34 protein-coding genes and 4 tRNA genes (2 of these 38 running past the window's edge) are annotated in these 57,671 nt (G+C 60.5%); 27 read left to right on the plus strand and 11 right to left on the minus strand.

Annotated features, from left to right (window positions below; translation table 11 throughout):
- From J3R75_RS02620 to J3R75_RS02700, 17 genes are all read left to right on the plus strand, one after another.
- Positions 1 to 113: the 3' end of a hypothetical protein gene (locus tag J3R75_RS02620; protein ID WP_307259767.1), read on the plus strand. Its footprint begins 718 nt before the window's first position; the window shows 113 of its 831 coding nt (coding positions 719–831); the start codon falls outside the window, past its left edge; the stop codon is at positions 111 to 113.
- A gap of 277 nt (positions 114 to 390) precedes the next feature.
- Complete coding sequence (locus tag J3R75_RS02625; RefSeq protein WP_307259769.1) at positions 391 to 1,335, plus strand: peptidylprolyl isomerase; 945 nt, start codon at positions 391 to 393, stop codon at positions 1,333 to 1,335.
- 153 nt (positions 1,336 to 1,488) lie between these two features.
- Positions 1,489 to 6,624, plus strand: a complete 5,136-nt coding sequence (locus tag J3R75_RS02630; RefSeq protein ID WP_307259770.1) for a thioredoxin domain-containing protein — start codon at positions 1,489 to 1,491, stop codon at positions 6,622 to 6,624.
- A gap of 104 nt (positions 6,625 to 6,728) precedes the next feature.
- Complete coding sequence (locus tag J3R75_RS02635; protein ID WP_307259772.1) at positions 6,729 to 7,937, plus strand: DUF1573 domain-containing protein; 1,209 nt, start codon at positions 6,729 to 6,731, stop codon at positions 7,935 to 7,937.
- Positions 7,934 to 9,595, plus strand: a complete 1,662-nt coding sequence (locus J3R75_RS02640) for a hypothetical protein (protein WP_307259773.1) — start codon at positions 7,934 to 7,936, stop codon at positions 9,593 to 9,595. Before J3R75_RS02635 ends, J3R75_RS02640 begins: the two co-directional genes overlap by 4 nt.
- Positions 9,596 to 9,806: 211 nt before the next feature.
- Positions 9,807 to 12,023, plus strand: a complete 2,217-nt coding sequence (locus J3R75_RS02645) for a hypothetical protein (RefSeq protein WP_307259774.1) — start codon at positions 9,807 to 9,809, stop codon at positions 12,021 to 12,023.
- On the plus strand, positions 12,020 to 13,063 hold the full coding sequence (locus J3R75_RS02650) for a dipeptide epimerase (protein ID WP_307259776.1): 1,044 nt from the start codon (positions 12,020 to 12,022) through the stop codon (positions 13,061 to 13,063). Before J3R75_RS02645 ends, J3R75_RS02650 begins: the two co-directional genes overlap by 4 nt.
- 274 nt (positions 13,064 to 13,337) lie before the next feature.
- Positions 13,338 to 13,411, plus strand: a tRNA-Gln gene (locus J3R75_RS02655).
- A 132-nt stretch (positions 13,412 to 13,543) separates the two neighbouring features.
- Positions 13,544 to 13,630: transfer RNA gene (locus tag J3R75_RS02660), tRNA-Leu, on the plus strand.
- Between the two features lie 160 nt (positions 13,631 to 13,790).
- Complete coding sequence (locus tag J3R75_RS02665; RefSeq protein ID WP_307259777.1) at positions 13,791 to 14,186, plus strand: hypothetical protein; 396 nt, start codon at positions 13,791 to 13,793, stop codon at positions 14,184 to 14,186.
- Positions 14,186 to 14,878, plus strand: a complete 693-nt coding sequence (locus J3R75_RS02670) for a prepilin-type N-terminal cleavage/methylation domain-containing protein (RefSeq protein WP_307259778.1) — start codon at positions 14,186 to 14,188, stop codon at positions 14,876 to 14,878. Before J3R75_RS02665 ends, J3R75_RS02670 begins: the two co-directional genes overlap by 1 nt.
- The gene (locus J3R75_RS02675) at positions 14,875 to 15,903 is read left to right on the plus strand and encodes a hypothetical protein (protein WP_307259779.1); all 1,029 of its coding nucleotides are present in this window, start codon (positions 14,875 to 14,877) and stop codon (positions 15,901 to 15,903) included. Before J3R75_RS02670 ends, J3R75_RS02675 begins: the two co-directional genes overlap by 4 nt.
- 179 nt (positions 15,904 to 16,082) lie before the next feature.
- Entirely contained in the window at positions 16,083 to 17,603 is a 1,521-nt protein-coding gene (locus J3R75_RS02680) for a hypothetical protein (RefSeq protein ID WP_307259780.1), read from the plus strand.
- Between the two features lie 45 nt (positions 17,604 to 17,648).
- Entirely contained in the window at positions 17,649 to 18,275 is a 627-nt protein-coding gene (locus J3R75_RS02685) for a hypothetical protein (protein WP_307259781.1), read from the plus strand.
- A complete protein-coding gene (locus J3R75_RS02690) occupies positions 18,272 to 19,258 on the plus strand; it encodes a hypothetical protein (RefSeq protein WP_307259782.1) in 987 nt (328 codons plus the stop codon). The genes J3R75_RS02685 and J3R75_RS02690 overlap by 4 nt, the downstream gene beginning before the upstream one ends.
- A 34-nt stretch (positions 19,259 to 19,292) precedes the next feature.
- Complete coding sequence (locus J3R75_RS02695; protein ID WP_307259783.1) at positions 19,293 to 21,584, plus strand: secretin GspD/PilQ domain-containing protein; 2,292 nt, start codon at positions 19,293 to 19,295, stop codon at positions 21,582 to 21,584.
- A 25-nt stretch (positions 21,585 to 21,609) separates the two neighbouring features.
- The gene (locus J3R75_RS02700) at positions 21,610 to 23,304 is read left to right on the plus strand and encodes a GspE/PulE family protein (RefSeq protein WP_307259784.1); all 1,695 of its coding nucleotides are present in this window, start codon (positions 21,610 to 21,612) and stop codon (positions 23,302 to 23,304) included.
- A gap of 730 nt (positions 23,305 to 24,034) precedes the next feature.
- Here J3R75_RS02700 and J3R75_RS02705 read toward each other — a convergent pair.
- From J3R75_RS02705 to nagB, 3 genes are all read right to left on the minus strand, one after another.
- Entirely contained in the window at positions 24,035 to 26,911 is a 2,877-nt protein-coding gene (locus tag J3R75_RS02705) for a DUF5060 domain-containing protein (RefSeq protein ID WP_307259785.1), read from the minus strand.
- Positions 26,912 to 26,996: 85 nt separating this feature from the next.
- A complete protein-coding gene (locus J3R75_RS02710) occupies positions 26,997 to 27,878 on the minus strand; it encodes a sugar phosphate isomerase/epimerase family protein (protein ID WP_307259786.1) in 882 nt (293 codons plus the stop codon).
- A 138-nt stretch (positions 27,879 to 28,016) separates the two neighbouring features.
- Positions 28,017 to 28,802 (minus strand): glucosamine-6-phosphate deaminase, encoded by a 786-nt coding sequence (gene nagB, locus J3R75_RS02715; protein ID WP_307259787.1) that lies wholly within the window; start codon positions 28,800 to 28,802, stop codon positions 28,017 to 28,019.
- Between the two features lie 111 nt (positions 28,803 to 28,913).
- Here nagB and J3R75_RS02720 point away from each other — a divergent pair, with 111 nt between their 5' ends.
- Positions 28,914 to 29,831 carry a helix-turn-helix domain-containing protein gene (locus tag J3R75_RS02720; RefSeq protein ID WP_307259788.1) on the plus strand — a complete coding sequence of 306 codons (918 nt, stop codon included), beginning with the start codon at positions 28,914 to 28,916 and terminating at the stop codon, positions 29,829 to 29,831.
- An 8-nt stretch (positions 29,832 to 29,839) separates the two neighbouring features.
- Here the strand turns inward: J3R75_RS02720 and J3R75_RS02725 are convergent, their stop codons facing one another.
- A complete protein-coding gene (locus tag J3R75_RS02725) occupies positions 29,840 to 30,730 on the minus strand; it encodes a 5'-3' exonuclease (RefSeq protein ID WP_307259789.1) in 891 nt (296 codons plus the stop codon).
- A gap of 228 nt (positions 30,731 to 30,958) precedes the next feature.
- Positions 30,959 to 31,996 (minus strand): Gfo/Idh/MocA family protein, encoded by a 1,038-nt coding sequence (locus tag J3R75_RS02730; RefSeq protein ID WP_307259790.1) that lies wholly within the window; start codon positions 31,994 to 31,996, stop codon positions 30,959 to 30,961.
- 376 nt (positions 31,997 to 32,372) lie between these two features.
- Here J3R75_RS02730 and J3R75_RS02735 point away from each other — a divergent pair, with 376 nt between their 5' ends.
- From J3R75_RS02735 to J3R75_RS02745, 3 genes are all read left to right on the plus strand, one after another.
- On the plus strand, positions 32,373 to 33,188 hold the full coding sequence (locus J3R75_RS02735; protein ID WP_307259791.1) for a glycoside hydrolase family 16 protein: 816 nt from the start codon (positions 32,373 to 32,375) through the stop codon (positions 33,186 to 33,188).
- A 48-nt stretch (positions 33,189 to 33,236) separates the two neighbouring features.
- Positions 33,237 to 35,246, plus strand: a complete 2,010-nt coding sequence (locus J3R75_RS02740; RefSeq protein WP_307259792.1) for a DUF6259 domain-containing protein — start codon at positions 33,237 to 33,239, stop codon at positions 35,244 to 35,246.
- A gap of 144 nt (positions 35,247 to 35,390) precedes the next feature.
- Positions 35,391 to 36,947, plus strand: coding sequence for a Gfo/Idh/MocA family protein (locus J3R75_RS02745; protein ID WP_307259793.1), 1,557 nt, complete (start codon positions 35,391 to 35,393; stop codon positions 36,945 to 36,947).
- A 195-nt stretch (positions 36,948 to 37,142) separates the two neighbouring features.
- Here J3R75_RS02745 and J3R75_RS02750 read toward each other — a convergent pair.
- Both J3R75_RS02750 and J3R75_RS02755 read right to left on the minus strand, forming a co-directional pair.
- Positions 37,143 to 37,218, minus strand: a tRNA-Thr gene (locus tag J3R75_RS02750).
- A gap of 23 nt (positions 37,219 to 37,241) precedes the next feature.
- Positions 37,242 to 37,318: transfer RNA gene (locus tag J3R75_RS02755), tRNA-Arg, on the minus strand.
- Between the two features lie 718 nt (positions 37,319 to 38,036).
- Between J3R75_RS02755 and J3R75_RS02760 the strand changes: the two genes are divergently transcribed.
- Entirely contained in the window at positions 38,037 to 39,095 is a 1,059-nt protein-coding gene (locus J3R75_RS02760; protein WP_307259794.1) for a sialidase family protein, read from the plus strand.
- A 44-nt stretch (positions 39,096 to 39,139) separates the two neighbouring features.
- On the plus strand, positions 39,140 to 39,970 hold the full coding sequence (locus J3R75_RS02765) for a helix-turn-helix transcriptional regulator (protein WP_307259796.1): 831 nt from the start codon (positions 39,140 to 39,142) through the stop codon (positions 39,968 to 39,970).
- Positions 39,971 to 40,027: 57 nt separating this feature from the next.
- On the opposite strand, the gene J3R75_RS02770 is transcribed toward J3R75_RS02765, so the two are convergent.
- The 4 genes from J3R75_RS02770 to J3R75_RS02785 form a co-directional block, all read right to left on the minus strand.
- Positions 40,028 to 41,296, minus strand: a complete 1,269-nt coding sequence (locus J3R75_RS02770; protein WP_307259797.1) for a family 16 glycosylhydrolase — start codon at positions 41,294 to 41,296, stop codon at positions 40,028 to 40,030.
- A gap of 60 nt (positions 41,297 to 41,356) precedes the next feature.
- On the minus strand, positions 41,357 to 44,752 hold the full coding sequence (locus J3R75_RS02775; RefSeq protein WP_307259798.1) for a sugar-binding protein: 3,396 nt from the start codon (positions 44,750 to 44,752) through the stop codon (positions 41,357 to 41,359).
- A 456-nt stretch (positions 44,753 to 45,208) separates the two neighbouring features.
- Positions 45,209 to 45,415 carry a hypothetical protein gene (locus J3R75_RS02780; protein WP_307259799.1) on the minus strand — a complete coding sequence of 69 codons (207 nt, stop codon included), beginning with the start codon at positions 45,413 to 45,415 and terminating at the stop codon, positions 45,209 to 45,211.
- Between the two features lie 296 nt (positions 45,416 to 45,711).
- Positions 45,712 to 52,356 (minus strand): hypothetical protein, encoded by a 6,645-nt coding sequence (locus J3R75_RS02785; protein WP_307259800.1) that lies wholly within the window; start codon positions 52,354 to 52,356, stop codon positions 45,712 to 45,714.
- A 1,310-nt stretch (positions 52,357 to 53,666) separates the two neighbouring features.
- On the opposite strand from J3R75_RS02785, the gene J3R75_RS02790 reads away from it, so the two are divergent.
- The 4 genes from J3R75_RS02790 to J3R75_RS02805 all read left to right on the plus strand — a co-directional run.
- Positions 53,667 to 54,872 (plus strand): MFS transporter, encoded by a 1,206-nt coding sequence (locus tag J3R75_RS02790; RefSeq protein WP_307259801.1) that lies wholly within the window; start codon positions 53,667 to 53,669, stop codon positions 54,870 to 54,872.
- Positions 54,873 to 55,183: 311 nt separating this feature from the next.
- Complete coding sequence (locus tag J3R75_RS02795) at positions 55,184 to 56,530, plus strand: TolC family protein (protein WP_307259803.1); 1,347 nt, start codon at positions 55,184 to 55,186, stop codon at positions 56,528 to 56,530.
- 42 nt (positions 56,531 to 56,572) lie between these two features.
- Positions 56,573 to 57,385, plus strand: a complete 813-nt coding sequence (locus J3R75_RS02800; protein ID WP_307259804.1) for a hypothetical protein — start codon at positions 56,573 to 56,575, stop codon at positions 57,383 to 57,385.
- Positions 57,386 to 57,451: 66 nt separating this feature from the next.
- Positions 57,452 to 57,671 carry the 5' portion of an HlyD family secretion protein gene (locus J3R75_RS02805; protein WP_307259805.1) on the plus strand. 890 nt of this gene lie beyond the right edge of the window, so only the first 220 of its 1,110 coding nucleotides appear in the window; its start codon is at positions 57,452 to 57,454; its stop codon lies beyond the right edge, outside the window.

The following is a 57,671-nucleotide window of genomic DNA, read 5'->3' on the forward strand; positions in this document are numbered from 1 at the left end:
GGCAAATTCTGACCTCTATTACCGGCCAAGAAGAAATCCTTGATCGCGAGCAGGTTGTAAACTGGTTTGCGGCTATAAAAACCAATCATGACGATGCCAACGACCAACAATGAAAAGTCCAGTAACCATGGCGCCTGCCAGTCAAGCAGTGAGCCGGTAGCATGCCAACCAGGAACCACCACCGGAAAGTGAATTAGCGCCATGTTTCTCCACAAACTCATGAAGAGTAGCCATGTCGGCGTGATATGTTTCTGCATTTGCGCCCTTTCTGCCGTTGCGCAGACTCCCCCCGGCGGCGCTGAAACTGCTGGCCAGCAACCGACGCCGGCCCCGGCGCTAGTGGGCCCATCACCCGCTCCGGCGGTGCCGGCAGAGGAGCCAGACCTCGCTATGCTGATGGCGTTTATGAAGCCGACTACGGTTGTCATCCAAGTCGGCAGCATGAGCCTGCAATGGCACGAACTGCAACCGTTAATACGCCAATTTATTGATCCCAACCAGAATAAATCATCTGAGGAAAGCAGCAAGATTCTGCGTACCCTGATGCAACGCATTGCCCTTCGCGGTCTATATCTGCACGAGGCGAATGCCAGGAACATTCAGGTCAGTGAAGAACAGCGCCGAGCAAACGAACAACAACTTGAACAGGGACTGCAGGGCAATTCTCGCGGAGCCACCACGGAGGACGTCAAAAAGGCGTTGGCCGCAGGCAAAAGTACCTTATTGAGTCTTAGCGAAGAAGACGCCCAGCGCGTAGTCACCCTTGGTAACCAGCTTCTTGCTGAAATTACCATTACCGATGGCGAAGTTGACCAGCAACTACTCGCCATGAAAGCCGTCCGCGACTCGATGCAGAAACAGAATGAAAGTATTAAGCAATTTGCCTTGGGACTCCTGCAGAAACCCGAGGCGCTGACCGATCAGGGCTTCGCCTACCTTGCCAAAGAGTATTCCGATGGCGTGGAAGCCAAACAAGGCGGCGTTCTCAATTATGATTTCACGCGTTCTGAACTGGCTACTGTCAATCACATCGAACAATTTGAACTCCAGGTCGGGCAAACGTCCCCGCTCTATGAAACCCCAACCGCCTTTCGGGTCATGAGGGTACTTTCACGGGTCGCCCCCGAAAAAGAAGGCGATGCCGAAAAACTTCGCGCTGCCCAGTGGCTGTTCCGCAAGATGCCTGTTGCCGATGAGAAAAGCCGTGACGATCTTCGCGCGCAATTGCTTGTCAGCAAGCAGAAGAATGCCGTAGCTGCCATCGGCCAGTCGTTAGCCAAAAAGTACCCCGTCAGCTGTGTTTTTTCCCAGGTGGCCTTTGGCCAGAAGCGATGACGAATAATCGTGATGACGCCGCTGGGCTCTGACTGTCGCCCCGGGACTGTCAGGCTTCACAGATTTTGATCAATGCAGTCGTACCGGGTTCCAGCTCACACCGGAGCCCAGGCCCAACCCCGTGATGTATGCAGTATAAAGGATTTATTGCGCATGGCACATCGTTATCACCATCCCGGACGGCTTCTCCCTGCACTCTGCCTGGTACTCCTCATGTACAGCGGCATGCATGCTCTCGCCGCGCAATTTGGCGAATGGACAACCTCACCGGCGGCCGCCAAAGCACTGGCTCTGCAATTCAACCGGCCAATCGTCGCTGTGGTTGGGTCGCCGATCTGCCCTCATTGTGATAATTTTGACGTCATCCTCAAATCCGCGGCCTTTCTGGATTACGCCCGCCAAAATCAGCTTGTTTTGTTTCACAACCGCGAGAATTCCTCGCTTCGCGCTCAGATGACGAATGATTTCAAGACTCAATGCGGAATGACTTCGCTGCTCCCCTTTCTGTTCCTCTTCAAGGTCAAAGAAAGTGCTGACACCCAGTCTGATAACGTGATGTCCATGGCTCCGGATCAAATTGAACTATTGAAAATCAGTAGCGGCCCTTACACAGGTAAACTCGCCGGCGTCAATTACACCAGTGATGCGGTTGTCAACGGCATCAAACTCGAGAATGAATCCAAGTGGACTGTTGACACTCTCACCAAAGTACTGCGCTCCTTCTTCCCAAACCAGGGATGGTCCACCCTCTCCCCCAGTGACGACCCGATCGATGATGACCCGATTGATGACGACCCGATCGATGACGACCCAGTCATTGACGACCCAGTTCCGATCATTGATGAATCCTGGGTTGCCACTTGGACTGAAGACCCGGCAGAAGCCAAGGCCCTTGCGTATGCGCATAATCGCCCCATCCTGGCCATAGTCGGTTCGCCTATTTGCCCGCATTGTGACAATCTTGACAAAGTCATTATCACTGATGCAATGCTGCAATACGCCAAGGCCAGGAAACTCGTGCTGTTCCATTGCCGAAATAACTCGTCGCTGCGTAGTCAGATCACCAACGATTTCAAAGTACCCAGCGGCATGACATCACTTCTGCCCTTTCTCTTCCTATTCAAGGTCAAGGACGGGGTCAGCGCCGCACAGCTGGCAGAAAACAGCATGTCGGCCCAACACGTGACACTTCTGGAAATCAGCAGCGGCACCTATGCCGGGAAAAAATCCGGCGTGAATTACACCAGCGAAACGGTCATTAACGGCATTAAGCTGGAAAAAGAACAATCGTGGACTCTGGCGACTTTCTTCAAGGTCATTGAGTCCTTTTTCCCGAACAAGCAGTATCCGAGTGGTGATCCGGGCTGGAACAGCATCATCCCGCCTGTCGTTGGCCCCACGGGCTACGAGCAGGCGGTTGATCTGGGGCGCATCCCCAACCCCGACTATCCGGCCAGCAGTGGCCCAGGCTGGATTAAGTACGCGCCGGCCGCCACGTTCATCGGTAGCAGTTCCGAACACTGGTACAAGTTCACGGGCGATGCCGGCAAACGCTATTTGTGTGTAGCCAAAGACTTCCAGGATACCAATAACCCGATCGCCATCGCCTTGTATGCCAGCAACACCAGCGGTGCGCCAAGTGATCCTCCCATCTTCACCGCAACATCCACGGGCTTTGACGCTCTCGGACGCGGCTTGTTCATGGACATCCCCACCGGCGGCGCCAACAACCAGCTGTTCTATCTCCGTCTCAGTCATAGCGGCGGCACTGCCAGTACCGCTCTGCCCTATGGCATCAAAGTCCACGAAACCCATAAAAATCCCGTCGTCGGCACAGTGACCAACCCGCTCTGGCGCGGCGCCCAAAAAGGCCTATGGACGATGGACGCCGACAAGGCCCGGGAACGGGCCGCCGCTGAGGGTGTTCCATTGCTTTTCTACTTTACCGGTGTTCTTTGGTGCCCCTACTGCATCGGCCTGGACCACATGGTGTTCAGCTCCACCACCTTCAAGGACAGCATCAAAAATGCCTATTTGGTGCTGATTGACAACCGCCAGCGCAATGACACGGGACCCTCGCTCCTGCTTGACAATCGTGCCAACGGCTATCTGGCGAGCAATTCAATCAGTGGCGCTGCCGCCACAGCGCAACTGGCCAATAACCTCACCCTGCAGAACGCCTTAGCCCTTCCCGGCGCTTCGACGGCAGGCTGGTCACATGGCCGCCGCATTTCCTATCCCACGCTGGTCTACTGCAACGTCAGCGCCACCACCCGCGCTGACCTCACTGGCGTCAACCCGATCGGCCGTTTCAGCTATCAAGATTTCACCGGACTGCCCATTGCCAGCAAAGCCAAGGCGTTCATTGACGAATTGGCCCTGCTAGCCAGCAAGGGCCACCGGGAGGCAAATGCCTCGCCTCAGACCAGCCAGTTGCAGTTGCCGGCCCCTGGCACCGCTGCCGAGGCACTGACCGGTGGTCTCGCCAACGGCAACTGGTACAGATTCACTGTCAATCAGGATCAAAGCGGCTTCGCTTGGCTTTTCAATGCCCGAGCCACCACGGCGGCTGATGCGGCGCAAGTCGAACTGGCAGTGTACAGCGCCGATGGCGTGACCTTGCTGCGCCGGACCCAGGGCAGCCTGAAAAACGGCAGCAGCCTGGAGTTTGTGCCGCCAAGTGCCGATGGGGGCCAATACTGGCTGGCGATAAGTCCCAGTGCGCAAGCCAGCGCGGTGCCTCTCACCTTGAACTACCAGCTCGAGCAACTCAATTACACCATCGCCTTGGAACATGATGAAGTAGCTGTAGCTTCCTCTGACCTCAGCTTCGACCTGCCCCTGCAACTGACAACCCAACTTCCAAATGACAACGCCGTCCGCTTCGCCTACCGCATCCGCACCTTTGAGAATGGCGCGCCGGCAAGCTATTTCGCAACTCCCAACGTCTGGCAGGAAGCCACATGGACTGCAGATGAAAAACAATCTGGACGCAAGCTACTGTCCCTTCCTCTCGCCGTTCCCGCCGGTGAATACTGGACCGGCAGCCACGACGTCGTCATTGAACTGCAATCCATCGCTGGCGGCAATTGCCGGGTAAGTAGCAATGGCGAAGAAAGTAGCGTCAAAATCTTCTCTCAGGCATTTTTCGTCCGCCCCGCCCCGAGCGCGTACGGCCTTTTTGTCGGCCGTCGTGAACGCCTGAGCTTCGGCATCAGAAATTATGACGCCCAAAAACACATTGTGAGCGTTACGCCCGCACTCCCCGCCGGCCTCAGCTACCAGCTTAATGACGCGGCTCCCTCACGTGGCGTGAGTGTCTCGCTGATGATAACCGGCACCCCCACCAACGCCGTCACCAACCACCAGGTCAGCCTGGAAATCCGTGACCAGGCCAACGTCCTTTGCGACCTGCTGCCCGTTGCCTTCAATGTCATCAACCTAACCGGCACAATCGCCGATCGCAACGTCTACGCTGGCCGTATCTGCCCAGACAATTCAGGCGTTGGGGCGCCCCTGGGCAGCCTCAGCATGAGCAAAAACGCCACTGGCCTGCAACTCACTCTCCATTCCACCAGCACCGCCGAAGCGTTGAGCGCACTGGTCAACTGGCAGGGCTACGATCCCGCAAAAGATCAATACTATCTGAGCTTCACCTGGTCGACAGTCAATGCCAGAATCGACCTCACGTTGGATACCCAAGGCAACGGCCGCGGGACATTCACCGCGCCCAGCGGTGAAGAGCAGACCGTGTTTTTCGCGCCAGTCACCCAAAACCCGGCAAACTTCGCGGGGACCTACAACGTCGCCCTCCGCCCACAACCTGCAACGCCACCCCACCCCTACGACGGCTTCGCCCTGGGCTGGCTGCGCCTCACTGTTGACACCACGGGTAACGCCACCTACTCTGGCGAACTCATCGACGGCACGACCCTCGCCGGCACCTCCGCAATCACCGAGGCAGCCGATGGCTCCGGCCGGATGATTTTCTTTGCGCCCCTGAACTGGAACAGCACCCTTGGCCGCTACCAGGGCCGCATCGCCGGTCAATTGGCCATCACTCCCCTCCCCCTGCGTTACGAACCCGGCGCCGGTTTCAACGACGCCTGTGTTTACGATTGCACAAATGCCATCTGGGCGCGCTCCGCGACGGACAAGGATGCCATCCAGCCCTGCGGCACCACGTATCAAGCCGTGGTATCGCTTACCAACCAGGCCGGCCTTGCAGGACAGGGTCTGGATTTTCTCTATGAAGTCCAGCAATCTGCTCAGGACAGCCAGACTGTCGTGCCGGACCTGATCTTCCTGGCCGAAAACAGTAGTGGCAGCGCCTTGCTTCCCCGCAATGACAACCCGCTTGCGGTGGAACTGTCCTCGCTGGCCATCAACACCGCCACGGGTGTAATCAGCGGCAACGTGAATGTACTTTTCGCGGCGCAAGTCGGCCAGCCCCTGCTGCGCGAGGCCGTCCCACTCCGGGGCATACTCACGCCAATCACCTCCGACTGCTGTTCAGCAGGAGCGGATCTCTTCCTCGGCTACGGCTATTTCACCCGGCGTGGCACCCCATATGTGTTCCGCCTCAGCGCCCAAAGCGCCGTGCAAAATTCTCTGCCGGTGCTCAAGTCCATCGCCGGCCTTGCGCCCACCACGCCAGTCCGCCCCATCAACGCGGGGGAGGTCGCTGTCCAGATCCAAAGCGCCGGCAAGCGCATTCTCTATCAACGCCAATACAGCAACGATCTATTCCTCGCGGACTGGTCAGCTGCGGCAGCGGACTTCACTGAGCTGACGCTGGCGACTGCTGCGACCTGGCAGTTCGTTGCCTTGTCACGGGACAAAACGGCCAGCGCCCCCCTCCTTGTCGCCATTCCCCGCCAAACCACGCTTGGCTCCGATCCGGACAGCGGCAAAGGGGCTTTACATCCCGGCTGGAATCTCATTGGCATACCCGCCGACCGCCACTACACAGTCCTCGATAACGACGGGGGCACCATCCTCGCCTATGATAATGACGCCAGCGCCTACACAACCACCAGCGAACTCAACGGCGGCCTGGCCTACTGGGTCTTTGTTCCTGACGATGATTTTGCGGCGACGATTGCCCAAATGGAGCAGCCTGCACCAGGCGTTGTCATCACGCCCGGCTGGTCTTTCCTGGCTCTGCCGACAACGCCACTGCTCGGCAATATCACCACGTGGTATTGGAATGGCTGGACCTTCACTCTCACCCCCCCGAGCGACGTCCCCGCACCAGGCGTCTGGCTCTACAACCCAACTCAGCCCTGATGGTCGTGTTGTGCCTGGCCCACACTTCCCGCAGTACTTGCGACGGGAAGTGAAGGCCGGGTTGTCGTTCGTGAACAGAACAGCCCGGCTCAAGCATCCGATTCATGCCAATACATAGAAAAACCATGCGCATGCAAAAACTTGCAAGACGAATTGTCAGCCCCCTCGCAGGCCTCGGCGCGGTACTTATCCTGGCGTGTGCGCCGCAGTCAGTTGGCCAAACCGCTGACACCGCTGCCACGCCAAACACCATCATATCCACGCCTGATATATTCCAAGTCGTGAATCCGGCGGCGCTACAACTGGGCACCATCATGGATTTCGCCAAACGCGACATCAGGATTACCCTCCGGAATGTCCACTCGGAGCCCCTGCAAATCGAACGCATTCGGGTGACGTGTACCTGCCTGACACTGGCGCCGGAGCCACCGGCAGGGCTTCTCAAACCCCAGGAGGAAATTTCCTTCACCGCGAAACTTGATGCCGCGGAAATAAAACCGGGGCCATTTTCGCGCATGGTCCTGGTGGAAGTGAAGGGGCGCGATATCACCCTGGTCTATATCAACGGCACAGTCCAGCCTATGCTCACCTTCACCCCCGGACAAGCCCTCGCCCTTGGCACTTTTGCCGGCAAGGACGTGCCGTGGGAGCGGTCCATCAAAATCACGTCCGCCTTTTCTGAGAAGCAGAACGTGTTGTTGCAGGCTCCGGCCGAAGACGACCTCTTCAGTTATGAGTTGCACTCAGACAACCCCCAAGTCTTCAGCCTCAGCATCCGACCGAAGCTTCCCCTGCCCATCGGTAAACTGCACCACCTGGTGCGCCTGCCGGTCACCGGAATGGACAACTACGGCCCCGTTATGCTGGCCGTCAATGGCACCGTAACCGGCTGGCGACCGGTGTTAGAGAACAATCAGCTGAACGTCGCCCTCTCGGAACACAAGCCAGGCGAAACCATCGTCAAAGATATCCGTTTGGTCATGAAAGAACAGACCGAAGAACCGCAAGTGAAAAATCCTCTCGCCGCCCTCAGGCACGACCACGACCATGCAGAGGCGCCCACCAATACAATCGCCAAGGAAGAGCTTGCCAACAGCACGATCCAACAAATAGCCTTCTGGGAAGGCATCGCCAGTGGTCTTGACGCCCGTTTGCCCCCTTCGGTGACTATGTCAAAAACGGCTCAAGCAGACTCTCTGTTGGTGTCGTTGAGCTTCCCGGCCGACTTTTTTGCGCGGCGAAGGCGTCAGGTCATTCCTTTTTCATACAACAAGAGCAGCTGCGGCATGCTGACCATCACCGCGAAGCCATGACCCTCAGCACCGTCCAGCCTTCTTGCAGTAGGGAATCTCGCCGGAAGAGGTCCGTTCGCCCCGACCGCTTCTGTGTCAGGTTGCTCCTGCTGGTCGGCCTTCTGCTCGCCCATGCGGGGTTGGCGCAGACACCCGCCGCCGCCGCCGCCGCTGCGCCAGCCCGGGGCTTTGTCGCGCTCTTCGGCAGTTACGACTGCGATGACTGTGCTGCTGTCAAAAAGCAATGGCCGGAGGCCTTCGCCCTCGCTGATGGCCCCGTGCTAGTCTTTCTGCCCATCGAACACGCGCCGAATTACGCCCTGCTAAGCCTCCTCGAAGACGCGCTACAGCCGGGGAAAAAGGCCGAGTCCTTCCCCATCTTCCTCGTCGGCGACAAGCTCATTGGCGACCTCGACGCCTTCTACGAGCTGGCCGATGAACTGCCCGCATTGAGCAAAAACACGCCCTCCTTGCCGCTCTTGGCCGAAATCGCCCAAGCTGCCGCCAAAGCCGCGCAGCTCGTCGTCGAGCTGCGCGTAGCTGCCGCCCCATCATTGCCCGACGCCGCGCCGACCAGCCTGCGGCCCGCCTCCGCATCATCGTCGCGGCTGCTGTATTTCTACCAAAAGGGCTGCGCCAAATGCTCACGGCAGGACAAAGAGCTCGCCATCCTGCGCGTCTCCCTGCCCGCCCTGCAGCTGGCCAGCTACGACGTCGCGACCCTCGATGGCCAAATTCTCCTCCGTCGCGCCAAACGGCACTTCACCCTTGCTGACGACAACAAAAATCTCGCCCCCATGGTCTGCTGGCCAACGGGCTACATCACCGGCCGCCTCGCCAGCGCCAGCGAGCTGCAACAAGCCCTGGCCGCCTCCACGCAGGACGCCTTCTGGTCGTCCCCCATTACCGATGCTGAACGCCGCAACGAGCAACAGCAGCAAGGCCGGCTACTCAAGTCATTCACTGTCGGCGTAGTCATTCTGGCCGGACTCATTGACGGCTTCAACCCCTGTGCCTTCGCCACCTCGGTCTTCCTGATTGGCTACCTCCTGTACCTCAAACGGCGGCCCCGGGAAATCGCCGTGGTCGGCTTCAGCTTCTGCGCCGGCGTCTTCCTCGCCTACGTCCTCTTTGGCCTTGGTTTGTCTTTCCTCCTTGACACCATCAGCGACATGCTCTGGCTCAAGAAAGCCATCTACGGATTCTTCGCCGTGGCCGCGTTCGTCCTGGCCATTGGGCATCTGCGCGACGCCCTTCGCGTCCGCAAGAGCGGCAAACCCAGCGACATGTCCTTGGGCCTGTCTAACACCACGCACCGCAAGATTCACGACCGCATCAAGAACCTGACCGAGCACCGGTCGTGGCTGATGCTGCCGGCGGCAATCCTCCTTGGCGTGATTGTCTCATCCATGGAGCTGGCCTGCACAGGCCAGATTTATCTGCCCACGTTGGCGGCCATCAACGCCGCCGGGATCAACCTCCTGGCCTTTCTGCTGCTCATCCTCTACAACCTGTGCTTCATCCTGCCCCTCGTCGTCATCACCGGCATGGCCATCGCTGGCATCGGCACCAAAGCCGTCGCCGACTGGGGGCGAAAGCATGTCGGCACGACCAAAATCGCCATGGCCGCGTTATTCATCGCCATCGCCATCGTCATGGGCGTCCTGGCCTTTTCTTAATGGCCACATCACCCCACAGTACTTCCCAACCCAGCAAGCGCACTGCCGGCGGATATCCACTCTGCTCGCGTCCCCGGGGGGCTACAGCCATAGTACTGCGTGGGGAGCGCACAGCCCCAGCAGCGGCGCCTGCCCAATAAGGGCGGCTGGCACTGCGTCATAATGATGGGCAACGGCATGTGATCGATCCGCCGGCTGCCAGCTCACATTTATGCGCAAAATAATCCCCTCACTACCTGCATTAATATTGCTTGCGGCACTGTTGCTCAGCTGCGGTTGCCTTGGCGCCGACGACACTTGGCCGCCGCGGAGCTGGCTGCTCAACTGCCTGGTCAAAGCTGTCCCCGGCATCCTGGCGACCTTCGATCACGACAGCGGTCGTTTCAATGCCGCCCAATGGAGCTGTCAAGAGCAGCACGCCATCTTCCCCCTCGCCGCCGCCTGGGCTTTCGAAAACCCCAAGAATCCCTTTTATCACGACCGCCAACTGCTGGCGGTCATCGGCAAAGGCGGTGACGCGCTCTGCGCGGCGCAGGACGAACGGGGCCGACTGCCCTACGCGCGGCCAGCGCGCGGTCAAAGCCAAGCAGGCTACGTGCCGTGGACTATAAGCCGCTGGGCGCGCTGCTACCTGCTTGTCAAAGAGAAACTGCCACCAGAGCAACGGGAACGCTGGCGGCAAGGACTAACCACCGCTTTCAGCGAAATTCATCTGCTGGTGCAAAGCCAAGGCCAGGACGGCCCCTATCACGCTCATCTGGCGACGGCACTCTTCATCGCCGGCCGGGCACTGGACCAGCCCACCTGGCAGGACAACGCCCGGCAGCACATGTCGCGACTAGTCGCCCGGCAGAGCCCCGACGGCTGCTGGCTGGGCAACTGGGGGCCAGCGTTGAGCCATAACAACAGCCTGCTCGAAGCTTTGGGTCTCTATTATGCCGTTGCCCAAGACCCTACCGTCATTGAAGCCTTAGAACGCGGTGCGCTTTTTCACCTCGCCGCCACTTGGCCCGACGGCACCGCCGTCAGCGCCATTGACGACCGGCAGCCCTACCAGCAGATCAAAAACATCGGTAATGTCGGCTTTTCCTGGACCACCCCGGGGCGACAGTTCCTCCACCAGCAACTGCGCTCACTGGTTGAAGCCAACCAGAGCGTTGCTGCCGATTACGCCGCCGCAATGCTCATCTTCGGCGGCAAGGGGCCGGTCAGCGAAAAGGACGGCGCCCCGGCCGGCAGCGCCTTCCGCTCCCAGGACGGTCTCATGCATATCCACCCCCAGGCGCCTTGGCGCGTCTGCTTCTCGGCCTACACCGCACCGCAGGCAAAACAGCGTTGGCTGCTCGACCGCCACAACATGCTGGACATCTACCACGACGCGCTCGGCCTGGTCGCCGGCGGTGGCAACGGCAAGGGCCAGCCGTTGTGGTCGTCCTTTGTCTTCACGCCGCTGAGTGAGGGCGAAGATAAGTTTGACGAAGCCTCGACTAACACTCACTCGGGCATCCCCACCGCGGCCAAGATCATCGACTCGCCGACGGGACCGCTGCTGCAGCTGAATTACGGCAAAACCCAATGCCGCATAGCGGCCACGCCGCAAGCCGACGGCGCCTTGCAGCTCAGCTACGCCATCAGCGCCATGCCGCTGCCCGTCCAAGGTGAAGTGCACCTTCCCTTCCTCCGCCGCAAAGGGCCGCTGCAGCTCGCCAACAACACCATCATTCGCTTGGGCGACGAGGCAATAACCATCAGCGGCAAAGACGCCGGTGGCCGCTTCGCCTGGGGCGGCCTCCAGGTCGATTTCCCGGCCAATGCCACGCTCCACTGGCCGGTTTTCAGACGCCCAGCGGCGGACGGCTCGCCGGCCGCATCTGCCAACCTCGCTAACGCCCGCCTGGTCATGAGCGTGCCCATTGACCAGCAAAATCCAGACGTGGCACTTTTACTGCGCCAGGTTCCGGAAAATATCCCGGGGCTGATCAGCCACCCGGCCAAGTCGTTGTCGCTCTTCTCGCCGAGCGCCACGCCAGCCAAATACATCAAGGAGCTCGACGCGATTTTTCTCAGCGCCAATCGCCCCGGCGAGTCGATGACGCTGACAGTGCCCAACAAAAAGGCCGGTCGCTACGAACTCTACGTGGAATTCGTTCTGAACCCCAATTACGGTACCGCCCTCGTCATGGGCAACGGTCAGCAGCCGGGACGGTCGTTCGACTGTTACGCGCCCGACTATGACAACAGTGGCCTGGTACCATGCGGTAATGTCGAGCTGACCGCGACGGACTTGGTCTTGACGATCCGCAGCGTCGCCCGCAATCCCCGCACCACCGGCTGCTTCCTCGCCGTCAAGGCCGTCCACCTGCGACCGGCGGCCACGACGGCAACAACGAGCTCACCAATCAAGAACCAAACGGCAACCCAACCATGAAAATCAGTTATCAGCGTCTGGTCATGCAGAAAATCTACCCGCTGGTCATCAGCCGAGGCACCAGCGGCAACTCCGAAAACCTCTTCGTCCACGTCCACTGTTTCGGCGCCACCGGCCTCGGCGAACTAGCCGGCACCAAAGACGCTGACGGCGAAAACTGCGACACCGGCATCAGCGAGCTGAACGCCTTTGTGGCTGGACTCGACGACGACAAGCACCCGTCGATCCACGACATCTGGCAGCGCGCCCGCGCCGCCGGCGTGCGGCCACGCGCCCTCGCCGCACTGGACATGGCCCTCTGGGACGCTTTCGCCAAATCCTGCGGCCAGCCCCTCTGGCGCGTCTTCGGTCTGGCCCAGCGCGCGGTTCCCACCTCGCTGACCATCGGCATCAACCCGCCTGAAGTCACCCGCGAACGCGTGCCGGAAATTCTCGCGCGCACGGGTGCAAAATACCTCAAAATCAAACTCGGATCGCCGGCGGGGATCGCCGCCGACCAGGCACATTTTCTCGCGGCTCGCGAGGCCGCCCGGCCCTTCAACGTCCACTTGCGCGTCGACGCCAACGGCGGCTGGTCCTGCGCTGACGCCAAAATGATGCTGCAATGGCTGGCTGAACGCGACGTCGACTATGTCGAGCAGCCCCTGGTCAAAGGCGCGGAAGACCAGCTGCCCGAACTCTTCAAATCCCGCCCCCTGCCTATTTTTGTGGACGAATCATGCTGGTTCGCCACCGACATCCCCACCTTCGCCCACTGCGTCGACGGCGTTAATCTCAAGCTCATGAAATGCGGCGGCCCCACCGAGGCACTGCGGCTGGTCGCCACCGCCCGTGCCCACGGCCTGCAAACCATGATCGGCTGCATGAGCGAATCCACCGTCGCCATCTCCGCCGCCGCCAGCATGAGCGCGCTTTTCGATCATATCGACCTGGATTCCCACTTCAATATCAGCAACGACCCCGCCACTGGCGCACAGATGATCGACGGCGCCGTTATACCACCCGACAAGCCCGGACACGGCGCCGTCCTCAACACCTGACGATGCCCGGGCGCGCTCCCAGGAGTCCCTTGCGTCCAAGGCGTCATTCCCCACAGTCCAGAAAGTCACCGGAGTCCAATCCATGGGACCATGCCTCATGCGTCCCTGAGTCCTCGCCCCAGCGCACACCACCAAAGCGTCCATGAAGTCCAACCGCTCCCCGGTGTCCCCTCGCTCCCCGGGGTAATCATCACCACGCACCTTTTTTGTCGATTTCCGCCGGCCCGGCCATGGCAAATCATCGCGAGTTGTGTATAGTAAAGCCGCTTTACGCAACCCCGTGGTGTAATGGTAGCACAACTGGTTTTGGTCCAGTTAGTCCAGGTTCGAGTCCTAGCGGGGTTGCCACCTTTTTCGGACCGGCCGGCGCCACGCCAACAAACAACGGCAATCATGCCGGCTAAGCCGCAAAAAGATGTTTTGAAAACGCTGTCTGATGCTTGAATTGACGGAATGCATCGCTACAGTAAAGATCGTTTCGCTCGGGTGGCGGAATTGGCAGACGCGCTAGGTTGAGGGCCTAGTGGGGTAACACCCGTGCGGGTTCAAATCCCGCCTCGAGCACCATGTGGCCTGACAGAACTTTCTGTCAGGTCCTTTTTTTTACCCAGCCAGCCTGAGCTTTTTTCGCTTTTTCCCGTGGCCGGGGATATGTTTTAAGGTTTTATTCCGTTTATTGGGCACAACCCGCCCGATAAACCATAACGACGGTGTTTTTGAGCAGTCCATGATATCCCGCAAACAGCATTTCACCCTTATGGAAGTCATGATTGCCGCGACCATCCTGGCGCTGGCGGCGGTGGCGACCATGGGCGTCGTCGGCAGTGCCCGCTCGTCGCTGTTGCGCGCCCAGAAACGCTGGGCCCGCCAGCACCTGCTGACATCCGTAGCCGAGATGTATCTGCTCGCCGGCCACGAAGCCACACTCCCGGAAGATCTCCTCCCCCAGGGCTTCAGCGCCAGCTGCGAACTGTTGGAAGTTGACGCCATCCACGAGGAAGCCAAAGAGCCGATCAATGGCTGGCTGCTGGGCGAATACCACATCTGCGTCTATGACGTCAACGGCGCCCTAATGGCCGAGACCAGGGTTAGAAAAGTGCTTAAAGAGGAGGACTTCGACTGATGTCTTCCCCGGCCCGCCAACGCCATTGCGCCGCCTTCACCCTGCTGGAGCTCCTCATTGCGGTCAGCATCTTCATGCTGATCGCCGTGGCCCTCTTTTCCTTCTCCACCGAGACAACCCGCTCTTGGTCGCGCATCATCGTTGAACGCAATCGCTTCCAAGAGCTTCTTGACCTCGACCGCACCATCGACGGCATCTTCACCCACGCCGTGCCTTTCCTCTGGCCCGATCCCGACGCCGATCTCTACCAGGAAGTGCCCTTTGTCGTCGCCACGCCCAACAGCCTCCGCATCGCCTACCTCCACCGCCTGAACGATCTTGATGAAGGCGCTATCCGCTTCGTGGAGATCGCCATCAAGGACGACGCGCTCTGCGCAACCTATTCCGACCGCCCCTTCCTCTTCTGGGAAGACGCCGGCGACCGCGTCTGGACCAGCGTCCTCGCCCGCGATGTCGAATCCGTGTCTTTCCTCTACGCCGACTGGAATGACGACTCGACCGGTCTCTGGGCAGACCGCTTTCTCTGGCAGAACGAGTGGGAAACCGTCGAATCCGAACGCGTGGACATCCCTCTGGCTATCATGATGACGCTGGTCTGGAAAGATGGTCGCATTGAATCGTGGCTGCGCCGCACCATGGGCAATTCCTACCGCGAACGCTACGGAAAATGGGAGCCGCCCAAAAGCCTATGAAGCCTATTCGTCAATTCTTCGCCCGCATAAAGCCAGCCCCGACAGGCGCCGACCGCCAGCGCGGCATGGCCCTCATGCTCGTTCTTGGCGTGCTGGCGACGGTGCTGCTCATGGTCGCACACCTCATGACCGTCGCCGAAGTCATCGCCAAAGAAGCCAAGGTGGCCGCCCTGCGCTCGGAAATGCGCTACCAGGCCGAAGCCGCCGCCGACACCGGTTTCTGGATGCTGCTCACCGACCGACGGCTCTTCGCCAACCGCAAACTCGGCCAAAGCCTCGAAGCCCGCGAAGCCGTCAGCGACTTCGAACCATGGATGGTCGATCGCCGCGCCCATGCCTTTGACAACGACTCTTGCTACGTCTACCTCCAGGCCGCCGAACAGGCCTTCATCGTCACCAAACCCGACACCCTCAAAGACAACGTCGATCCCGATGACCAGGAAAAACTCGACGAAATCAGCGAATTCATCGACGTCCTCAACGACTATACCGACCGCGATGACTTGAAAAAACTCTACGGCAAAGAAGTCGACGATTATGCCGCCGACGGCTTCCCCACCCTCCCCCGCAATAACGCCATGCAATTCCGAGAAGAACTCTACTGGCTGCCCAACTGGCAGAATTGCGTCGTGGGCGAAGTAACCGTCATCCCACCGCGCAACATCAACTACGTCATGGGCAAGAACAAACCGTCCTTCTTTTCCGCCTCGGAAGACTACGTCAAACGGGTTCTAGACCTCGGCGACAACGAATGGGACGCCATCGAACAGGCACGCGAGGAGTGGGCCAACAACGGCACGCCGCTGGAAGAGTCGCTCGACGCCGCACTCTATCAGACCATTCTGGGCGCCTTCGATTTCAACGAGGCCGACCTGGCCGCCATCTCGGCCGTCAGCCACGCGCCCGGAGATCCACGCATCCGCCTGCATGTCCAGGTCATCCGCGAAGTAAAAATCACCAGCGGCACCATCTTCAGTGACCGCGAACAAGAAACATTTTCAATCTGGGAAAAGAAACTTCACTGATTGTCAAGAGGTCATAGCACTACTGCTTGTCAGTCATAGCAATGCCCAATTTACTGTCATTCCCCTTTTTTCTGCTTGCATTATAGTACAATAACCGCATTGTTTAGCTGACAACGGGCCCCGGAGCCAATGCGCCCCGTAACGCCCACGCCTTCTTCCGGACTCGCGAAAGGAACCCGATGCCGCACTTCAGCAGAAATAACAGCTGCGCCTTCACCTGGACAAAAACGGGTGACTGCCACGCTGTCCATATCACCCGCAAAGGCGACCGTTGCATCGTCAGCGCGCATTGGCACGGCAACGCCGGCAAGAATACCTCCACCGCCGAAACCCTCAGCAGCGCCAAACGCGCACTGGGTAATATTGACTCCTACTTTACCCTGGCTGGCGGTAGTGAGGGTGGCTGGGGCATGGTTGACGTGCTCATGCCCGAACTCAAGTCCGACGAACTTAAAAACGCCCTGGCCTTCGAACTGCGCAAGCAGACACCAGTGCCTGCCGACAAACTCGCCTGGGGCTACCGCATGGTCCCGTCGGACGCCCAGAACAACCGGCAGCTGGTGCGCCTCTTCTATGTGCGTAATGAAACTTGGCGGCAATGGACCGACGCCGTCGGCGGCATTGGCCAGGTCGATATGATTCTCCCACCGGCCGTGGCCCTCGATCCCCTCCTCGCCGGCCAGACTGTCACCATCCCAGGCGACACCCCCGCGAGTTCATTTGTCTTCACGCCCGGCGATCCAGGGCGCAGCATGGCCCCTCGCAACATGGCCGACCATGCCGCCGACAGCGGTGTTCTCCACGAGATGCTCCCGCTGGAAAATCTCGACCTGGGGAGTATCAAAGACCTGCCGGCAACGGAACAATTCCACTATGCCGGCGCCATCCTGCTGGCAGTCTACGGCCTCACCCGAGAAGCCCACCGCGATCAGGCCACGGTCATCAGAGTGCCTGAGTCTCTGCAGCCACGCCGCTACCGCGGCTTCCAGCTGCTGGCCACACTGCTGGCCCTGTATATCTGCGCCGGTCTCTTCTTCGGCCTGGTCCGCGCCGCCCAAAACCGCATTGCCCGCCTGCGGGAAATCAACAGCGAGCTACGCGCCGTGGAAACGCAAATCACCAGCCTGCAGAAACAGCTCAACCCGGAAAATGTCGCCTACGCCAATGCCATCAAGCAGGAACTGACGGACGTCATTTCGGAAGCGCCGGCCTTCCCAGCCGCACTGCTGGAGCTAACCAGGCTCATCGAACCGCCCAGCTGGATGTCGTCTCGGCTGGAGTGGAAAGACGGGCAGGTGTCATTCCAGCTCGAAGAAGAGGAAAATGACCTAGAATTAGCCACGCGGCTGGAACACTCGCCCATCCTCGGCGATGTCCGCGAACAAAGCTCGACCTTCGACCCGCGCAACAACCGCCGCACCCGCAAATTCCTCCTGAACGCCCGCCATGATACCGAAAAGGAACAAGAGGCCGCACTCGCCTACGCCGAGGCACAAACAACCAGACGCCTCAAAGAGGCCGAGGCCGCACGCGCCCGAGCAGCCGCCGAAGCCGCCGAAGCCGCCGAAGCCGCCGTCCAAGACGAAGTCATCAACGACGAGGTCAATGCCATGCCTGACGGCGAAGCCACTGAAAACACCGCCGCTCCAGTCAATCAGCCACCGCCGCCACCCGCTCTGCCACCGCTGGAAAACGAATAAAGCCGCGCCGCTTCGCCCCCTCACGACTAGTTGAAAGACCGCACCATGCCAAACAAACCCAAAATACAGCCACGGCAAATCGTGCTCATGATCCTCCTGGTCCTTATCGCCCTGCTGGTCGCCAGGCAGTACATGGGCATGATCAGCCTACCCACCATGGGCCGAATCGCCGCACAGACACAACTTCTGGGATCCAAACGCACCGACCTGATGGTCCTGCAAAAGCAGCAAGCAGACTGGCTCAAGGAACTCGAACAACTTAACACCCAGTCAAACACATTCTGGGTCTCAAGCTCCCAACGGGCACTCATCGAACAGGAAGTCACCAAGGAATTCGGTAAAATCCTCCGCGCAGCACAGGTCGTGCCCCAAAAAGTCGAATCACAACGCAATAAATTGCCCCAGTACAACCATGTCAGTGAAGTGGAAATCGTCGTCGAACTGCGCGGGGTGAGCATGCAGGAGATCAGCCGGCTCTTCCAGGAAGTGGAAAAAAGCCGCCGGCTCCTCGTCTGGTCTTTTGCCAAAATTGAACCCGACAACCCCCGCGAGCCCAAAGCGGTCAACGCGACGATCCGCCTCAAAGCTTACACCCTGACTCAGGAGGCGACGGACTTCCTGCTGGCGCGCCAAGGCAGCGCCAGCACCGCCCCCAAAGGAGATGCGTTATGAATAGTTTGTCATGGCTGTCACTGATCATCGCCCTGGCCATGGGTGCCGTACTGAGCACCTCGGCAATGAAATACCTGGCCCAACCCCTGCCGCCCATGGCCAAAGCCGACGATGGCAAAGACGCCAAAGTTGCGAAAAACACCCCCGAGGAAAGCCGCCAGGTCGTGGCGCTGCCGTCCGCCAAAAATCTGCTCGACATGGACGACCTGTGGGAAAAATCCCTCTTTATCCCCCAGCGCACAGAACGCGCCCCCGATGCCGCCGACGCCCAAGCTGACACCCAAGCCGAACAGGTCAACGCCGAATTCGAACTGGTGGGCATAGCCCGCATCGGTACGCCCGAAAATGCCAAACCCGTCGCCATCATCAAACAAAAAACTCAGCCCGTTCGTGATCGCCGCGTCATGACCAGGCCCCTCCGCGGACGACCGGCACCACCGCCAACACCAGAACCCGAAGAGGAGAAAAGCAGCAAGGCCGTGCAAAAAATCTTCCGCGTCGGCGAAACTCTCATGAACACCGGCTATGTCGTCGATGAAATCAATCCCCAGGATAATTCCGTGACTCTATCCCGCAATGGCGAAAAAGTCACCCTGAAGATTCAGCTGGCCGACAAACAGGACTCCGCGCGCCGTGACAGCGTCGTCAATGACGCCCTGACCGCCAGAGAAAAACTGCAAGCCGCACAAGAAGCTGAAACCAAAGCCGCCCAGGCTGCCGCTCAGGCTGCGCAGGCTGCGCAAGCCGCTCGAACCGCCACCGCGCAGGCAGCAGCCCCCCCGCCACCGCCACCGCCGATCCCGGGCGGCCTGCCCCCTGGCGTCGCCCAACCCGCAGCCCCCGTCGGCAGGCCCACGCGTCCATTGCGCCCCACCACGGCCACCACGACCACCACCAACGCCGAAGAGCGCCAAAAACAAATCGAACGCGCCCGCATTCTTCGGGAAAAACTACTCGAACGTCAACAGCAAAATCAAAAATAACCACCTGGTATTTTCGCGTTAACAAAGGACCGCCATGATTCGCAAGTTGCTCACTCAGACACTATCCAGGACATCGCTGGCTCTCGCCGTGGCCCTAACTCTCTTTGCTGCCGGCTGTAAAACCACAGACAACACCGCAGCCGAGGCTCCTGGCGAAAAGAAACCCCTGCCCTTTCAAAACCTGAAAACACAAAAAGCTGAATTGCTTGACGACAGCCCCCTGGCAGTCGACACTCAGGCCGTCACCGAAATCACCGGCCCGGAGCGCAGCATGACTCTGCCGTCGCGGACGCAGACCACCAGCAGCCCCGGCAGTACTTCCGAATACCCGGACAACCTCATCAAGGGCGTGACCGCCCCGGATACCAACCTCAAGGTCGAGCTGATCTTTGACGCCGCCACCGTGGACGAGGTCGTCGCGGCCTTCGCTGCACCCGAACTGCTCAATTTCAGCTATTTGGTCGACCCCGCCGTCAAGGGCGCCGTGACCATGACCGTCAAATCCGAAATGACGGCCCGTGATGCCTGGGCAACCTTCGAGCACATCCTGTGGCTCTCCGGCGCATACGCGTCGCAAAACCCCGGTTTCATCCACATTCTTCCCTTCGAACGCATGCCCAAGGAACGCCGTATCTTCGCCGACCACGAGGTGCAACCCAATGTCGAAGTGCATTTCGCCATCATCCGCAATAAAAAGAGCGCCGACGTGCTCACCAACCTCAAGCCCTTCATGACCGACGGCGCCAGCATCACTGACCTGACTGACGCCAATACCCTCGTCATCGTCGACGCGCCGGCCAATATGCACAAGCTCAAAGAACTGATCGCCCGGCTGGACAACAAGGGCGAGCGCGAATGGCCCGTGCGCTGCTTCCTCTGCCGGGAAGTCGATGCCGAAGAACTGGCCACCGAACTGCAGACGCTCCTGCCCGTCCTCGGCATGCCCGTCGCCGCCGCCACCGGCCCCTCCGGCGGCGCCATCAAAATCACCCCGCTGCCCCGCCTCAGAACCGTCGTGGTCTCCGCCGCCCTCGACGAAGTGCTCGAGGAAGTCGCCACCTGGGTCAAGACACTCGACCGCTCAGACATGCTCGACAAAGAAGAGATTTTCTTCTACAACGTCCATCACAGCACCGTCGAAAACCTCAGTGCCGCCCTCGGCGCCTTCTTCAACACCGTGACCACCACCGGCCCCAGCTCGGTGTCAACCACCAAGAGCACATCGTCCCGCGCCAGCGCCACCAGCGGCAGCACCCCCAACACCAATAACACCACCAGCACTCAAAATACCACCCGCAGCAGCTCCAGCAACACGAGCAACTCCCGCAATACCCGCAGCGGCAGCACCACCACCAGCAGTCGCGACAAAGATGAGGACGCCAGCACCGTCAACAAAACTGTCTTCGATACCGAAGTCACGGTCTTTACCGACGAGGAAAGCAACCGCCTGACCGTCAAAACCACCCCCCGTACCTGGAATATGATCAAGGTCTTCCTGTCGCGCCAAGACGTGCCCCCGCGCCAGGTCGCTATTCAGGCCATCATCACCGAAATTACCCTCAATAAAAGCAATGAATACGGTCTGTCATACTCGTTCAGTAAGCTCGTGGACAGCAAAGAAGACGCCCTGATGGGCGCGCTCCTCGGCGCCGGCGGCATCCCCGCCGATCTGACCAAATGGACCACCAATGAGGGCATTGGGCTGCTGCTGCGCGACAACAACAACGACCCGCTCGCACTCATCAAAGCCGTCGCCGGCGACGAAAATACCCGCGTGCTCTCCGAACCCCAGGTCATTGTCCGCAGCGGCGCCACCGCCGAACTGCAGGTCGGCGAGTCCATATCCGTCCCCTCGGAGTCCACGTCCTATTCCAGCAGCTCGGATTTCCGCACCAATTACGAGTACGTCGAAACCGGTGTCATCATGACGGTCACGCCCTACATCACCGCCGGCAACGACGTCCGCCTCGAAGTCCAACAGGAAGTCTCCGACGCCAAAGACCGCGGCACCACCAACACCATCCCGCCGGATATCATCAAAAAGACTATGTCCACCGAACTCGTCGTGCCCGACAACTCGACGCTGATGATGGGCGGCATGATCAAGAACAAAACCAACGAAGTGCGCTACGGCATCCCCCTGTTAATGGACATTCCCTGGGTCGGCCGCATCTTCGGCTCAAATTACAAAACCGTCACCCGCTCGGAATTGCTCGTGCTCATCACCGTCAATGTCATTGACAACAGCAACCCGCAGGAAGAGCTGATCCGCCGCTACAAAGCCTCACTCGAAGAAATCGAAAAACGCGACATGGTCATGTATTGACCCGTAAACAGAAGGTCTTCAAGCCATGACCCCGTCCAGCCCCACCGATAACACCACGACCGCAGCCTCCAGCGAAGCCATCCTCAACGGCAACGCTCACCCCGGTAACGCCAGCCAGCCCGGAGACCTCCGACAACGCGTCCGCCAGGCCCTCGCCAGCAAAATCGTCAATCACGACGGCGACCCCGGCGGTAGCGCCAGCCTCGATTGGGACCTGGTCAACAGCGGCAAAATCGCCGACATGACGATGATCCGCATCTACGCCGACCTCACCGGACTACCGGTGCTGGACGAAGAAGATGTCCGCGATGTCAGCTATTATCCCGACGTCACCTACGACTTCCTGAGCGCAGAAAACTGCCTGCCGATCGTCTGGAACGCCGAGAAGGCCGTCATCGCCATCTCATCACCCTACGACGCCGGCCGGCTCGCCCACGTCTGGAAAGGCCTCTACGACGCCGAGGCCGAATTCGTCCTGGCCCGCCGGTCCTTCATCGAACGCTTCATTACGTCCCTCTACGACAATCCCGACCAGCTCGGCAACGGCTTGGCCGCCGATGGCGACAGCGAACAGGCCCTGCGCGACCTGGCCAAGGAAGCGCCCATCGTCCGCCTGGTCAATGACATCTTCTCCCGCGCTCAAGAAATGGGCGCCAGTGATATCCACGTCGAGCCAACCGAACATGACGTGGTCATTCGCTTTCGTATCGACGGCATGCTCCAGACCATTCTCAGACCGCCGAAAAATCAGTATGCAGCCATCGCCTCGCGTATCAAGCTGCTCGCCGGCATGAATATCGCCGAGCGACGCCTGCCCCAAGATGGCCGCATTGACCTGCCTTCCGGCGCGAATCCCATCGATGTCCGTGTCAGTACGGTCCCCTGCATGCATGGCGAAAGCATCGTCCTGCGACTCCTCCAGAAGGACTCGGCTATCTTCGACCTGGACAAGGTCGGCCTCCTGCCCGATTCCAAGGAGAAACTCGCGCGGCTCTTCAACATGCCCCACGGCATCATCCTCATCGTCGGCCCCACCGGTAGCGGCAAAACCACCACGCTCTACTGCATCATGAACATCCTCAATGCCGAGTACCGCAAAATCATCACCATTGAGGACCCCGTCGAATACCAACTCGAAGGCCTGACCCAAATCCACGTGCGCGCCCAAATCGGCCTGACCTTCGCCAGCGGCCTGCGCGCCATCGTCCGCCAGGACCCCGACGTCATCCTCGTCGGTGAAATCCGCGACCGCGAAACGGCCGAAATCGCCATCCACGCCGCCCTCACCGGCCATTTGGTCCTCAGCACCCTGCACACCAACGACGCGGCCGGCGCCATCAGCCGCATGATGGAAATGGGCGTCGAGAGCTTTCTAATCTCGTCCTCCCTCCTGGGAGTGGCGTCCCAGCGCCTCGTCCGCCGCATCTGCCCGGTGTGCCATGGCAGCGGCCGCACCGCCGACGACCCGAACAAACGCTGCCGCAACTGCCTGGGCTCTGGCTACCGCGGCCGCGTCGCCATCTTCGAACTCATGGAAATCAATGACGATCTCCGACTCGCCATCAATGCCCATAAGGACAGCTCCGAACTGACCCAAATCGCCAAAAAACACGGCATGCGCACCCTCAAAGAAGACGGCGACCTCAAGGTCAAAGAAGGCCTGACCACCGAATCCGAAGTCACCCGCGTCTGCAAACTCGATATCAGCGCCCTCGAATAACCACCGACAGCGCACTTGCCCAATACTTGGCGCCAGCGACTAAACGCCTGCGACACGCCAACCCGACATCGGCGCCAGCGACTCATTGCCGCGAAGCGGCAGAAGCGCTGAAAGCGCGAAACATACCAGCCCAGGGCAAGCGACGCCGAAGGCGGAGCGCCTGCGACACGCCAACCCGACATCGGCACCAACGACTAAGCGCCTGCAACACGCCAGTCCGACATCGGCACCAGCGACTCATCGCTGCGAAGCAGCAGAAGCGCTGAAAGCGCGAAACATACCAGCCCAGGGCAAGCGGCGCCGAAGGCGCGCGCCGCCCTGGGTAGACCGCCAGTAATGGTCGTGTTCCTCGGCCTCTTTGGCCCCAGTCGGCGAAGCTGACTGGAGCCAAAGAGGCAATGGAACTTACTTCCCGCAGCTGCTTTTTGCAACGTACACCTCGTCAATGGACACGCATGGTCATCAATCAACTTCCCGTCAGCCATTGCTGACACACATGGGAAGAGCATTGGCCCGCGATTGCCTTCGACTGCTCTCGATTGCCTTCGACTGCTCTCGATTGCCTTCGACTGCTCTCGATTGCCTTCGACTGCCCTCGATTGCCTTCGACTGCCCTCGATTGCCTTCGACTGCCCTCGATTGCCTTCGACTGCCCTCGATTGCCTTCGACTACCCTCGATTGCCTTCGAATGCCATCGATTGCTGTCGTTTGCCCTCTCTTCCCACCGTCCTACCTGATGGGGAAGATTTTCGCGGCGACGTCCGTTGCCAGCGGCCCGGGTTCGAGCAGCAGCACACCATCGCGCGCTTCGACTTCCTGGCTGTGACTGACGGTTCCCTTCCAGGTCTCCCACCATTCCACACGATAGCGACCGTCCTTAGCGACTTCGACGCCGTAGGTAGCCGCCGGCAGTGGCGACACTTGTTTAAGCACATGGTTGAACCAGCTACTCATGCCGTTCTGCAGCCAGACAATGCCCACGCTATCGCACATCATGCCTGCGCAAATCACGTCGCGATGCACAATGCGCCGACAGCCCGTGAAGATGAAGTAGGGGATGCGCACCCAGTCCTTGCCGTGATTCTCCACCCGAATACGCCGTTCGCCAGCCGGCACCGGTATGGCAAGCTCCTCGTCATACTCGCATTGCCACAACTGCCACTGCTCCTGCCATTTCGATGACTTGCCAACGCCGTCGCCGCAGGGAAACTCGCGGTCCAAGGCCAGCACGTCGTCGATATAAATCTTCAAATGGCCGGAATTGGACACCGTGTCGACCTTCAGCTTGAACTGCCCAGCATCGGGATAATTCACCAGGAAGGTCGGGAAGGTCCGTTTATCCCCATGGCCCTCGCCCTGCAATGTCGAGAGCAGCTCCTGATCGTCATTGATCGTGCCGTCCTCACCAACGCGGAACTCCGTCACTGCGGCCTTGCGGAAACCAGCGACGGGCTTGATCAGGGCATCATTGGCGCCCGGGCCGGCCTCACTCGGCGGTATTTCCGGCTTGCGAATCGCCAACGGCCGCCATACTTCCCGCCCAAACGGCAGGCCATTGACAAAATTGCGTAGCGCCTGGAAGTGGAAATACAGATTATTGGGAGCGATATAGTTTTCATGCCACCACGACATGGGATTGCCATTACAGCCGCTGTGAATGGCCGCCCATCCCGAATTATGCAGGTACCAGCCATCCGGGTCCTTGTCCGCCGTTGACGCGTGGCTGCGAATGCCGAATTCCGCAAAGACATGCGGCTTGGCGTGGTTCGTCCGCTGCGTCTGGCAATAACGAATCGTCGGTATGGCCACATTCATGTCGTCATTGGTGTAGCAGTGCGTCTGCACAATGTCCATCTCGGGGATTTCCCAGCAGGCCACCGGCCCCGTCTTGCCCCACCAACTGGTGCTGATCAGGTGATCGTAGGGGTCGAGCGCAGCTAGGACGGGCGCCATTTCACGGTGCCATTCGATCACCGTCTCAGCCGGACTGCCCGACCAACCCTCAAACTCATTGCCGAACTCCCAGCACATGATGCGTTGACTGTAGGTCCAGCGCGCGACCGTGTAACGCAGGCGCTGGCGGTACAGTCTTTTGGCCTCTTCGTTGGTAAACCAGTCCACCGCTTTCTCGCAGGGCCCGCCGTTGACGCTGTTGTAGGGATTGCCCTTCCAACCCGGATTGCGAAAATCCTGATGCGTGTCCATGCACATCATGTAGGTCATGTCCAGCTCTTCAGCCACATCCAACACATAGTCGATCTGCGCCGACTGCTTCTGGCGGTAGCGCCCCAGCTGCCGCTCCCACTCTATGCCAAAACCGTGGCTGGACATCCACCAGCGATTCCAATTCTCACCATTGGCCGCCATGGCCTCCAACGCCTTCGTCTCGCCATAAGGCCCAGAACGATAGATCGGCACGTTATGGCCAATCGGCACATAGCTGTCGCCATTATCATGAATGAAATAGTAGGGATCAATGGGGCTCTGCCGCACAAAACCGCGCTCTTTGCCGGCCACCACCCGTATTGGCGCCGGCAACGCAAATTCAACCCGACCGCTGCGATCGCGCGCCACCAGCTTCACCTGCATCTCGCCAAGGCCCAAACCCACCAGCCGAACTTTCCAACAGCCGTCGCCTTCGGGATAAAAGGCGTCCTTACCGTCAATGCGTTCCGCTTTGTACGGCTGCATGAAAAATCCCGGCAGCACATAGCTCGGCCCCCACGAACAGGTCACTTCGGCGTCCAGGCTGACATCCTGAGGATCAAAAGGATTGTCCCAAGTACCACGCAAATCCACATCAATCTCGCACTTGCGGTACTGCGATACCTCTGCCGGTGCCGTCGCACTCAACGACAAGGGCGCCGCCATGTCCACCCGAAAAACCGGATAACTCGTCGGCATCGCCACAAAACTCAAGTCGACGTTGACCTCGAGGCTGCCGTCGTCGGGAAAATCTTTCTCCTCCGTCATCGCAAATTCCAGGCTCTTGCGGCCCTTGCCACCACCCGTAATACGCGCACTGCGATAATCAGACACCGCGATGGCGATGCCATTACCAGCGATCCGCCCGACTTTCATGAGCTTATAGCGCGTGACAAACGCGTCCAGCAACGACGTGTTCAGCCACGGCTCAACCAACGCCCGATCATTGTCGTCCTGCGCTTCCACGGAAAGGTGCCCCCGCACACCAGCGACCAGCTTCAACGGGCCGGTCTTGCGCACTACCAGGCGCAACCGCAGACCCGCTTCTCCCGGCGTCAGCGTCAACTGGTAGCGCAGCGGCGGCGCTTCGTCGCGTGTCCCCCAAACGCCCTCCATCTGCAGATCGCCCTCGACCAACGCCACTTTCTCCACCTTGCCGGCAGCCATAGTCTCGTACACATAACTGTCATGCCACTGGAAGAAAGTGAGATTCGCTTCCCGGCCATCCCGCGGCGTCAGGCGCAATCCCCCCGTCTTGCCAAAAAGCTCAAAGGTCCCGAGCGGATAGTCCAGCCGGTAGTTCAGCTCATCCACCTTCGTCCATGCCGCCGGCTGCGCCGTCACCGGCATACTGGCCAAAGCCATCACACTCAGTATGCCGCCAAGTAGCTTGCTCATCATATCCTGTCGTTCCTTTCTGACTGTTCACACACCCGATAATATCACCGCAACCCGATACGCCCTGCCACAACCGCGCAAAGTGCCGTCAACCCGCCGCCATGGCGATATAGCGCCGGAGGTTTTCCTGCCCCATGCTGATGCCCATCAACACGTCCTCAATGCCTTCGTATTCGATGGACAACGCCCCCGCATAGCCTTTTGCCGCCAATATCCGCACGCACTGCGCCACCGGCACATTGCCGTGCCCAATGATCGCCGAACGCCGCCAATTGCCGCCACGCGACAAACGCCACCCGCGACCGGGAAATATCTCCGTCCCCGGTTTGAGATGGTTGTCTTTGGCATGGCAGTGCCGCGCATACGGCGCTAACCGCCCCACCGCCACCGCCGGATCGTCGTCCACGCCGACAAAATTGCCGATATCGATGGTCAGTCCGAAATTAGCATGATTGACCGCCGTCACCAGCGCTTCCATGCGCAGGCTGTCCTGACAGATATGCCCGTGATTCTCCACCGTGGTAACGATGCCCTTGTCGGCCGCATAGCAGGTGATTTCCCGGCAGCTGTCAGCCAGTACGGGCAGCACGGCATAAAAACCACGCAGGCCTTGGTAGTCAGCCGGGAAGGACGCGAAAGCGTCATGCCGCAGCAAGGGCGCCCCGAGCAACGCGGCAATATCCACCTGCTGTTTCACCCGGGCAATCTCCGCCTGCGGATCATAATGGTCGTTGGCACCCAACAGATTGGCGCCAAAGGTATAGCTCGCAATGGGTAGGTTCAGCGCCGCCGCTTCGTCCCGCAGACGCCGTGCATAATCCGTCTCGGAAACGCCCGCATCCGCCTGGATGCCGCAAATCTCCACAGAATCGAAGCTCATCTCCTTGGTCTTGGCCACCACGGCGCTCTGCGTCATCTCGCCACTGCGGATCAGACGGCTAAAACTGTAGGTGCTCACTCCGACGTTCATGCCCCTTGCTCCTCTGCTTGCTTGATACTGCCCCACGCACGATAAAAAAAGTCCTCCGCGACTGCCTGTGAGTCGGGAGGACAATCCGCACGCTTAATATGCGGCCATTTCAGTTCATGACAAGAAAGCGGGCGTGATTCACCGGTAGCCTTCCCAGCGCGGGTCGTTCTCGAATCCCCAGCGATAGTACTCCTGCATGCGCAGTTCGCTCGCGGCCGCCGCATCGACGATCACCACCGCGTTTTGATGAAACTGCAGCGCCGACGCCGGCACTATTGCCGCCAGAGGCCCCTCCACTGCCGCCGCCAACACCCGCGCCTTGCCTGCGCCAGTCACCAGCATAACGATCCGCCGGGCCTCCAGGATGGTACCCACACCCATGGTAAAAGCACGCCGCGGCATGTCCTCCGGCCGCTGAAACATCGGCGAATTCTGCGCAATTGTCTCCGGCGTCAAGGTCACGTCTCGTGTCCGCGACGCGAAACTCGACAGCGGCTCATTGAAGCCGATATGACCGTCCTCGCCAATGCCAAGCAACTGCAGGTCAATCCCCCCACGATAGCGTATTTGCGCTTCGTAATGCGGCCCTTCCTGCTTGATGTCCTTACTCAGACCATCAGGCAAATACGTCCGCTGCGGATCGATATTGATATGATCGAACAACTTCTCCTGCATGTAATAGCGGTAGGAGTTCGGATCGTCCGGCGCCAGGCCGATGTACTCGTCCAGGTTGAACGTGCAGACCTGCGAAAAATCCAACCCCTTGTCGCGGTGGAGCCGCGCCAGCTCGGCATAGACCGCCTCCATGGTCCGACCAGTCGCCAACCCCAACACGCAATCCGGCTTGGTCTCAACCGCCGTCGCCAGCATCGCAGCTGTCATTTTCTCGGCTTCTTCACGGCTGGAACGGATGATCACTTCCATGTCTCGTCACTCCTCAAACATAGATGAAAAACAGACAACGCGCAGGCGCGGCATGCCGGCATACACTTCTCTATGTCAGCCTGCCGCGCCCATGTGGAAACTAATGTACCCGTGGGCTACATTAATGAAATGGATAAAAACACCAATCCCAATACCATTATCGTCCGACCCGATATCTGCATCCACAAACTGCCATCGCGCAAAATGGCCGACATCAACCGACGCGCCGGCCTGTGGATCTTCAACTGGGGCCGCGAAGTACAGTTCATCCAACCCGACGATGGCAAGTCCAACCGCTACTTCGAATTCTTCGCCATCGCCCACCTTCGCCGTGGCCGCGGCTTCTACTCCCGACCGGCCTTTCCCGCTGCCGTGTCAATGCTCCCCGGTGACTGCGTGCTGGTATCCCCCAACACCCTCCATCGCTATGGCGCCGTTGATGACGACTGCTTCGTGGAGGACACGGTGAATTTCTGCGGCCCGCTCGCGGAGCTGTGGTTCCGCAGCGGCATCTTCCGCGACGGCGTCTTCGAGCTGGGCAGCGCCCCCCTTCTCCACCCCATCATCGAGTTGGCCGCCGATCCATCCGAACACGCCCAGCTCAATGCCATCTTCGCCCTCAACAAACTCTTCTTGGATCTCTACAACAACCGCTTCCATCAGCACAACCGGGACAAATATCCCGCCATGGCTGTCCTCATCGACCAGCTCAAGGACGACCCGGCCCGCGACTGGACCGTACCGGAAATGGCCCATTTCTGCGACATGAGCGTCAATCGCTTCCGCGAGGCCTTCACCAAACGCACCGGCATGCTGCCAAAACTATACCTCGACAAGCTCAAGGTCAACCAAGCCACCACCCTACTCATCGAGAGCTCACTCACTATTGCCGACATCGCCAACCGCGTGGGCTTCACTGACGCTTTCCACTTCAGCCGCCGCTTCAAACACCTCACCGGCATCGCTCCCTGCTACTATCGCGAACAGTTCGGCAAAACCGGCATGAGCGACAAAGACGCGAAGCCCTGAGCCCCTGTTCAGAACAGGCTCAGCTGCTGGCCTTTCTGCTGCTTCTCGCTGATGCTTGTCAGCATGGATTTGAAGCCCTCGGCCTCCGCCAGGGTCTTGATGCGCACCCAGTCCGGCGTGCGCCGGCGAATGCCGTCTAGCCCCGTCCAACCATCCGGTAACGCCGCATCCAGGCGCACCAGCTCGCGATTGCGCGCCAACAAATCTCCTGCGGCCTGCAGTTTCCCCCGCAGGCGTTCGTTGCTGATGTCATCAAGGTGCGCCAGAATGCCGTCAATGCTGCCGTAGTCCTGCAGGAGCTTCGCGGCGGTCTTCGGGCCGACGCCGTCCACGCCGCGAATGTTGTCAGAACTGTCCCCCAGCAAACAGAGATAGTCGCCCAAACAAGCCACCGGCACCCCAAATTTCGCCTCGACTTCGGCCGGGCCGACGCTTTCCCAAGCATCGCCCTTGACCGACTGCAACAACTCGACCTCGGGTGACACCAACTGCGCGATGTCCTTGTCATGCGTCAAGATGGCCACAGGCAGGCCTTCACGCACGCCAGCCACGGCGGCGATGATATCGTCGGCCTCCGCGCCGTCCTGCTCAAGAATCGGCCAGCCAAATGCCGCCAGCCATTCGCGGATGGCTGGCAGCTGCCCGCGTAAATCGTCCGGCATCGGCGGACGCTGCGCCTTGTACTCCGGGCAGAGCTCCACCCGCCGTGCCGGCTTGCCCTTGTCAAAAACCACCGCGCCGTAGCTGCTGGGCAAGCTACGCTCAAGATTCAACAGCAAGCGCCCAACCCCGTACAGCGCATTGACCATCTCGCCACGAGGATTGGTCAGCCCCCGCACTGCATAAAAGGACCGGTATATCTGCGCATAAGCATCTATCAACACAATCTTTTTCATCATCAAGCCATTTCTTGTTCAGACCTCTCATGCGAGATCATTTTTCCAGTCCACCGCGGCCATTTCGACGTACATGGCCCGGCGAGCGAAGACGCCCACCTGCGGGGCCATGCGAGAAGCGGCTGGAAGCCGCTTCCACTCTGGGCGCGCGCGCTTACCAGGTCCACCGAGTCCACCAAGTCCACTGAGTCCACCCGGCAGCGCCGCGCCCGCATCGCCAGCAAGCGCCGCTCAGCCCAGTTCGGAGAGCTTCACGCCGCGTCCCAGTCGCGCCGATTGTTCTGCCGCGAACATCACCTGATGCGAGCGGAAGCCCTGCTCGAAATTGGTCAGCGGCTCGTCCACGCCAGTCTGAATGCTCTCGACAAAGGCCTGCATCTGCGGCAAATAAGGATGGTCAGTCACCTCGCCGGAGTCGAGCATGGCCGTTTCCAGCGTCGTCCAGCGCTCCTTGTTCAACCCGGGCAGTTCCGTCGTGTACAACTTGTTGTCTAACAAGCTGCCCTTGCTGCCAACCAGATGGAAATGGAAATAGTACGGCTGCAGGCAGTCAATGCAGGCGGCTACTTTGCCAACCCGGCCATTGGCGAATTTGAGTATCGTAACGCTACAGGAGTCAAACTCGTAGTCAGCAAAGCATTCCGCCCGACTTCGCGAACTGAAGCAACTGACTTCTTCCACCGGCTCGCCCATCAGCAACAGCAACGCGTCAAGCGCATGACAGCCGCCGCTGAGCAGCGCGCTGCCACCGCCGTCCTTCTTGGCGCTCCAGCGGAACTGCCCATACCAGGGACCTATGCCGTGATAGTAGTCAGCCTCGCCGTAATGAATGTCGCCAATCAGGCCCTTGCGCACCACGGAATACAGCAGCGACAACTGCTTGCTGTAGCGGCATTCAAATCCCACACAGGCCTTTTTGCCACTGGCGCGGATCGCGTCACGCATGCGTACGGCATCCGCATAACTCAACGCTACCGGCTTCTCCACATATACGTGCTTGCCTGCCTGCACCGCCGCAATCGCCTGCTCGGCATGCAGCATGTTCGCCGTGCACAGCGACACAACGTCAATCTCGGGATCAGCCAGCACCTCCTCGTAACGCGAATAAACCTTCAACGGCAAGCCATAGCGCGCCTCAACCTCAGCCGGGCTGGGATTGCGACTGCTGCACACCGTCGTCACTTTCGCGCCCGTCGTGGCCTGATAAGCGCCAATATGCGCTTCGGCTACCCACCCCAAACCGACTACTGCCACCCGTAAATCGCCCATTACCGCCTCCTGTCTGCCTGCTGATATCTCGACCTTTTCCCGCAACGACACCCGAAATAGTCGCTAACACAGTGAAAAAACACCGTCACTCCAGAAAAATCGCCGCCCCGCCTGCCGGAACAAAAGGCTACTCTACCGGGCAAAACAACCCTTGTCAAATAACGCCAAGACGTCGCGACCATGCTTGCCCCAGGAGCGTCTGCCCTCTGCTCAAAGACATCCACCACTGCCGTGTATCCTTCCTTTTCCTGCGCGCCGAGGGAAGCACCGCCAATCCGGAGCTATACTATCGGGGCTGCAAGGACAACTGCGTCGCCCACGCAGGCCCGCACCATTCACTCCTCACCACCACCACGAATCCAGGGAGATACCTAGCATGCAAAAAATCACCATCGACCAGCAACACGCACCAAGTCTCCTCCCCGATGGCCATTCCTGGCAGCTGGCTTGGAACGACGAATTCGACGGCACCGAACTCGACCGCGCCAAGTGGTTCCCCAGATTGCATATTATGCAACAACGCTTCCGCACTTTCTGCGAAGACGCCTTCTTCCTCGACGGCGAAAGCAACCTGCACCTCACCACCTACGAAAAAGACGGACACTTCTACAGCACCCAGCTGCAAACCGGCGAGAACTTCCTCGACCGCCCCGGCAACCCCTACTCGTCCGCACTGTCTTGGCCCATCGCCCAGTTCTCCGAACCCAAATTCCTCCACAAATACGGCTACTACGAAGTGCGCTGCAAACTGCAGAAACAACCCGGCTGGTGGTCGGCGTTCTGGATGCAGTCACCAATCATCGGCGCTAATATGGACACCGCTACCACCGGCGTTGAACTCGATATCATGGAAAATTTCACCCGCGACGGCCTCGTCAGCCACAATCTCCACTGGGGCGGCTACGGCAAAGACCACAAGCACGTCGGCTCCGGTAATATCCCCACCCTCGGCAGCCTCGACGATTTCCACTACTACGGCATGGACTGGAGCCCCAATGGCTATGTCTTCTATATCGACGGCAAGGAATCCTGGCGATCAGATATTCCCGTCTCGCACTGCGAACAATTCATCATCCTCTCCACCGAATGCCAGGGATACCGCCGCGGCGACAAACCCGCCCCCGAATTGACCAAGGACGCCGAAAAAGACGCCTTCGTCATCGACTTCGTCCGCGTCTTCGACCGCAGCTAATTTCGACACCGTCTCTTTCACGGATTCAGGATAAGGGCAAGGAGCAATATGGAACGTTTGGAAAACAAGTCGCTTCGCATCGAGTTCGCAACCGCGGATGAGGGGTTTGGCATCCGGCGGATTCTCAACAAAGGCGCGAATGACACGCCATTTGGGCACGTTTCTACTGCGGGGGCGTCATTCTGGGAGGCGACTTTCTGGAACACAACGGCTACGGGGGAAAAGCTCAGTGTAAAACTCACGAACGTTTCACCTTGCCGTGGCCGGCGTCTGGAGAAAAAAGGCGAAGCCGGCGCGACGTTCATCTGGGACGGGCTGGATTTGGGTGACGAAAAGGCCGTGGTCACGGTTCGGGCGACGGTTCGCTTTGCGGCCGATGACACCAGCAAGTGGTCGTTGGAGGTCCAAAACCAAAGCGCGCTGTATGCACTGGCGGAGACGCGCTACCCTGTGCTTCGACAGGTCGCAGAATCAGGCGAAGCCGATGTGCTGCTGCCACGTCCTGATCTGGGAGCGCGACTGTTGCCGAAACGTCCGTGGGGCGAACGTGATGCGTATTTCGGCTGCATGGGATACCACCCGATGATGACGGCGTTCTTCAAGGACAGGAGGGGCCTGTATTTTGCAGCCCATGATTCCCAGGCACGCATCAAGCAGCTCTATATGTCCAGGGAGAATGACTTGTCATTTGTGACACCGATAGAAAATGCGGGACTGCCGGGGAAAGCGGCGGAAGGCCCGCGTTACGAAGTCACGGTGGCGGCTTTGGCCGGAGACTGGTGGTCGGCGGCAAAACTGTATCGCAACTGGGCACTGACGGCGCCCTGGACTGCCAAAGGGCGTATCGTCGAACGCGCGGATTATCCCAAACGGATATGCCAGATACCACTCTGGCTCAATATTCATGCCTATCCCGAGGAAGTCTCGGAGACCATGACGAAAGCGCATGCGTGTTTCCCGAATTCACCCGTGGGCATCCACTGGCATTTATGGCAGCATTCGGGACACGACGTGAATTATCCCGAGTACTTCCCCGAACAGCCGGGCGTAAAGGAGACACTGGAGTATTGCCATTCACTGGGCTGTGAGGCAATGCCCTATGTCAATGGGCGGCTGTGGAGTGTCAATCTGCTCAGTTACCAGCTGGTAAAACATTTGGCAGTGACCAATGCCGATGGCGAGGCGCGCGTAGAGCGGTATGGGACGCTGACACCGCCGATGTCGCCGATGTGCCCCTATACACCACAATGGGATGATGTGGCCAATGATTTCTGCTCCCGCGTGCTGGATTTGGGAGCGGGCTCCATTTTCATCGATCAGGTCGGAGCTTGCGCCGGCCAAGCCTGCTTTAACCCACAGCATAATCATCCGCTTGGCGGCGGAACCTGGTATTATGATGGCTATCAGGCACTGCTGCGAAAAATTCACGCCAACTATGCGCAAAAGAACGCCTTTGTGACCACCGAGGGGTCGGGTGAGCAGTGGATGAATGTCATCGACGGCTATCTGCAGGTTACAATCCGCACCCCGGATGATGTCCCGTTCTTCCACGCCGTCTATTCCGGCTATACGACCTATTTCTGCTCCCCGGAAAACCAGGATGACGACTTCAAAAGTTTTCGTGCAGCGCAGACGCGGGAACTGCTCTGGGGGCAGGCGCTGGGGTGGTATCATCCGCTGATTCTCGAGCAGTCTGACAAATGCGCGCTGCTGAAGAGTCTCGCGGAATTCCGTCAGGCACATCTGGACTATTTCGCCTATGGCAGTCTGCTGGGTGAAGTGTCGTTCCTGGATGCGGTTCCTGAAATGCCTCTGACCTGGCTGGGACGCAAGGCCTTTTTCATGTGGAAAGTCAAGGATGCGCCATTGTCGCCGACGGTAGAAGGACACATGCCAGCGTGGTTCGGATATGTCTGGCGTTCGGCTGCTGGAGACAAGTCTATGGTCTTTCTCGCCAATGTGGGCGATAATGCCCAGACCCTCCGCTTCGCCTGGGAAGGCCAGGAATACAGCGTGACCCTCGCAGCGGGCGAACTGCGTGACTGGCCATTGACCTAACCTATGCGCTCGCCCTACCCACGAAGCAGGAAAACCAGTTCTTCCAGTGCTTGTGATAAGTATGAAATAACAGTTCAGATAGTAAACAGGCCCCGATTCGCGGAGATGGTTCCCAAACGACCCTGACACGCAGGCAGGCCTTACATGCAACCATTTGCGGGAGATACGACGATGGGCGGCATTTTCAACACCGACAAGCGGATTCGGCTGGGCATTTGGGGTCTGGGCCGAGGCAGCAATTTCATCCAGGCAGCCAAGGAACTCAATATCGACGTGGTCGCTGGCTGTGATTTTCACGAGGAGACGTGGAAGAACTTTCTGGCATGCTGTCCGGACGCGTTTGTGACCTGTGACGAGAATGAGTTTCTGGCGCGGGATTTTGACGCGGTGCTGATTGCCACCTTCTGCCCCGACCACGCCATGCATGCCATCAAGGCGCTGCAGGCGGGCAAGCACGTGCTGAGTGAAGTGACCGCCTTCTTCACACCGGCGCAGGGGGTGGAACTCGTCGAAGCCGTGGAAACGACGGGTAAAGTCTACAATCTTGCTGAGAACTATCCTTTCAGCAAGGAGAACATGTATCTGGCAAAACTCTACCGCGAGGGCTTTTTCGGGGAAATGACCTATGCGGAATACGAGTACGTGCACGGTGGCGCGAATCCCTGTGTCTGCTACCCGAATGGCCAGCCATTGGCTCCTGGCAATCAGCTTCATCATTGGCGCGGATGGATCAACTATCACTACTACTGCACCCACTCGCTAGGACCGGTGATGGTCATTACCGGCCTCCGCCCGGAAAAAGTCGTCGCCTTCCCCGAAGACGTGCTCAATATCGGCACGGTGCACGGCAAGGGCCGTAAAACCGATGGCATACTGCCCAATTTGGGCGCCTTCGCGCCGTCGCTTATTCACATGAGCAACGGCGGCATTGTGCGCAATTTAATGGGCGGAACGACTGCCGACAGCCACAATCAGCGGCTGTTCGGCACGAAAGCGGCAGCGGAACTGTATCCACGGTTCAATCTCAAAGTCGGTGCGACCGGGTCGGCGCATACGATCACCATCGACGCAAAATGGGACGCCCTCGGCGAACTGGCGGCCAAAGCCGGCCACGGCGGCGGCGATTTCTGGGAACTGTATTACTTCGCCCGACAAATTCTGACCGGCGAAAAAGCGCCCTGGGACATCTATGCCGCCGCCGATGTGACCCTGGCCGGTATTCAGGCACTCAGAAGCGCCGAAGCCGAAGGACAACCCATGGATATCCCGGATTTCCGGAAAAAGGCCCTGCGTGACAGATACCGCCATGACCACTGGCAGCAGGAACATATCGACCCGGCCCGCATCTTCCCGGAGGATCAGGATCTGGCCATTACCGGAGATTTTGCCCCGGCTTTTGCCAATGCCTTCCCGCTGATGCGGCTCATCCGCGCCGCGTTCGATGCCATGAAAGTGTACGACTACACTATCCCCGAACAGCGGATACAGACCATTGATCTGGTCAAAGAACTGCGGGATAAGCTGCCGGCAATCCGCATTGGCTTCCTGCGGCTCAAAAAGATTGCGGACGCATATCCGGAATCCATGGGTGGCATCGCCATCCGGGAAAAATTCGCCCTCTGCGAATTTGATCGGGTGACCGACACGGAAACGTGCAAAAACGACTTGAATGCGTGGCTTCTGAAATGCCATGCCAAATGACCGCAACGCGCTCAGCCCGCGTCTGCAGGGTGACTCGTTTTCGTGGCTGATGCCCCCTGAAGTCGCGGCTGCTCCCCCCTTGACTCTCCCTTTGTCACATTGTGTTATTGACAAACGGCGCAAAATGTTGACAAAAAGTAAAAACAGCCATAAAAACAAAAAACTCCCAACTCGTTATGAGTTAGGAGCTTACAATGGAGCCAGCGACCGGAATCGAACCGGTGACCTCATGATTACAAGTCAAGTGCTCTACCTACTGAGCTACGCTGGCATGGCAGCAAAAAGCGGTTGAAGTGGCAGCCCGGACGGGACTCGAACCCATTACCTACTGCTTAGAAGGCAGTTGCTCTATCCGGTTGAGCTACCGGGCCAAAAGCGAGCCCTTAATATGGCCGCAAAGAGGGATTAGTCAATTTACCCGAGGCGGCAATTTGTGTTTCAATGGTAATCGGTCACCCATTGATAATGAAGCCATAGAGCTTCTGGCTGAGTCAAACGCGCCCGTTTCCCAGGCCGCGAAGCGGCAGAAGCGCTGAAAGCGCGAAACATACCAGCCCAGGGCAAGCAGCGCTGAAAGCGCGCGCCGCCCTGGGTACAACGGCGACAATGTTCGTGTTCCTCGGCCCCTTTTGCCCCAGTCGGCGAAGCTGACTGGGGCAAAAGGGGCAATGGAACTCCCTTGCTTACCTGGGTTAACGTCTGCGGCATGTTTGGCCGTCATTATCAATGGGTGACCGCTTACTTGCAATGTTGCTACGAGCCGGCCCTAGGGCCCCCCTGGGACCGGTGAAAATGATTGACGGCGGCGCTCCCAAGATCAATGCCGCCGGGACGGCGGCGCTCCCAGGAGTCCCCAGAGTCGGCCAATAAGTCTGCGGTGTCCAATGCGTCATTCCCCATAGTCCCGAAAGTCCCCACGGTTCAATCCATGGGACCATGCCTTATGAGTCGTGAGTCCTCGCTCCAACGCAGCCGCCACAAAGGTCCACCGAGTCAACCTCGCTTTCCGTATACTGCTGGGCGTTGACAACGCGGGCCGGGGCTTTACTGTTACGGGGTGTCTTGAGTAGCCATTTAGGAGGCCATGTCATGTTACCCGGAAGCATTGTTCTTGAGCTCAACCCAGCGCCTGGCAACGCGCGCAATTCGGAAGGGGCGTTTGTGGCCTTGCGCGATGGGACGCTACTCTTTGCCTACACGCGCTACCACGGTCAGTGGGCCGACCACGCCAGCGCCGACATTGTCTTGCGCCGCTCCGCCGACCAAGGCCGCTCCTGGAGCGACAGCGACGAGATGCTCCTGGCCAACGAGGGCCGCCAGAATGTCATGAGTGTGTCGCTGCTGCGCCTCGGCAATGGCGACATCGCCTTCTTCTACCTGCGCAAAAATGGCCCTGACGACTGCCGGCCCTACCTGCGGCTTTCCCGCGACGAGGCCCGGACTTGGTCGGAGCCAATAGCGATCATCGCCGCACCGGGCTACTTCGTGCTGAACAACGACCGGGTGATCCAGCTGGCGAGCGGTCGTCTCGTCGTCCCCGTGGCCTACCATCGCCTGCGCTCAGCGACGGCTATCGACGGGCGCGGCATCGCCCTGTGGTATCTCTCCGATGATGACGGCAAAAGCTGGCGCGAAGCCAGCCATTGGTGGGCGGCGCCCGTGCAGAATCCGGCCGGACTGCAGGAGCCCGGCGTGATTGAGCTCAGCGAGGGCGCTTTGCTGTCGTGGTTCCGTACCGGCGCCGGCTGCCAATACCGCAGTATGTCCGGCGATAGCGGCGAGACCTGGACCGCGCCCGAAGCCAGCCCCTTCCAGTCGCCGACCTCACCATTGAGCATGAAATACCTCGCTGACCAGCAAGGCATCATCGCCGTCTGGAACGACCATTCCGGCCGCCTCCTTCCCGCTGGTAGCAGCAAGGACAGCTGGGGCCGCACCCCGCTGGTTGCCGCCATCAGTCGCGACAACGCGCGATCATGGACCACCGGCATTGTCATCGAAGACTCACCCGACCACGGCTTCTGCTACTGCGCCATCCACGCCATGTCCGACGCCGTACTGCTCGCCTATTGCGCCGGCGGCGCCGACAGCGGCGGTGTCCTCAACCGCCTCCGCCTCCGTCGCATCGCCATCAGTGACCTGCAGTAACCAACCATCGTTACGCAACTTTCCACACACACCCAGCACCCGCCATGACCGCCAAACTCCTCGACGACCGGACGGATATCTACCGCCTCAGCCAGCGCCTGCGTTTCAGCCTGGTGCATTTCGCCCGCGGCATCTATCCCTGCCTCGGCCACGCGCCTAACAGCATGCCCGTCAACCGCATGTTCTTCGTGCTCGATAATCCCGGCGGCGACGCCAATTACATCGGCGACGCCGACAGTGTCCACCCCCTCCGCCCCAATCACTTCTATTTCGTGCCGGCCTTCCACCAGGCGACCTTCCGGCTTGACAGCCGCCTAGTCTTCCTGTCCATCCACAGCAAGGTCGAACTTTACGGCGCCACCGACATTTTCGCCGGCCGTCACTTCATCTACTGCGAAGACGCCCCGTCGGAACTACCGCGACTGCTGGAACTCCACCGCGCCACCGCCGCCGAGCTCCTCCCCGCCGCACTGGAACTGCAGCAACTCGCCTTCGCCGTAGTCATGCGCGTCATCAAAAATACCGGCGGCAACGACTACACCAACGCCGCCCGCTTCGCCGCCTACCAGCCCGTCATCGACCACATCAGCAAAAACTGCCGCGCCGATGTCCGCATCGCCGATCTGGCCGCCATCATGCACCTGTCCAGAGAGGCCTTCAGCCGAAACTTCGTCGCCGACACCGGCATTACACCCAAAAAATTCGTTGCGCGCATGCTGATGAACCGCGCCACCGCGCTGTTGAGCCGCCCACACTGCTCCATCAAGGAAGTCGCCCACGAGCTCAATTTCAGCAGCGAATACGCCTTCTCGCGCTTCTTTAAAACCCAGGCCGGCATATCCCCCAAGGCATTCTGCCAATTCGGACGAATCTAGCTGCCGGGGCAGCCAAGCTCCTGGCCTGAGCGCAAGCAAAGCCTGGGGCGACTGTACTTACTCCCCAGGCTTTTCCTGCCAGACCTTGACGTAGTCCACGGCCATGATCGTGCCGTCGATGGCGTCAGTCACCTGCCCGGCAAAACGGGCGATGGCCAGGCTAAGGTAGACCGGCGCTTCCCAGTGGCAAATATCGTTTTCGCGGCGGTCAATCTCCTTGCCATCGAAGAAGAAAATGAGTTCCTTTTCGTTCCATTCCATGGCGTAGGTGTGGAATTCCGCACTGAGGTCAATGGCTGGCACGTATGGTGTGGGCTCCTGTGCGGCCACTTCGCGCCAGGCGCCGTCCACCCACAGCTCCACCCTGAAAGAATTCACGTAGAAGACATAGCCTTGTTCGCCATCGCGCCAGCCGGTGAGGAACTGCACGCAGCCCACCTCGCGTTCAGCGCCTAAATCCAGCTCAATGAATTTCTCGCCGTCGTAGGGCGTGATCCACGACGTGCCGATGCCGCCGTCGATGACGTGTTCCACGCGGTACTGCGCATAGTCCGGGTTACTGCCGCTGGAGGCAGTGATGGTCGCCGCCCGCGCGTAATCGACCAAGCCATCCGGCAGGGGCGCGTTGCTCGTGACGGCCGGGTACTCGCCCCCGGCGAGCTTGGGAAACACCCGCAGCGTGCGCAGGTGAAAACGGTCGGGATGGCGTGACGAGAAGCGGACCTTGCTGGCGCGCAATGGCACGTCCAGCACGATCTCCCACGGGGCCTGGCCGGTCTTCGGCGACGCCGGGGTCAGGCAGACGCGTTTCGGCCAGGCGTGGTGTCGGCGCTTGCCGGCGTCATCCGTCCAGAAATCGCTCCAGTTGTGAATATTGATGTTGATCTCGTCGGGATAATGGCCCTCATTGATGTCGATCTCAAAGTGCTTGTTGCCCTCGGGAAGCTTGCCAGCGGTGTGCATCGTGGTCAGCCAGAACGAGTTGTTGGTTCCGGTAGCGGCAGCATATTTGTAGCGGCATTCGAAATAGCCGTACTTGAAACGGCGCTTGGTCCACAGGCTGGCGCTGGTCCAGTCCTGGCCGCCGCGCTGTTCCTTGCGGTTGATCAGCTTGAGAATGCCATCGTCAACGCGGGCATTCTCGCGCCAGCGGCTGCAGAGAATGTGGCCATTCGGGCCATTCTGGGCAATCCAATTTTGGTCGAGCTGCGCATCGGGATAGTCAAAATGATCATCGAAGACCAGCTGCCAATTCTTGCCGGCCGGCGGCTCAGCGAACACGGCGCACAGCGCCGTCACCAACAGTGCTACACTCAGACGATTCATGGGGCGATCTCCATTGTGAACGGATTGGTTGCGGTAATAGCTGGATCCCCGCATGGCTCCTCATTGCCCGAGGCTGTATAGTCCATGCCGGGTAACGTCCTTGCTGAAGCCGATACCGCTGTGCAGTTCGACCCAGCCCTTGCGGCCCTGGCCGTCATTGTCATTGACCAGCAGCGACAAGCGCAGATCGGCGCCAGGCGCGGCCTTCAGCGTTGCCAGCGCCTGCCACGGCACGCACAGTTCATAGAGCCAGCGCCCCTCGCCAGCGGCCACGCAGGATACGGCGATAGCAGCGGCCTTGAGGCCCGTGCCGGCCGCGTCGGTGACGACGCACTGCGCGTTGTCGCCGATTTTCGCCACCACCAGTTCCACAAAACGGCGCGCGCCGGCGGCGCTCAGACCGAGCTGCACGCTGTCGCCATTCCACAAGGCGTCGCTGTTGCTGTATGGCTGGAAGAAGTGGTCGTCGCGCACCATCACGGCGATGTACAGTCCGCGCTCATGCCAACCCAACCGCGCGGTCGCCTGCAAGTCGGCATCGCCGGCAAAGCTGAAGCCGTCCAGGGCGATCAGTCGCCGCTGACCATCGCCCTTGTCCTGCAACACCGGCAACGCCGGCTGCCACTGCGACCAGTCGCCCGCAAGCGCCGGCGCCGCCGCCAAGCGCGGGATGACACCGAGATAAGCGGTGTGGGTCGCGCGGTGCTGCCAGCCGCTGGCCAGTGCAATAACGACCTCGACGCTCGTCGCCGCCGGCAAAACCGCGCTAACCCCGCCGGCAGCATCGTCAGCACGCAGCCACAGCGTCGTCCACTCACCAGGCGGTAACTCAGGCGGCTCGGCGCCGGTTGTGGCCAGGGCAAAGCCCGGCGCGCTGGCGCTGATACGCGGCCGCAGCGGCACGACGCCGCGGCAATAGATGTTCAGCGGTATGGCCGGCCGGCCATCATGGAGGACGATGTTGCCGACAGTGGCATATAGCGGTTCGCGAGGCGTGAACTCAATGCTGCGCGTGGTCGTGATGCCGGTGGCTTCGATGCTGACGCTGAGTCTTAGGCGGCGGTCCCGATAGGCCCGCCACTGCTGATCCGCCAGCGGCAGCACAATGGCCGGCAGAGTAAAGGCCTCGCCGTCCTTGATGCGTTTCGGTAGCTTGTAGTCCTGCGCGCCAGCGGTCAACTCCTTGTCGGCGACGACGTCCCGCAACGTCCAGCGGCACCGGGCGCGCCGCAGAACGCGGCCACTCTGGTTGACCAACGACGGCGTGACAACGACACCGTCTCCCAGGATAACCTCCTTGCCTGCGGCGCTCGATTCCAGTTCCATAGCGAGCTTGCGCGCCAGTTTGTTCACATCCAAGCCCCGGATGTACACAGGCGTTTCAGTCAGCGTGATGGCCAGATCGCCGTCCTGCCTCTTCACCGGCAGGTCGTTGCCCTGGATATCGAAGACGCGTAGCCGGCGGAACGCCGCCTTGGGCAGCACCATGTCCATACTACCCTCGATGGAGTAAGCGGCCACGACAGGGGTGCCATCGGCATCGAATTGGTAGAGGCGGAAACGCTGCGGGTCGTCAGCAAGATCGCCCACGCACTCCGCCTGGCCAAGCAGTCGCGTCAGGAAGGCGATGGCGGTGATGGACGGCTTGGGCGTGTAATCCTCATGAACCAGCCCAAAATTATGCTCGGTGTAACTGCGGTTTGGGCCGTCATTCTTGAAATCGTACTGCAGAGCGTAGTCGGCGCCGGCCACGCGCGAGCTCAGGTACATGCGAATGATGTACTGCGCCTGATGCACGTAGCTCGAACGGGGGTAGCCGCCGGCGATGGCCAGGTACTCCATGTTGCCCTCGTAGGTAGCCCAGCCCACCTCGGTGATGATAACGCGCTCGGGACCACCGTGCTTGCGACTGAGCGCGCGCAGCTCCTTGCCGTTGTCCTTCAGGAACATCTCCCGTTCCGGCCGCGGCTGACCATGGCAATACGGGTGAATGGACAGAACATTGCCTGCCGGGCCAATGCCCTCCTCAATCATCTGCTTGAGGGTCGGCCAGTAGTCCTCGGCACAAACGGCAATAATCGCCTCGGGCTGGACTTCGCGAATGGCCGCGCCAGCCGCTAGACTCAATTCGACAAATTTGCCGATCCACGGCGCCTCGCCATAACGCTGGCCGCCGTAGTGCTTGCGAAACGCGAAATTAGCAGGCTCATTCCATATCTCGAAGCTGTTCACCCGGCCACGAAAATGGCCAGCCATGAACGCCGCCCACGCCGCGTAGGCGGCCGGGTCCAGCGGGTTGTCATATATGGGATTGCCGTAGGACAACAGCAAATTAAGCCGCACGCCACGCTCATTCAGGCGATTGACAAAATCTTCTATGCGCTGGCTAACCACGTACTCGCCGCGTTTTTTCTCAACGCCCGCCCAGTGAAATTCCTCGCGCACGACGCCGATGCCCACCGCGTTGAAGATATCAATGAAACGCAAGTCGCCATGCGCCCAGCCGTGCGAACCATGTATACCCGTGCCCAGCCATGAACATGGCGGCGGATTCGCCGAGCTCAAGCGTCCGAACCAGCTCGTGAGTTCCAGGCGGTCCTTGGGATCGGCGTCATTGGTCAGCGTCAACACGGCCGCGAAGGCCCCGAAGGCATCGCCCAGTTCGGCAGGCGTAAAATGCATTTCGCGAGTCTCGCCGGCGCCGATGGCTTCGACGCTGTCACGCCGCAAAACCTCCCGGCCCTGCCAGTCCTTGACCGCTACGCTCAGGCGGTAACGGCCCGCGTCACCGGCCAGCCGGCTCTCAAGTTGACAGCGCAACGCGGGCACTTCATCGGGATAGAACAAGGCACCGAAACGCGTCGCTTCACAACGCATGCGTAGGGACGGCATCTGCGCCACCGACGCGCCAGTGAGCACCCGCAGGTCGGCGAGGTCCACGCTGCCAATCGGCGACTGCTCATTGCGCTCGACGCCAATCTGCAACGCCCGCACCGGCCAATGGATCCGCTTGTCGTCCTCAGGCCCATGCCAGGCCGAGGCAAATTTCTCGATCTCGAAGCTCAACGTGGTCCAGACGCCGGCGTCTTTAACGACCTGCCGGCGGATATGCTCCTGCTTGCTGTCATCAGTGGTCTTCAGATGAATGCGGGTGTTGGGCACCGAACAGCGCAGCTGGAAGGTCACGACCCGACAGCCCTCCGGGAGCAGCTCCGGCAACACCACGGCAACATAGGCGCCTTTGCTGAGATTGTAGTTGAGACGGCCATGCCACGCTGCGTCGTCGCTGTCGCGATGTCGCGCATAGCTGCCCTCCGCGCCCGGAAACTCGCTGCCGAGGGTGATAGTAGCCGTCTCGCCCTGAAAACGGTGAATGATCAACTCGCGTTCGGCAGCCATTGCCGACGCCGCCACCGCCATAGCCACCACGAATGACACCATGGATTGTTTCGCCATCTTCGTCACTCCTCGCTTCTGTGTGAACAACGCCGGTCCAAAAATCATAATGTACCGCCCATTTCCACAAAACACGGTCAAAGCTGCGGTATTTTAGCCGCACGGCATGCCGTGCGGCTACAGAGGACTCCCGAAACCGCGCGGCTACAGATTTCGCGCCTTCCTATCGGCAGCCGGTCGTGGCCGCGCAAGCGGCACGACCAGCTGCCATCTTCGTTTTCTTCGCGCCTTCGCGCCTTCGCGTGAGAAAAAAAGAACCACGTGCCCTTGCGAGAGCGCCTTCGCGTGAGAAAAAAAGAACCACGTGCCCTTGCGAGAGCGCCTTCGCGTGAGAAAAAAAAGGACACCCATCGCGTGATTGCGTGATTGCATTGGCGTGAGCAACGGAAAACGCCCGGTGGCTGCACTATGGCAATCACCGGGCGTTATAAGTACAACTGTGGTCCGCTAGGCGGTTCAGGCCTGAACTTCGAGGGCCTTAACGAGCCGTTTGGGGTGGCTCAAGAGCGCGCGCAGGTCATCGCTCTGCAGTTTCGCCACGCTGTCCTGAGTCATGCCCAAAGAAACCAGACGCTTCTTCTGGGCCTTGACGCGCTGACGCTTCGCTGCCGCCGACTTTTTCGGGCGGACCATGTTCTTGTTGCGGAATGTACTTGTTGCCATTGTCGTTACTCCCGGAATTGGACCTATGCCATAATCATTGTATGAATGATGGTAAGACGCGAACATTAAATATAGTGCAGCGACACTTCTTTGCCAGCCCCAAGGCAGTTTTTTCGCGGTTCCACACCGCAAACTCTCGCGATCCTGCCCCACGTCAAAGTCGCCAGCGCCAGTCATGGCTCCTTGCGGGATGAATGCCAGGCTTCCCCTCTTCTGACACATACACAGCACACTATATATTTGCCAACAACCTGAATGAAAGCCTGTTACAAAAGAAAAACGAACATTGACATGAATCATTGCCCCTTTTCGTCTTTCTGCTGAGCCTTATTCTGCTTTTTGGCCAGGTTGGGCGTCAGCCAGCGGCAGGCGTCGACGAGCAGCGTCGCCTGCGTGCGTTCATTGCGCTTGAGGCGCAAGGCGACATGACGCGCGGCGCCCTTGGCCGGTACGTCAGCAGCGGTAAAAAGCAGACGCAGGCCGCGTTGCCAGCCGTCACCGCCTTTGATGATCAGCGGTTGGCTCAAGACCGGCCGGGTCTGGTCCGCAAGGTACAGCGCCGCGCGCACTTCAACCTCGCCGGCGCCTTGCAAGAAGAGATCGACGCCGATGCCTGTTTTCCACGCATCGACAGTGCCGTCGGGCACTTCGCGATAGAGCTCCATAGGCTGACTGCGGCCGCCATAGAACTGCAGGCCCAGCAGGCGGTTGCTCTCGCCGGCACGAATGGGCCACAGCGTCGCATTGGCCGATTGCGAGCGCTGGACGGCGCGGAGGCGCCAGATGCCCTCGGTGGCGGTTTCCCAGCCATCGCCGTCGGGCTGCGCAGTGGCCGGCTCGCGGCACAGGAAGGGAATGTGTATGGTCTCGCTGTTGTTGCCGGCGCCATCGCGGCAGCGGGCATGCACGAACCACAGGCCTTCCTGGTCCACGGCCTGCAGGGTTTGCCGGCCGCCTGTGGACGACATGGCGACCTGCGGTTCGTCGTCAGGCATCGTGCTCAATTTCGCCTCATGGGCGGCGATGCCGCTGGCGTCCGTGCGTTGGAGATTGATGAGCGGCAGCGGTCCGAAGACGCCGACGGCGCTGAAGTCATCGATGCGCAGGACATTCTCGGCGGCGGCAGCGCCGCGTTCACCGAAAGCGACCTGCAGCAAGCGCGCGTCGGCCTTATCGGGCACGGCTTTGGCAATAAGTTCGGGGAGGTCCAGCCACGCCCAGCGCCACTGGCCGTCGTCGCGCGCATCGCTGATTGCGCCGATGAGGGGCGCTTCATCGCTGCCGGTCATGCGCACGCTGTACCACTCGCGTTCAATCAGCAGGAGCAGATTGACCTTGGTGCCGGGCGCAATCTGATAGCGGAAGCGCAGGGCCGGGCTGTCTTTAAGCGTATCGCGCCGCAGCCAGGCATTGGCCTGGAAGCGCCCGCCGTCCTTGGCGCGATAACGTATTTCGAGGCACTGGCTGGCAATGGCGTCGTCCTGAACCACAGCCAGATTAGTCTGGGGCTGGCCCCGCCAATTATGGCTACCGCTGAAAGATTCGGTATTTTGGAAGACATTGTCATTGCCCACGACCATCGGCGGCTGCGGCGGCGTCTTGTCCTGCGCGTAATCCAGGCGCCACTGCCAGCTCTTCGCGGGAATTTCGCGACCGGCGAAGCTGCGGATGCCACTGATTTCAGCGGTGAAGAGCGTGCCGTCGGCCACGGCTTTATTGAGCAGTCCCCAATCTCGGAGCAAATTCCAGCTGAGCGTGCGTCGTGCGCGGTCCCATTGCAGCGAGTAGCGGTCGAGGCGTCGTTCATCGCCGTTGATTTTAACTTTGACCTTGCTGAAATCAAGCCAGTCCGTACCGTCATCAGCAAAGGTCAGTTCGATCTGCTCGGGGGCGGCAGCGCCGCCGTCTTCAGGCAGCACCGAGGCGATTGTCGGCAGGCCATTTTCCACCAGAAAAGGATAATGCGCGGTCGCGCCCCAGTTGCCAGCCTGATCGCAGGCACGGATGTGGAAGAAGTGAAGCCCGTCGGCAAGTTCCGGCATGGTGGTACTGGTCGCAGCACCTTCGGGGGTGGTATCCGGAACGCTGTCGCGTTCACGGTCCCACTGGTAGCTGTAGGCCGTGATGTCGCCGGGATCGGGCAGCTGCCAGGACAACTTTGGCGGCGCGGCGCTGCTGTTGACCAGCGGAGCCAGCATCACCCGCGAGACTTCATAGTGATTGCCGGCGGCCTCGCCGCTATAGTGCCAGTTGCCCAAGGCGATGTCAGTCGTCGCCAGGCCCGTACCGTCGTAGACCACGCTGAGATCGCCGCTATACTCGCGCAAATCAAGCTGTGCCGAGCGCCAACTGTCATCGGCGACAATACCGGGGCAGTCTCCAAGCTTCAGACCCCGGGACGGGTCCAGGTCAGTCAGGCCAATGCTGTGCATCTTGCCCAATACCCGCAGCAGCAGATCGACGTGGCTGTCGGGATGGATCTTGTAGTCGAAAAGCAGCACGGGGTAGCGGGCCAGCTCGAAGGTCGGCAGATTGAAGGACAGACCAAAGTCGGAACCGCAAATGCGATTGGTGACGCGCGCGGCAGGCGTGCCGTCAGGCAGGCGGTAGCGCTGAATGTCGGCCTGACTCTTGGCGTTGGCGACCTTGCCCTCATCCAGCCACGGCCGCAACCCACAGAGAGCGCTATGGGCGCCCGCAAGCTGTGGCGGCCCCGGCGGCGTCCGATCGTCGGCAGGCTTCAAACGGAGCCGCCAGGACTGCCGCGTCGGTTCGCTCTTCTCCGGCGCAGCGACAGGCAGATAGCTCAGCGTGAACGCGACCATGCCGTCGGCATCGGCCACTATCTTTTCGCCAAACCTGGGCTGGATTTCAAGGACGCCGGTACTGGCATCAAGAACGCTATTGCCATCGTGAAGCGGCAAGTCCTGGCCATTGACGCTCAAGATCATACTGCCAACGCACGGCCAAGACAGCTTGTCCGCCGGCAGCGCCACGCGCAGGGGATTGAGCCCCCAGCTTTCGCCTGCGGCGGGCAGCACCGGCAGCGGCGGCGGCGCCGCGGCAAGCAGCAGGGGCATGGCCGGCAGACGTCGGGCAACCTGGCCTTCGCTAGCCAGCGTCTCGACCAGCAGCCAGGCCGGACCGGCCTGCGGCGCCACCAGCGTGAAGGACGCGTCGCTGAAAACCGGGGCAGCGGCAGGCACGGCGCCGCCAGCGTCGGGACTTTGGCTGATCCACGCGTGGCAGGACGGCGCCGCCTGGCCCTCGGCGAGCTGCCACTGGCCGATGACGGCCTGCGGTCCATAACCAACCAGGACGATGTCGTCAACGTAGTACTTGGCACCGGCGTAGTTGCCGCCCAGACCAGCGTTGAGATAGCCCTCGTGCAGCATGCCAATCATGGCGCTGTCGATCAGCCACTGATCGCGGCGCGGAAAACGCGCGCGCAGTAGTTCGCCAATGGCCAGGTTCAGCTCGGACCACTCGCCGATGCGCAAGCCGTCCACCGCACCCACGCAATGCAGATTGGCCTCGTCGTGCCCCGGCCCCGTCAAGCGAATGAAATAGCGCCCGACCGGGTCGTCTTTGACCGTAAAATAGAGATTGACCAAGCTGCCGGCGGGTATCAGGCAGGCCAGGCGCAGATCGGCGACGCGATGCAGCGCGACATCCGCCCAGGGCAGCGCCAGCCCGAAATCACCGCCGGAGTTGATGTTTTCCGCGGCGAGGACTTGACCTGGCCGGCCGTCATGGCGCTGCCGGCGTAGCTGCGCGCTCTGGTCGCCATGCCATGGCTCCACGCCGCCAAAGCTGTCCTCAAAATCAATCACCCGCGTGGGATGACTCGCCAGCTGCAGGGGCGGCAATGGCAACGCCTCGCCACTATCGGCGGTGGCTGCGGCGGCGGCGGCGGCGTCTGGCCCCTGCGCCCGGCCCTGCTGTTCGCCCGGCAACGCCGCCAGCAGCGGCGCCTGCAGGCGCAGATCGCGATAGCTGACCTTCACCCGCGCCAGGACAATGCTGTTATGCTGCGTCCACAGCGACAACTTTCCGCCGGAAATGGGCTCGTCATCCGTGTAGGAAAAGACCGGCGTATTGTCAAAACTGACATCGTAGCGGCTGCCCGTGCGGCGAATCTTCAATGCGTACCAGGCGCCATGCACGGGTCGGCCGCCGGGATCCCATTCCTGGGCGACGGCGCGCGTGCCGGGCGAGAGATGCCGCCCACGGGGAATAAGCTCGCGATCCGTCTGCGCGACGACGGCGTCCCGCCGCCAGAATTGCGTCCAGGTCTCCGACCAGCGCTCGTCCCAGGCTGCGACCAGGAGATTGTAGCCAGAGAAAAGCTCGCGGCCGTCGCCATTGACAGCCACGTTGATATCGCCCACGCGCGGGTAGGACATCTGCGCGCCCTCCTGCAATTCACCCTGGCGCATGCGCATGCCGGCAAAACACTCAATGGTGAAATCGCCTGCCAACGCAAATTTGCTCCACAGCGCCGCGACGCCGCGGCTCTCGCCATTCATGTGCGACCAGCGCGGGTCGCAGGCAAAGCGGTTGGTCACTTCCCAGCGGCCGACGCTGTTCCAGTCGGTCTCGGCCCGCTCGAAGAGATAGTCACGCAGGCGTTCGCGACGGATGTCAAGGTGTATGAAGTCCATGGCGGCAGGTACTTCCACCCCAAAACAACGGCCCGTCAGTGGCGCGGGGTCGTGCACGCAGAAAAGTTCCTCGCCGTCCAGAACGCCCCAAATGGCATGGCCATCGCGACGCAGTTCCAGCTGCCCCCAAGTCTCCGTGTCGGGCGTGCGCGGCTGCGCGCCGATCTTCTCATCGACAATCTGCTTGCCGGGCAGGACGCTCCGGGTCTTGCCGCTGAAAGCCGCCTCGGCCAACGCCTCGCCACCACGCAGGAGCTTCAGCGTGCCAGCGTCAGTCTCCGGCGACAGCTCGCACTGCAGTGCGTAGCCTACCGCCGGCTGCAGGTCGTCCAGCCCCCAAAAAACCTTGAAGCCGCCCCGCAACGGCGCAATCAACGTAAAAGCGCCGTAGAAATCGCCGTTGTGGCGATAACGCCGGGGGTAGTCCGCGCTATCGCCGTCGTCCCGCAGCCACGAGTAGCGTGATGACGCCCAGCCTTGCATGAATGGATCATCGGCAAAGCGGGCGATGTCAACCGGCTGCTCCCAGTCGCGACCATGCGCCGCAAAAGCGCGGACTTGCGTGAATTGCGCGCCCTCAGCACCGAAGAGTCCGACCGCGCCACCAAGAGCGCCAGCTTGGGTGCCGGCAGCCGCCGTTTGCAGGCGCTGGCGCAGCATCAGCGCGTCATTGGCCCAGAGTTCCAGCACGCCGTCCTGCCGACTGTCCACCGCCAAGAACAGGGGGGCCTCGCCGGACCACGCATAGGGCAGCGCCAACACCTCATCCGCACGGCCGGCCCGCACCTGCTGCAGGAACAGCCGGCCATTCTCCGCTGGCGACCACCCGGCACACCAGTAGTTCTGCTCATCCCGCAGGCCAAAGACCAGGCCAGCTGCGACCCGCGACGGCCCAGGCGCGGCGGGCAGCACCGTCGCGGCAAAGCGCTGCGGCGCCCAGTGCGGCCAGCCGATCTGGTAGAGCGCGCCGGGCAAGCCAGTCGTCGTGCTGGCGCCGCTGTCGAGAACGGCAAGTACATCGCAGTCGGCACTCGCCGCCGCCACCGGGTCATCGTCGGCCAGGCGCCACTTGCCGGCCAAGGCCCGGCCCGCTTCGCTGAGCAGGCGGCGACAGGCGATCTCGCTGACGGACGCCACTTCCAAGTCATCAAAATAGGCCTCTTGGGCGCCGTCCTTGTAGAGCCCGACGGCGCCGCCAACGCTGGCCTGATCCCGGCAGCTCAGCACGACCACGCCATCCACCAAGGCGTCCACGCGGTCGCCCTGCTGTTTTACGCCCAGCCGCCACCAGTTTTCGGCCCGACTGGCCAGCATGACGCTGCCGACCACGCGTTCCACGCCCTGCTCGCGCACCACGAGCTCCAGCGGCGCCGGCGTCGGCGCCAGCGAATTGGCCGACCAGCGCAGGAGCCAGTGGTTGCCTGCATCGCGATAGCCAAAGACCAGCCCGAAAGCGCCACCAAAGGGCTTGACCGACACCGCCGCGCGATAATCGCACCAGAACGGCAAGCCGGTCACGATCATCCCCGGGCCGTCCGGCGCCGAACCCGACAGACAGAAGGGATTTGGGCTGCGGTCAGCCAACGGCTCGCGGCCCTTGCGGATGTTCGCCGCCGGATTGTCGTGGATGAGCTCCATCACGGAGTAGATCTTCCAATCGCCGGCCAGTGGCCGCCACTGCCCCCATTCCTTAGCCTCTTCTTCCGTGCGCATGAAATCGTCAGCAAATCGAAACGGCTCCAGCCGTTGATAGCGCAGATCATTGACGGCCACGTGCCGGCGGCCGTCACCACAGGCCACTGCGCCGCGCCCTAGCCCCGGTGCGAAGGCCCGCAGCAAACGCCGGCCACCTGAAACGACCTCGATCTCATCATTCATGACTCGAATCAGCAGATCTGACGACGCTAGCGACTCCGTCAAGGCATCCGGCTTCTCCACCAACATGGTCTCGCGACCGGCACGACGCTGCTTCAGAAAAATGCCGCGCCGGTTCCAACGCAAGATGGCACCGTCGTCCGCGCCGCTGACTCCAAAAGCCAGCAACAGCTCATCGCCATGCAGGGCGTTGGCAGGCGTTGCCGCCAAGCTGCAGCGCAGCTCATAATGGTCATGGCGCGCATCCCGCAACACCCGCAGCGTCGTCCGGGAAAAACGCAGAGTGCCTTCCGTATCGCCGCCAAAAAGACGTCCCTCACCAGCAATCCACGCCACGACGCACAACACCGCCAGCAACAGCGCCGCAAACATCACCCCAAACCAGCGAATCGTATGTGTCATCGGCATCCAATACTTTAATGTTTTCAATTTCCACAGGGCCGATGGCTCGTGCAATAACCACACGATTGGCCCTCTACCGCACCTGCATTTTATCGCCACGAAGCGGCAAAAGCGCCAAAGAGGCAATGGAACCCACTGTCCCTGATAACGATGTCGCAGCCTTGCAGCCACCCGTGCGGCAATCCGCGCCAATTATAACCGGTAACATACTGTAAATAAGACTCCGTCGCAAGAATACTTACAAACACGAGCGCATATAAGGTATTACGCCGCCGACCATGCCATCAGCATTCTGACACCGCAAATCGCGGGCGCAAATCGCTCACAGCTGCCCGACCGCACCAAACCGCTACTTCCAGCAATAACGACAACCACCCCGCCGATATCACGCCCCGTGCCCAAAAGCACCGCAAAAAATACGTGATCACGCCCAAGAGTCCCCGTAGTCGGCCAATCAGTCCCCGGCGTCCAATGCGTCATTCCCCACAGTCCCGAAAGTCCCCACGGTCCAATCCATGGGACCATGCCTCATGAGTCCGTGAGTCCTCGCCCCAGTGCGCAGCAGCCAACTGGTCCCCACGGTCCCTGGCGTCCCCACGGTCCCGGCTGGCCGAATGCCGCCGGGACGGCGGCGCTCCCAGGAGCCGCCAGTCAGTCCCCCGAGTCCAACCGATCCCCAAGCGTCCCGGCGTCCATGACGTCATTCCCCACGGTCCAGAAAGTCCCCGGAGTCCAATCCATGGGACCATGCCTCATGAGTCCCTGAGTCCTCGCCACTGCACCAGCACCAACCGGTCCCCCGAGTCCAACCGGTCCCCAAGCGTCCCGGCGTCCAATGCGTCATTCCCCTCAGTCCCGAAAGTCCCCACGGTCCAATCCATGGGACCATGCCTCATGAGTCCCTGAGTCCTCGCCCTAGCGCTGCACAAATGCCGCCGGGACGGCGGCGCTCCCAGGAGCCGCCAACCGGTCCCCCGAGTCCAACCGATCCCCAAGCGTCCCGGCGTCCATGACGTCATTCCCCACGGTCCAGAAAGTCCCCGGAGTCCAATCCATGGGACCATGCCTCATGAGTCCCTGAGTCCTCGCCACAGCGCTGCACAAATGCCGCCGGAACGGCGCCGCTCCCAGGCGGCCAATATCAATGACAGACCTATTACAAAAATACTCCCGGCTGGACGCGCCATTGCCGGCAAATAACGGCGCAGAGCATATAGTATTGTTTTTTATTTTGCCCCGGCGACGTCGTTTTCTCCGCCCCAAGGCCCCCCCATCCACCCAGTCCACCCGACTTAGCGAGACGCGCAACCATGCGACAGACATCATTCCGGCGCCCTCAGCTTTCCAAGGCCGCAATCATCTTTCCGGCGTCCTTCTGGATGGCCATGATCATCAACGCCATCAACCTGGGGCTGGTGTTTTATGCCAGCAACCACTTCCAGGCCACGCCGACACAGATCGGCATCCTCTATGGCGTCTACAATCTCTGTTACATGCTGGCCTGCCTGCTGTTCAAAAAGGTCCTGCAGCGGGTGCAACCGCAGAGCTGCGTCATCATCGCGACCTGCGGCCTGCTGATCGGCCTCGTAGGTATCTATCTGTCGCCTAGCCTCGGGCCGGCGTTCTTCTTTCAGGCCATCTGCGGGCTGTCCACCGCGCTATTCTGGCCACCGCTGATGGGCTGGCTCACCGAGGGCTATGAGGGCAGCCGCCTCGGCCGCATCACCGGTCTCTACAATCTGTGTTGGAGCAGCGGCGCCATTATCGGCCCCCTGCTGGCGGGCCACCTCGGCGCGGGCGACAGCGCACGCCCCCTGCGTTACTGCATCGCCGCCTACGCGCTTCTCCTAGCCTTCCTCTGGTTCGGCAATCGCCGGCAGGACAACGCCCCCAGCGTGAAACTCCCGCCGGGAACCCGCCCGGCCACGCCAGCCGCACCACCCGCCACCGCCGCCACGCCCGGCCACGGGACAACCATGCGCTACCCCTGCTGGCTCGGTGGCCTCTGCGCCTGGGCCACGGCCGGCATGGTCCTGAATATCTACCCGATCTTCGCCAAAACCGATCTGGGCCTGACCGAGCCGGCCATCGGCACCCTGCTCTTCGTCCGCGCCTTGGCCATGACCAGCGCCATGAGCTTGATGGGCTTCGTCAAACACTGGCATTTCAACTTCACCCAGCTCATCGGCGGCCACCTGCTGCTAGCGCTGGCCGTCCTAGGCCTCGGCATCAGCAAGGACATGACGATCAACATGACCCTCCTTGCCACCTGCGGCATTCTCGCCGGCCACGCCTACAGCAACAGCATGTTCCACGGCGTCTCGGGCTGCCCGGACCGCACCTTCCGCATGGCCATCCACGAAGTCGTTCTCGCTACTGGCGCTGTCATCGGCAGCGTTCTCAGCGGTCAAATCTACCAGCACCTGGGCAGCGCCACCCTCTTCGTCTGCACCGCACTATTCATGCTCCCCGCCATCGCCGGCGACATCATCTGGCGACGCACCCAAAAACACTGACCCCAGCCACCAAAAGCTATCGCCGCCAGCCGAGAAAAAACTACCTGCAGGGCTGTTTATATCGTCGACTGAGCTTATAGTATAGGCTGTTCCACAGGGATTGATTCACCGTGGCAGCGTCGTTCACCACCCCGGACGGCTCGATTGCCCAGCGACTTTGAGCTGCACTATCGTCAACGTCATCATTGGGAGCGGGGCAACTGCCCATATCAGCAATGCTTATGATATCTTCACGCTCTTTTGGGTGTGCTGTGCTGGTGTTTCTGACTTCTCTGATTGCACCGATTCATGCCAATGAATTGGCCGATCTCATGTTGGCGGCACAGGAGAACAACCCCGCTATCCAGGCCGCCCGCTGGCGAGTGGAACAGACCCTGCTCAAACACGAAGAACTGCTGGAGTTCTTTGACCCGGCGCTCTACGGCGCCGTCGGTTATGCCGACCGCAGCCGCTCCATCCCCGGCAGCAGCAACTACAGTGCCCTCACCAACAACAGCCTGGACTTCCAGGCCGGCATTGAAGCGCCCGTCATCCCCGGCGCCTATGTCGCCGCCGGCATCGCCGAACGCTCCCTGCGCGACCCGGCCGGTTTCGATGACCTGTACCAGACCCTCTTCGGCGTGCGCGTGCGCGTGCCTCTCCTGCGCGACCGGGCCTTCCGCACTCTGACCCTCTCCCGCTCGCTGGCGGCCATGGAATACAACATCGCCGTCAGTCGCCTCCTGCGCAGCACCCAGGACCTGCGCCGGGAAATCGAACTGGCCTACATCAGCGCCTACGAGTCCCTGGCCGCCTACCAGGTCACCCGCCAGGCCACTGCGCGCTTCCAGAACCTCTACGAGGAAGCGCAGGAACTCAGCCGCCTCAAAGTCGTCCCGCAGTACCAAACCTTCCAGTCCCAGCTGGAATTGCAAATCGGCCGGGAAGACGAAGAAAAGGCCCGCAACCGTCACGAACTCAATCTCATCACCCTCGCCGGCGCCGTCGGCAACAAAGAAACCATCGCCCTCACCGCCGACCCCGGCGCACTGTTCGAACAGGCCAGCGCCCAGCAGGACCTGCCCCAACTCGAAGAGGCGATCATCCTCCAGCACCGCGGCGACTACCTCGAAATGCTCAACAGCGTCGAATACGCCAAAATCCAGCAAGCCACCGCCAAAGAAGAAACCCGTGACGACCTGTCCCTCAACATGGGCGTCAACTGGCAAGGCGAAAATGAAAACTGGCCCTACGGCAATGACGACATCGTCAGCGACCGCCGCGTCGGTGGCGAAGTCACCCTGGTCTGGAAACGCACCCTGGACTACCGCGGGCCAAAGGCCCGCATGGCCCGCCACCGCGCCCGCATCGAGGAACTCAAGGCCGAAATGGGCAATATCGAAGTCGATATCAACACCGAACTGCAGCACGCCATCCTCAACTACAACACCGCCCGGCAACGCCTGGAGCTGGTCAACCACGGCATCGCCGCCGCCAGAGAAACCGTCGCCGCCGAACAGGAACGCTTCCGCCTCGGCGAAAGCACCAGTAGCAACGTCACCGACGCACAGAAAAATCTCACGTCAATCCTACAGCGGCAAAACACCGCCGCCGCTGACCTCTTGCGCGCCAAAGCGAATTTCTATCACGCCATCGGATACTACCTCGGCAATGAATAACACCACAGACTGGCCCGACACCACGTACGAAAGGGGGACGCCATGCCCATGATGAGCTTTTTCGGTTGGCGTAAAGACGACGAATACGTCGACAAAGATAAAGATAAAAACATCTTCCTGCCCGAAGAGCAGCGCGAGAACCTTGAGCACGACATCGCCATCCTGGATGACGAGGACGGCGCGCACGAGCAGCGGCTGATGAAAGTCGCCGAACGCGAAGTCCAAAGCGCCGCCGAAGACTCCCTCAAAAAACTCCAGGTCGTCAAGATGGGCCGCTGCCCCGTCTGCGGCGAACACCTCAGCCAGCACCTCTCCGCCAATATCTGCGAAGCCTGCGGCTGGCATAAGTACGACATTCCCAAGCAGGGCGGCATCAAAGTCCACCTGCGCAACAACGAGGGACTCGTCGAAGGCGAACGCGCCTACGTGCTCAACAACGGCGACTGCCTGGTCATCAGCAAGGACGTCGTCACTGCCAAAATTCCCGCCAGCGCTTACGCGTGGGTCGAATACGCCTGGACGGACGACGAGGTCAGCCAGCGCAGCAAAGCCGTCACCGAAATGCTGCAGATTTCCTGCGGCTGGTGCGGCGGCAAATGCGACACCAAAAAGGACGGCTTCCACCTGGTCCACGTCGCTTTTGGCACCACCCAGGAACGCTACTGCTTCTGCTCGGATGACTGCTACGAGGCCTTCCGCAAAATGTACCCGGCGCGCGTCCACCGCAACTGCTACGACCGCAACTGCGCCGACTGCAATCTGTGCACCAAACGCTACGGCGACGAAGCCGAGGGCATGCGCGTGCTCGCCAAAGACTTGCTGCGCGCCCCGAGCCTTACCAAGAAAAAAGAGTAAACCCGGGCCGCTCCCGCCCGCCACCACGGCCTGTCCCGCATTGTCGGCATAACCAAGGACCACATCATGGGTGACTTGAGAACCACCATCGGCGAAAACATTCCCCTACCCAGGCGAGACGCCCGCCGCCGCCGCATCCTCTACGCGGTTCTGGCGCTAGGCGTCATCGGCGGCATCATCTACATCGGCGCGATCATCAAGATCGACCGCTACACCCTCGCCGCCGGCTACGTGCAGACCGACGAATATGCCGAAGTGCGCCCGCCTGTCACCGGTACCGTCAGCA

The sequence above is a fragment of the Oligosphaera ethanolica genome (genome assembly GCF_030814695.1).
Classification (GTDB): Bacteria; Verrucomicrobiota; Lentisphaeria; order Oligosphaerales; family Oligosphaeraceae; genus Oligosphaera; species Oligosphaera ethanolica.

Coding starts and splice junctions, on each gene's coding strand:
- J3R75_RS02780 (WP_307259799.1), bottom strand. CDS start 45,415: ATGGCAACAAGTACATTCCGCAACAAGAACATGGTCCGCCCGAAAAAG.
- nagB (WP_307259787.1), bottom strand. CDS start 28,802: ATGGAAGTGATCATCCGTTCCAGCCGTGAAGAAGCCGAGAAAATGACA.
- J3R75_RS02725 (WP_307259789.1), bottom strand. CDS start 30,730: ATGATGAAAAAGATTGTGTTGATAGATGCTTATGCGCAGATATACCGG.
- J3R75_RS02760 (WP_307259794.1), top strand. CDS start 38,037: ATGTTACCCGGAAGCATTGTTCTTGAGCTCAACCCAGCGCCTGGCAAC.
- J3R75_RS02635 (WP_307259772.1), top strand. CDS start 6,729: ATGCCAATACATAGAAAAACCATGCGCATGCAAAAACTTGCAAGACGA.
- J3R75_RS02765 (WP_307259796.1), top strand. CDS start 39,140: ATGACCGCCAAACTCCTCGACGACCGGACGGATATCTACCGCCTCAGC.
- J3R75_RS02650 (WP_307259776.1), top strand. CDS start 12,020: ATGAAAATCAGTTATCAGCGTCTGGTCATGCAGAAAATCTACCCGCTG.
- J3R75_RS02795 (WP_307259803.1), top strand. CDS start 55,184: ATGTTGGCGGCACAGGAGAACAACCCCGCTATCCAGGCCGCCCGCTGG.
- J3R75_RS02740 (WP_307259792.1), top strand. CDS start 33,237: ATGGAACGTTTGGAAAACAAGTCGCTTCGCATCGAGTTCGCAACCGCG.
- J3R75_RS02640 (WP_307259773.1), top strand. CDS start 7,934: ATGACCCTCAGCACCGTCCAGCCTTCTTGCAGTAGGGAATCTCGCCGG.
- J3R75_RS02730 (WP_307259790.1), bottom strand. CDS start 31,996: ATGGGCGATTTACGGGTGGCAGTAGTCGGTTTGGGGTGGGTAGCCGAA.
- J3R75_RS02695 (WP_307259783.1), top strand. CDS start 19,293: ATGATTCGCAAGTTGCTCACTCAGACACTATCCAGGACATCGCTGGCT.
- J3R75_RS02770 (WP_307259797.1), bottom strand. CDS start 41,296: ATGAATCGTCTGAGTGTAGCACTGTTGGTGACGGCGCTGTGCGCCGTG.
- J3R75_RS02680 (WP_307259780.1), top strand. CDS start 16,083: ATGCCGCACTTCAGCAGAAATAACAGCTGCGCCTTCACCTGGACAAAA.
- J3R75_RS02745 (WP_307259793.1), top strand. CDS start 35,391: ATGCAACCATTTGCGGGAGATACGACGATGGGCGGCATTTTCAACACC.
- J3R75_RS02785 (WP_307259800.1), bottom strand. CDS start 52,356: ATGACACATACGATTCGCTGGTTTGGGGTGATGTTTGCGGCGCTGTTG.
- J3R75_RS02800 (WP_307259804.1), top strand. CDS start 56,573: ATGCCCATGATGAGCTTTTTCGGTTGGCGTAAAGACGACGAATACGTC.
- J3R75_RS02790 (WP_307259801.1), top strand. CDS start 53,667: ATGCGACAGACATCATTCCGGCGCCCTCAGCTTTCCAAGGCCGCAATC.
- J3R75_RS02630 (WP_307259770.1), top strand. CDS start 1,489: ATGGCACATCGTTATCACCATCCCGGACGGCTTCTCCCTGCACTCTGC.
- J3R75_RS02690 (WP_307259782.1), top strand. CDS start 18,272: ATGAATAGTTTGTCATGGCTGTCACTGATCATCGCCCTGGCCATGGGT.
- J3R75_RS02665 (WP_307259777.1), top strand. CDS start 13,791: ATGATATCCCGCAAACAGCATTTCACCCTTATGGAAGTCATGATTGCC.
- J3R75_RS02645 (WP_307259774.1), top strand. CDS start 9,807: ATGCGCAAAATAATCCCCTCACTACCTGCATTAATATTGCTTGCGGCA.
- J3R75_RS02775 (WP_307259798.1), bottom strand. CDS start 44,752: ATGGCGAAACAATCCATGGTGTCATTCGTGGTGGCTATGGCGGTGGCG.
- J3R75_RS02710 (WP_307259786.1), bottom strand. CDS start 27,878: ATGAACGTCGGAGTGAGCACCTACAGTTTTAGCCGTCTGATCCGCAGT.
- J3R75_RS02735 (WP_307259791.1), top strand. CDS start 32,373: ATGCAAAAAATCACCATCGACCAGCAACACGCACCAAGTCTCCTCCCC.
- J3R75_RS02675 (WP_307259779.1), top strand. CDS start 14,875: ATGAAGCCTATTCGTCAATTCTTCGCCCGCATAAAGCCAGCCCCGACA.
- J3R75_RS02625 (WP_307259769.1), top strand. CDS start 391: ATGCTGATGGCGTTTATGAAGCCGACTACGGTTGTCATCCAAGTCGGC.
- J3R75_RS02700 (WP_307259784.1), top strand. CDS start 21,610: ATGACCCCGTCCAGCCCCACCGATAACACCACGACCGCAGCCTCCAGC.
- J3R75_RS02685 (WP_307259781.1), top strand. CDS start 17,649: ATGCCAAACAAACCCAAAATACAGCCACGGCAAATCGTGCTCATGATC.
- J3R75_RS02670 (WP_307259778.1), top strand. CDS start 14,186: ATGTCTTCCCCGGCCCGCCAACGCCATTGCGCCGCCTTCACCCTGCTG.
- J3R75_RS02705 (WP_307259785.1), bottom strand. CDS start 26,911: ATGATGAGCAAGCTACTTGGCGGCATACTGAGTGTGATGGCTTTGGCC.